The organism is Tolypothrix sp. VBCCA 56010 (genome assembly GCF_050875635.1).
Taxonomy (GTDB): Bacteria; Cyanobacteriota; Cyanobacteriia; order Cyanobacteriales; family Nostocaceae; genus Hassallia.
Map to the genome: position 1 here is coordinate 1 of NZ_JBPAOH010000013.1, position 56,243 is coordinate 56,243.

Genomic DNA, 56,243 nt, shown 5'->3' on the forward strand with positions numbered 1-56,243 from the left:
ATTGATTACTTCAATCGAACGATGGCTAAACCTTTCAAATGGACTTATAAGGGTAAGGTGCTGGCTATTTAATGGTCGGTCTATTTCCGCCACCCTGTACTAGGCTTGCCCAAGAATGAGAAAGTAGTCTTTAAACTGTTGAAGGACATCCTGGAAGTATTGGAATTTGTTCATCAACAAAATGTCATTCACCGAGATATTAAGCCACAGAATTTAATGCGGCGCAAAGATGGGAAAATTGTGCTGATTGACTTTGGAGCAGTTAAGGAAATCAGTGCATTCGGGCAATCAAGTGGGACAATAGCGATCGGCACACCAGGCTATATGCCAAGCGAACAACAAGCTTCTCGTCCCGATTTGAGTAGCGATATCTATGCAGTTGGAATTATTGGGTTTCAAGCATTAACTGGGTTAAACCCTCAACAGCTACCGCGAGATGCCAGCACTGGTGAGTTGTGCTGCGCTTTATTTAGCGAGTGCGCCAATATCAACCCAGATTTTGCAGAAATTTTAGACACAATGGTGCGCTTTGACTATCGTCAGCGTTACAACAATGCTGCTGATGCTTTGGAAGCGCTTGGGCAATTGCTCAACATTTATCAAGTACCCATCCCCGTTTCTAACCCAACCGAAAAGCCTAGTCAAACATCAACAAATGATGATTCAGATTTGCCCGTTCAACCTTCACTTTTAGCGCGGTTTCTCCAAACCTTGCGACAATTTTTTGGTGGAAGTGAAACAAACAATCCTCAGTTACTAGCCACTATCCCACCAAGCCAACCTACTTCTAAATCTTCGAGTTTTGAGCAACCGGAAGGAGCAGTTAATCTGGACTCTGCTTTTTATGTAGAACGTCCTCCTAATGAGGCTGAATGTTACGAAACGATTCACAAACCAGCAGCATTGATTCGCATTAAAGCTCCTCGGCAAATGGGTAAAACTTCACTTTTAACACGTATTCTCCACGAGGCAAAGAAACATGGTTGTCAGACTGCATATTTAAATTTTCGTTCGGCGGATGAAGAGTTTCTTACCAGCTTGGATAAGTTATTGTGCTGGTTCTGCACTAGTATTACTAATGAGTTGAATCTTCCAGATAAATTAACTGAATATTGGCAGGGTATTCTCGGTCCAAAGGACAAGTGTACAAACTACTTTCAAAGATACCTGTTATCAACAATTAATAGTCCAATTGTTTTAGGTCTGGATGACATCGACCAAGTTTTTCAACATCCTAAAGTTGCTGCTGACTTTCTGGCATTGCTACGAGTTTGGAATGATAAGTCAAGTAATAACGAAAGTTGGAAAAAACTGAGATTAGTAATTGTGCATTCTAAGGAAGTTGACATTCCCCTGAATATAAATCAGTCACCGTTTAATGTCGGCTTGCCAATCGAATTACCAGAATTAAATTCCTCACAAATACAGGATTTAGTGCAACGACACCAGCTAAATTGGACGCAAGAGCAGATACAGCAACTGATGGTAATGGTGGGAGGACATCCTTATTTAGTGCGAAGGGCGCTTTACGAAGTTGCCCGTGGCAAAATGAGTTTGATGCAATTATTACAAACAGCACCCACAGAACAAGGAATTTACAGCGACTACCTGCACCGCCACTTATCAAATTTACAAAGAAATTCAAATTTAATTGCAGCCTTTAAAGAAGTAATTGCAGCTTCTCATGCAGTGCGGATAGAAACTGATTTAGCGTTGAAATTACGCAGCATGGGGTTGATAAAATTTCAGGGGAATGATGCGATCGCCTCTTGTAAATTGTACCGTCAATATTTTGGCGATCGCTTGGGGTAGGTGGTAGGTGGCGATCGCTTGTTGTGAAGAAGTGGGGTTAATTTTGGGCGATTGCTGAATGTTCTGCCTAACTATTTAATTTTGACTCGGAAAGATTGCTAGAAAATTAGCAGCTTTGACGATCGTGATGTTCTGATAACTGCCTAACAACAATAAATCTTTATCACCCGTGACAATATAACTTGCTCCTCCGACAAGCGCACATTCCAACACCATATCATCGTCGGGGTCATTGCTGACAGCTTTCAGAGTATTGGTGATAGAAACCAACTGCGAGTAGCTGCGAACCTCCTCAACAAATGCTTGAGCCTGCACAGGCTCATAAGAAAATTTGTTTAAAAGTTTCTCTTGAAATTCGTCAAGAATTTCCTGACAAATCACAGCTTGTACTATACCATTTCTAGCCAGTTGTAGACAGCGAAACGGACTGCCGCGCTGTGAGAAAATTGCTGAAATTAGAATGTTTGTGTCATAAACAACACGCATAGTTAATCTTTTTCATGCAATACTTCGTCAATGAACTCTTCACGTTCATCCTCTGTCATTGCATCCCAGTCTTGATTCCGCTCTGAGGCAACTTTTCGCACCTTTTCTTCGCTGCCACGAGACAAATACACCCAGTTAGCCCAATTCTGGCTTAACAGGAATTTGAACACCTCTATTTGCTGCTCTTGTGGCAATTGCCTGACTAATTCCAGAACTTGTGTATCTGTTAATGTAAAAGTTGGCATGGTTCTGACCTTATTTAACCTCCAGTTCTATTTTGACTCATGATTGGATTCGCTATAGCAAAAGACAGAAGGAAAGTTTGGGTAGTAAGCTTCAAGACGTTAAGCTTGGATAGCGAACAATTCGCTCTCGTTTTTCTTTTAGATCGGAAGATACAAGTAAGTGACTAGTGCAATCTTATTTAATCATTACCAATCCCAACGTATCCACAAGCAAGTGCCGTTTACATCTCTTAATTTTTTTGTCCAGATCGTAGCCGACTCGGTTCTTGAAACTGCAATGAAACAAAAATTTTTGAGAAAATCAGGAAAGCAGCAATGATAATGAGTAGTTAAGTATATTCTTGCAGAAGTAAATCCACTGAAAGAGCGTAATGTCTCACTTATCTTACCAGTATCAAGTCGGGGGCAGTCTGCCAGTTGGTGCGCCTACTTATGTAGAACGACAAGCAGACAGTGAACTGTGTGAAGGGTTGAAGGCAGGGGAGTTCTGTTACGTACTCAATTCCCGGCAGATGGGCAAATCAAGCCTGCGGGTACGAACTATGCAACGGTTGCAGGCGGAGGGCATTGTTTGTGCTGACGTTGATATTACAGCTATTGGTACATCGGATATCAAGCCAGAGCAATGGTATGCAGGAATTATTAATAGTATTGTTAACAGTCTCAATCTCTATGAAACTTTTGATTTAAACGCTTGGTGGTCTAATCACAGTTTACTATCTCCAGTAAATCGATTCAGTGAGTTTATTGAAAAGTTTTTGCTCAAGTCAATTTCTGAAAATATTGTGATTTTTGTCGATGAAATTGATAGCGTTTTGAGTCTTGAATTTGAAATTGATGATTTTTTTGCTGTCATCCGTGAATTTTACAACAGTCGAGCTACTCAGTCAGATTATCAAAGATTGACTTTTGCCTTGTTTGGGGTAGCGACTCCCTCGGATTTAATTCAAGACAGGCAACGTACACCTTTTAATATTGGTAGAGCAATTGAACTAACTGGTTTTAAGTTACACGAAGCTCAACCGCTCGCTCAAGGCTTGGCAGTGAAAACCAGCAATCCTACAGCACTACTGCAAGCAGTATTAGATTGGACAGGTGGACAACCATTTCTCACTCAAAAAATTTGTAAGCTTATCTTTACTGCTGATTCTCCCATTCCAGAGGATGGAGTTGCTCAGTGGGTAGAGCAGTTGGTGCAAACAAAAGTTATTGCTAACTGGGAAGCTCAAGATGAACCAGAGCATTTGAAGACGATACGCGATCGCATTTTACGCGGTGGGGGACAGCTTACAGGTCGGATTTTAGGATTGTATCAGCATTTGCAACAGCAAGAAGTGGCAGATGATAATAGTCTTGAGTACACCCAATTGCGACTTTCAGGATTAGTAGTTAGGCGTGAAGGAAAGCTGAAAGTTTACAATCACATTTATGCAGTAGTTTTTAACCAAAGTTGGATTGCGAAGGCACTGGCAGATTTGCGTCCTTATGCAGAAGCACTCAACGCTTGGGTAGATTCAGATTATAAAGATGAATCGCGCTTGTTACGAGGGCAAGCGTTGCAGAATGCTTTGGCATGGGCGACTGGTAAAAGCTTGAGTAATGTAGATTATCAGTTCTTATCAGCTAGCCAAAAACTAGACAAAAGAGAAATTGAAATTGCTTTAGCACTCAAAGAAGAAGAAGGACGGATATTAGCTCAAGCAAATGAGACATTAACTAGGGCGCAACAACAAGCCAAACGACAGATTCGCATTGGGGGTACAATACTAGCGTTGTCCGTAGTTGGGGCAGTAGTCGCAGGGGTAGTGGCAGGCAATGCAGTTAAACAAGCATGGGAAGCACAGGAAGGTATTAGACTGGAACAGGCAGGAGTGAGTGCTTTGCGGCAATTTGAGTCCTATGAGCTAGAAGCATTACTGGCGGCGATGGATGCAGGACAAAGGTTGCAAGAAATAGTTAAAGACGGACGCCCACTGGAAAAATATCCAGCTACCAGTCCCATTCTAGCTTTACAGACAATTCTCGACAATATCCGAGAGCGGAATCAACTCGGCGGGAATTATTTTGTTTCAGCCGTCAGTCCCAGTTTTAGCCGGAATGGAGAGCGCTTCGTCACTACATCATTCGACGCTATCACCCATGTGTGGGACTTGTCCGGCAAGCAGCTAGCGGAATTTAAAGGGCTCCGGGGTTTGGTCAAAAGTGCTAATTTTAGCGCGGATGGACAGCGCATCGTCGCTATATCAGATCAGAAAATCGCCCGTGTGTGGGATTTTTCTGGCAAGCAGCTAGCGGAACTAAGGCATCCGTCGCAGCGTGAAATCAACAGTGCCAGTTTTAGCCCGGATGGACAGCGCATCGTCACCGCATCATCTGACGGAACCGCCCGTGTGTGGGATTTGTCCGGCAAGCAGCTAATGGTACTCAAAGTGGATCAGTACTCGGTCACAAGTGCGAGTTTTAGCCCGGATGGACAGCGCATTGTCACTGCATCAGGTGAGGCCCGTGTGTGGGATTTGTCCGGCAAGCAGCTAGTGGTACTCCAAGGGCGTCAGGGCGGGGTCAACAGTGCGAGTTTTAGCCCGGATGGACAGCGCATCGTCACTGCATCAAAAGACAAAACCGCCCGTGTGTGGGACTTGTCCGGCAAGCAGCTAGCGGTACTCCAAGGGCATCAGGATTGGGTCAACAGTGCAAGTTTTAGCCCGGATGGACTGCGCATCGTTACGGCATCAAAAGACAAAACCGCCCGTGTGTGGGACTTGTCCGGCAAGCAGCTAGCGGTACTCCAAGGGCATCAGCAATTAGTCAACAGTGCCAGTTTTAGCCCGGATGGACAACGCATTGTCACCATATCATATCAAGCAGGCGATAGCACCGCCCATGTGTGGGACTTATCTGGCAAGCAGCTAGCGGTACTCAAAGTGGATGAGGGTTTAGGTTTTGACAAAAGTGCCAGTTTTAGCCCAGATGGACAGCGCATCGTCACTACATCATCTGACAAAACCGCTCGTATATGGGACTTGTCTGGCAAGCAGCTAGCGGTACTCAAAGTGGAGGGTTTTATCTTCAGTGCCAGTTTTAGTCCGGATGGACAGCGCATTGTCACTGCATCAAATGACGATACCGCCCGTGTGTGGGATTTGTCCGGCAATTTGCTAGCGGTACTCCAAGGGCATCAGCAAAAAATCGTCAGTGCGAGTTTTAGCCCGGATGGACAGCGCATCGTCACCGGATCAAATGACGATACCGCCCGTGTGTGGGATTTGTCAGGCAATTTGCTAGCGGAACTAAGGCATCCGTCGCAGGGTGGAATCAACAGTGCGAGTTTTAGCCCGGATGGACAGCGCATTGTCACCGCATCATCTGACCCAACCGCCCGTGTGTGGGATTTGTCCGGCAATCTGCTAGCGCAACTCAAAATGAATCAGGGTTCAGTCCACAGTGCGAGTTTTAGCCCGGATGGACAGCGTATCTTCACTGTATCACTTGGCAATATCGTCCGTATGTGGGACTTGTCCGGCAATCTGCTAGCGGAACTTAAGAATCGGCGGTGTGCGGATTATGGTTTCGTTAGAAGTGCGAGTTTTAGCCCGGATGGACAGCGCATCGTCACTGCATTAGATAACAAAATCGCTTGTGTGTGGGATTTCAGCAAGCAGCTAGTGGTAGTACTCAAAGGGCATCAGTATGGACAAGTCAACAGTGCCAGTTTTAGCCCAGATGGACAACGCATCGTTACTGCATCTGATGACAACACCGCTCGTGTGTGGGATTTGTCCGGCAAGCAGCTAACGGTACTCCAAGGGCATCTGGATCAAGTCAAAAGTGCGAGTTTTAGTCCAGATGGACAGCGCATCGTCACTGCATCTGAGGACAAAACTGCTCGCATTTGGAGGGTTGAGGGGTTAGATGTGCTGCTAGCGCGGGGTTGCGACTGGCTGAAAGATTACCTCGCCACCCATCCCCAAGCACGAGAAAGACTAAAGGTATGTCAGCAAAAGTAGTAGAGGGTAGGTAGTTAACCTTTTGCAAGTTATGATTCCAACCAATGCCTGAACTACAAGCTAGAATGAGACGAAACTCCGAACTGCTACTAAATGTGAATAGTTGTACGATGGACATTCAATCATGTTTACGCGACCGACAAATTATTCACTCCGATCCAGAGATTATGAGTGGAACTCCAGTCTTTGTTGGCACGCGAGTTCCATTGCAAACCTTTTTTGACTACCTCGAAGGTGAAGCAGGCTTAACCGAATTCCTAGAAGATTTTCCACACTTGCAAGCTCAGGTATTGCTAGTTTTGGAAGTGATGGCAAAAGCAATGCTGGACCTGGAGCGAACTGTCCGTGTTAATCCTGCTTGATGAAAATCTGTTAAGCAAGAAACTAAAGAAACCACTTGTCAATGTTGGATATTCGGTGCAAAATGTCGAGGAGATGGGTTGGCGCGGTGTAAAAGACCGACAACTTTTAGCTTGGCAGAAGCACATCCCTTTGATGTATTTATTACTGCCGATAAGAATTTGCCATATCAACAGAATTTTCGTGGTCTTGCGTTAAAGATTGTGGTGTTGGATGCTCATAGTACGCGCCCTGATTACCTGCTGCCGTTAATCACTCGAATTAGCGGTTTGCTGAATTCTTTGGCTCCTGGCTCTGTCACCTTGATTAATCATGCAGGAGAAATAACACCTTTCAACCCTGGCATTCGATAGTAGTGTAGTGCATCCAATTGGGAAAAGCTATAAACTTTACACCATAATATCAACTTTAGATAAACACCTATATTTAAGTATGTAGTTGCGCTTTAGCGCTAAAGCGCAACTACATACCTAATTAAGCTGTAAACACCTCGGCTGGTAAGCGCTTGAAAGAAAGGCGCTCATTCTCGATATCCACAAAAATCGTGTCGCCATCGTTGAATTCGCCGCGCAAAATAGCTTTGGCAATCTGAGTTTCTAACTCGCGCTGAATCGCTCTTTTTAAAGGACGTGCCCCAAATACTGGGTCATATCCTACTTCTGCCAAAAAGTCAAGAGCAGCATCGGAGAGTTTCAGAGACATTTTACGATCGCTCAATCTTTGTCGCAGTCTATTTACTTGCAACTGTACAATAGAGCGCAATTCGCCTTTGTGCAGTGGGTGGAAGATAATCGTTTCGTCAATGCGGTTGAGAAACTCCGGACGGAAGCTATTCCGCATCGCCTCCATCACGCGATGACGCATTTCATCATAACGTGAATCATCCCCCGCCACATCAAGAATATACTGCGAACCGATGTTGCTAGTCATAATGATGATCGTGTTCTTAAAGTCAACTGTATGACCTTGGGCATCAGTTACACGCCCATCATCAAGAATTTGCAGGAAGATATTAAATACATCCGGGTGCGCTTTTTCGATTTCGTCGAATAGCAGCACCGCATAAGGACGACGGCGAACGGCTTCGGTGAGTTGTCCGCCTTCGTCGTATCCCACGTATCCGGGAGGCGCACCGATGAGGCGAGAAACTGCATGTTTCTCCATATATTCAGACATATCAATTCGCACCAACGCTTCTTCCGTGTCGAAGAGATATGCTGCTAGCGCTTTCGCTAATTCAGTTTTACCCACACCCGTAGGACCGAGGAAAATAAAGCTAGCGATCGGACGATTCGGATCGGCTAAACCAGCGCGAGAACGTTGAATTGCATCCGCTACAGCTGTTACCGCTTCATCTTGTCCAACCACGCGGTGGTGCAGTTCATCTTCTAAATGCAGCAGTTTTTCTTTCTCAGATTCTACCAACTTGCTGATGGGAATTCCCGTCCATTTAGAAATAACTTCCGCAATATCAGCTTCGGTTACTTCTTCCCGCAACAGTGATTTTCCGCTGAGTTGAGTTTGAGAAAGTTCAGATTCTGCCGCTTCTAATTTGCGATGCAAATCAGTTAATTTGCCGTATTTCAACTCAGCAGCGCGGTTGAGATCGTAATCGCGTTCTGCTTGTTGAACTTCTAAATTAACGCGGTCAATTTCTTCCTTGACAGACTGAATTTTAGTGATAATATCTTTTTCAGACTGCCATTGAGTATTTAATGCTCGTTGTTCTTCTTTGAAATCGGCAAGTTCTTTTTCTAGCCTTTCCAGACGTTCGCGAGAAGCTGCATTACTTTCTTTTTGCAGAGAAAGTCTTTCCATTTCTAATTGCAGAATCTTGCGGTCGATTTCGTCGAGTTCTTCGGGTTTGGAGGTAATCTCCATTTTTAATCGAGCTGCGGCTTCGTCTACCAAATCGATCGCCTTATCGGGAAGAAAGCGATCGCTAATATACCGACTTGACAATGTAGCAGCCGCAACCAAAGAACTATCGGAAATCTTTACCCCGTGGTGAACTTCATACCGCTCTTTCAAACCGCGCAGAATCGAAATAGTATCGGATACAGTCGGCTGATCGACATAAACCTGCTGGAAACGTCTTTCCAAAGCGGCATCTTTTTCGATATACTTGCGGTATTCGTCTAAAGTTGTCGCCCCAATACAGCGCAATTCACCCCGCGCTAACATCGGTTTTAACAGATTACTAGCATCCATCGCGCCTTGGGTTGCACCCGCACCGACAACGGTATGAATTTCATCAATAAATAGAATAATATTACCACCAGATTCGGTAACTTCTTTGAGAACAGCTTTTAAACGTTCTTCAAATTCACCCCGAAATTTTGCCCCAGCGATGAGGGCACCCATATCTAGTGCTATCAGCTTGCGGTCTTTGAGAGATTGAGGTACATCACCAGCGACGATGCGCTGTGCTAAACCTTCAACAATCGCTGTTTTACCAACACCCGGTTCCCCAATCAAAACGGGGTTATTTTTGGTACGACGTGAGAGAATTTGCACGGTGCGGCGAATTTCATCATCTCGTCCAATCACTGGATCAAGTTTACCTTGACGGGCAGCTTCTGTGAGGTCACGCCCATATTTTTCCAGTGCTTCATATTTGCCTTCTGGATTTTGGTCGGTCACTTTCTGGTTCCCACGAATTTGTTTAATGATATTCTTTAATTTGCCTTCGTCTAATCCAAATTCTTGGAATAGACTTTTGCCAAAGCGGTCATCCTTGGCGTAGGCAAGTAATAAATGTTCAATTGAGATGTATTCGTCTTGAAATTCTTTGCGATAGTTATCAGCGCGATCTAACAGTGTATCCAAGCTGCGTCCTAAGTACACGGAACTGCTGCTACCGGAAACTTTCGGCTGACGTTGAATGAATTGTTCGGTGCGATCGCGTAATTTTTGCAGATTTACACCGGCTTTGGTAAAAACACCGCTAGCGAGTCCTTCTTGTTCTAGCAGCGCTTTCATTAAGTGTTCGCTTTCGATCTGCTGTAGTTGATATTGTTTAGCAATATCTGGAGTGTGGGCGATCGCTTCCCAGGCTTTTTCGGTAAATTGGTTCGGGTTAGTGGGTTGCATAGGCTTTTGACTCAACTAACTAATGAAGGCGTTTAAACAACGCTTCTGTGAAAAACAATAAAATTTTTTCTGATAAACTGATTGTAAAAAGACGCGGACAACTACAAAGATCGGTCTTCACGTCATTCTCAAGTAGGATTACCGTCCGGCAGAAAACCTCACCTTCAACTTCGGTTGTTTATCAACACCTTCCTCCGTTACAAGGATTTTCAGTCAGAACTTGAGAATAAGAATCACCCTATGTAACAATAACTGTAGCTTTGTCAGACTACAAACTATGGACTGGCGAGAGTACATCCATTCAAACCCAAAAATCCTGCTTGGTAAGCCGACTGTGAAAAAAACAAGGATTTCAGTCGAGTTTTTGTTAGGGTTGTTTGCTGCGGGGTGGACAGAACAACAAGTGCTAGAGAACTATCCCACCCTCACCCCTGAAGCATTACGTGCGGTATTTGCTGTGGATTAATTTTTACCACCTTATGAACAGATCAAGAATAGGACTTACGCACAGGTAACGGAAAAACGAACCACAAAGACGCGAAGGACACGAAGGAATAAGAGTTGCAGAGGGTTTTTGCGTAAGTCCTAAAGAATATAAACTCTAGTTACAGAAAAAGATAACGGCGATATTAAACGTCGTCTACAAGTTTTATTAAAAGGTCAGAACTAATTTTTGTCACAGGAGAAATAAGCTGATGAATACCGAACAACTGTTACTTGATAAATGGCGAGATTTAACCGCCGATAAACAGCAATAAGTTTTAGATTTTGTCGATTTTATCTTGCACAAATTTACCTCAGAAAAACACGCTCTACCCCTAAATTCTCTGACGACGGCAGAACGGGTTAAACAATGGATATATTGGGCAGAAAGCCATGACAAAGATAGCCCAGGATTTCCAGATGAAGCCCTACGCCGTGACAGCATTTATGAGGATTGATGGCTAGATATCTTCTTGATACCAATATTCTTTTAAGGTCTAGTGACCCCAATTCACCTAGCTACTCTCTAGCCGTCAATACAGTAGCCCGTCTCATCTCCCAAGGACATGAATGTGTGATTACTGCTCAAGTTTTAATTTAATTCTGGGTAGTAGCCACCCGTCCAGTTAATGTCAATGGATTAGGGTGGAGTGTTGAAATAACTGAAAACAAAATCAATCAACTTATGAGCCAGTTATTATTACTCGAAGAAACTCCCCTAATTTTTCCCAATTGGTTACAGTTAGTTACAAGTTATAGAGTGATGGGAAAAAGAACCCATGATACCCGACTAATGGCTGTAATGAAAATACACGGAATTACTCAAGTATTAACTTTCAATTCCGACGATTTTATCAAAACTCCTGAGATTATTATCGTTCATCCTAATCAAGTCATTTAATCTCTACCCTAATCAACGCATCCGCACCAAAAAAGGAGAAGGTGAGGACTAAATTTTTACCATTATTATCAACCGTGAGGGAATCTGGGAGTTTATAAATGAAGCCGGATTTTGAAAAAATGCCTAGAGCCGAACTGAGAGCTTATGTACTGGCACATCGAGAAGATATTGAAGCATTGCGTATTTTAATGAGTCGTCGCAATCCCAACGCTAAACAGTATAAGTTTCCCGATACTGAAGAAGGTTGGCAACAAATGGAAGAAGTATTCCGACGCAAAATTGAAGGTGAAGAGTAAAAAGCTTTACGTAGTGGTGCGACACAGCTAAATTGTTGCAAAAAATTGTAGGTTGGGTTGACGTAAGGAAACCCAACACCTTTATCAATGTTGGGTTTCGCGTTGCTCAAACGCCACTTGCGCGATTGTCGGGAAACCCGACGGCAGGTGCTACAACTTTCTCGGCAGCTTATGTTCCTCCGCTTCCCCCCAAAACTGCCGAGTGGAAAATACGCAACGCACTGCAAAACCAACGCAGTGGCTCCCCAATCTACGCCTAATGCATCAAATTAGCTGTGTCAGTCCAGCAGTCAGTCCAGTAGGGTGTGTTAACGCACTAACGCACCATTATAATTAGACACGTTATCGTTAATGCGGTGCGTTAGTATATAAATGCTTTACGTAGTGGTGCGCTATAGCTTTGCCTAACGCACCCTACAGAAGATTTTTATCTTTAGAATTCAATTGAATCTGTTGAATCTGTTGAATCTGTTGAATCTGTTACAGCACTAGACTTTAAGATCGGTAATGAGCAAATGTTATATTACCGCTCACACAGCGTTACGATAATCGTAAGTCGAGTAGTCACAATAAAAGATGATTGACCCCCACGACTTCGAGGATGATGACTTTGAATTTGAAGAAGAAGATTTCATCTTCCCGAAGCGCGTCAGCGAAATGAACGAAGGCGAATTGCTACAGCGCTTTAAGCGGTTTTTCGACAGCAGCAGCCGCGCAATGTTGCAAGACTGCCAATTTCGCATTACATACCACGAAGATGGCAAGGGTACTTTAGAGATTCTCTGTCCAAACGAAGTCGTCCGGCAACGCTTATCTAAAAAAACCCGCAAAATTAACAATCAGATCAGCAGCTGTTGGCTTCATATTAAATCGTTTTCCCTCTGCGTTGAGGAAAATGGCGAAGTTGTTTGTGATACCTTTGTCCGTGGGGGACAAGGGGGATGAGGGGGATGAGGGAGATGAGGGGGACAAGGAGGATAAACAACTCTTGACTCTTGACCATTGACTATTGACCCTTGACTTTTGACTAATGACTATTGACAAATGCCTAAAAAACAAAAATTTCCTTATTTAGTCGGTTCTAAATGGACAGCGCAGCAAAAAGTAGATGGTTGGCGACACTTCCAAGTCGTCAATCGCAAAAATCAGGCTAAGTGGGTTTATGCTGAGATGGTTGCTGCTTGCGATCCCAATGTTCGCTTTTGGATCAATGCCAAATTATTACAAGATAATTCTCAGTGGCAAGCCGGCTGGCAAACATTAGAAGAAATAAGGGCAGTATCCGAGGATGCATCTTAACTCAGAAGATAAAAAAATGCCTCTTCTTAAAGAAATTTAATCAATATTCTGCAAATTAATAATTTTTTACAAAAAAGTAGAAATCAGGCAAAATGAGCGATCGCCCAATCTCGCTTTACGAGTCAATTACGCATTTATTGTGATTGACAAAAGCAACTTTATCTGCATAATCGCCAAAAAAACCTTGATTTCCAAAGCGAAAAACTGAGTTTCTCAAAACTAAACCAGCTTGCTGTAAGTGCTTCAGCCTATTTCATCAAACACTTCCTACTGATTTCCATTCAGAAACTAAGACCATAAGTTACTTCTATAAAGTCCATTGAAAAAGGTAACTTAAGCATTTTGTGTTTTGTAACTAATTTTATTTATTCAGTTACTAAAAATCTTAATTTTTACTTGTTTGAGGCTTTGTATAGTTTTATAGTGAATTAAAACTAAAATGCGATCGCTTGAGACAAAATCTGTCTAATATAACCTTATGACAGATTCACCGCCACTTTCTTTTACATTGAATTTAGACAATAATGACGAAGACCTCACACATCGCGCCTTGTGCGGCTAGGTGAAGGCAAATGTTTTAGCCAAGCAGTTTGACAAGAAACTATAAGAGGCAAACAAAAGTGAAATTAGCAGTTTACGGAAAAGGTGGTATCGGTAAATCCACAACCAGCTGTAACATCTCCGTCGCCCTAGCCAGACGCGGGAAGAAAGTTCTCCAAATTGGGTGCGACCCGAAACACGACAGTACTTTTACTTTGACCGGGTTTTTGATTCCGACAATTATCGACACCCTGCAAGAAAAAGACTACCACTACGAAGATGTCTGGCCCGAAGATGTAATTTACAAAGGCTACGGTGGTGTCGATTGTGTTGAAGCAGGTGGTCCGCCTGCTGGTGCCGGATGTGGCGGTTACGTAGTCGGCGAAACCGTGAAATTACTCAAAGAACTCAACGCCTTTGATGAGTACGATGTGATATTATTTGACGTTCTCGGTGACGTTGTATGTGGTGGTTTTGCAGCACCTCTCAACTATGCTGATTACTGCTTGATTGTTACCGACAACGGCTTTGATGCTTTATTTGCGGCAAATCGCATTGCAGCTTCAGTACGCGAAAAAGCACGCACTCACCCATTGCGTTTAGCTGGATTAATTGGTAATCGCACTTCCAAACGCGACTTGATCGAGAAATACATAGAAGCAGTACCCATGCCAGTACTGGAGGTATTACCTTTGATAGAAGACATCCGTGTTTCTCGTGTCAAAGGCAAGACCTTATTTGAAATGGCAGAAAACGATCCATCTCTCAACTACGTTTGCGATTACTACCTGAACATCGCCGACCAAATTCTATCGCGTCCAGAAGGTGTTGTACCTAACGATGCCCCAGACCGGGAATTGTTCTCTTTGTTGTCTGATTTTTACTTAAATCCGAGTAAACCCCAGGTTACTAATCCGGAAGAAGAATTAGACTTGATGATTGTATAAATCATCTATTTTCTCAGGATGGGGGACAATATGGCTTTCTTTTACAGCTTTACAGATTCTTTAAGACAAAAGTGGTTGCAATTTTTCCAGGTGAATCGTGACTGGATTACACTCCACATGGAGGTGGAATCGGTTTACACCCCCGATGGTGGAAAGCGACCACCGTCTTACCTCATCCTGGGAGTCGTTAACGCGCTGGAACCGAAGCTAGCGCAGTTAATGCTGCCCTTTGCGAAATTGAATCCAGACGCAGATACTTTGATAGAAGTGCTGGATTTGCATTTCGATCCTGACATGGCTTTGGGCAACCGCGTCATGCCCAAAGCAGAAGAAGACATGGAATCAGAAGGAATCATGCAGGGAAAGCCTCATGATGAAACCTTGACGATTCCGAATGAAAATGGCTTTGGGGAAGAGGCGATTATTCACGAGTTCGTGATGGTAGATTCTCATCAAGAAATGCTAATACCAGATGAGTTTAGCCAAATGTCCCTAGGGGAAATTGCTGAAGTACCAGTGTCGAATCAAACTGCAAATGGATTTGGCGATATTTCTTTCACGAACGGGCAAAACTCAAACCAAACACCCAGCATGGAATCTGTAGATGATTTTGGCGATATTTCTTTTGATGACTTGAAGGATACCGACAGCAAAATCTCCGCAGCAACACCATCAGCAAACTTGGGGCAAAACATGCTGGATGATTTGGATACACCAGACGAAAATACGTTTAGCGACGTGTTGTCTGATGTCTGGGGTGAAGAAAAATCAGCTTCAGGGGAAGATTCGCCATCTGGCGTTTTTGACGACTCGGAAATTGCCCGCCTTTTCCCCAACGCGTAATTACAAAGTTAGGAGAAGAAAGTAAAAGTGAGGAGTTAGGAGTTTGGAGTGAAAAGTTAAAAATTCTTCAACTCATAACTCATAACTCATAACTCCGTTCTCCTAACTCATAACTCCGTTCTCCTAACTTTAAATACCACGGGGAGAAAATAATAAAATGACTGCTACTCAAGAACCATCAGCTTTAAATTTTGAGTGTGAAACTGGTAATTATCATACGTTTTGCCCGATTAGCTGCGTGGCATGGCTATACCAAAAAATTGAAGATAGTTTCTTTTTGGTGATTGGGACAAAGACTTGTGGCTACTTTTTACAAAACGCGATGGGGGTGATGATTTTTGCTGAACCCCGCTATGCAATGGCTGAGTTGGAAGAAGGAGATATTTCCGCACAGCTGAATGATTATGAAGAGTTAAAGCGGTTGTGCTTGCAAATTAAACGCGATCGCAATCCGAGTGTAATTGTCTGGATTGGCACTTGCACCACGGAAATCATCAAAACTGACTTGGAAGGTTTGGCACCCAAGCTAGAATCGGAAATTGGTATCCCCATCGTCGTAGCGCGTGCTAACGGTCTAGATTACGCCTTTACTCAAGGAGAAGATACCGTATTAGCTGCGATGGCTAATCGTTGTCCGGATAAGTCTCCGGTAGCGGAAACAGAGAAAAATGAGCGGAATGCGATCGCTAAATTGCTCAACTTCGGTAAAAAGAAAGAAGATGTAGCCCAAGATGAATCTGAGTACGTAGATCATCCGCCTTTGGTTTTATTTGGTTCTCTTCCCGATCCGGTTGTAACTCAGTTAACTTTGGAACTGAAAAAACAAGGTATAAAAGTTTCCGGTTGGTTGCCTGCGAAACGCTTTACTGAACTGCCTGTACTCGAAGAAGGGTATTATGTCGCTGGTGTCAACCCTTTTCTCAGCCGTACAGCTACCACTTTGATGCGGCGTCGCAAATGTAAGTTAATTGGCGCACCTTTCCCGATTGGACCCGATGGTACTCGCGCTTGGATTGAGAAAATCTGCTCGGTGTTTGGTATTACTCCCAAAGGTTTGGATGAGCGGGAAGCGCAAATTTGGGAAGGTTTAGAAGATTATGTAAAATTGATTCGCGGTAAGTCTGTGTTTTTCATGGGTGATAACTTGCTGGAAGTCTCTTTAGCGCGGTTCCTGGTGCGCTGCGGGATGACGGTTCAGGAAATCGGTATCCCTTATATGGACAAGCGCTATCAAGCTGCTGAGTTGGCTTTCTTGGAGAAAACTTGTCAGGAAATGGGTTCACCTCTGCCTTCTATTGTTGAGAAGCCGGATAATTACAATCAGCTTCAGCGGATTTATGAGTTGAAGCCTGATTTAGTGATTACTGGGATGGCGCACGCTAATCCGTTGGAAGCACGCGGGATTAATACTAAGTGGTCTGTGGAGTTCACTTTTGCTCAAATTCACGGCTTTACGAATGCGCGGGATATTTTGGAGTTGGTGACTCGTCCGTTGCGTCGGAATAATAATTTGAAGGATTTGGGTTGGGATAAGTTAGTGAGAGAAGACGCTAAGGTTTAGGGTTTTTATTGAGCGAGATTATGTTAAGTTAGGCGGACTTTTGTTCGCCTTTTTTTATACGAACCGCGTTCGCCCTTGGCGTTGCCGAAGGCTAGACGCGAAGGGCGCGAAGATAAGAGAAGAGAGCGATCGCCTTCACTACTAAGACTCAACTGCATCTTTTTGTAGATAATTAGCAGGTAGTTTCCAAGAGCGTCCTTGACAGTAAACTTCATCACCAATAATGCGAACGCCTGCACTTTGTCGCATTAAGAGCATAGCTTCTTCACGTTCTTCATCAGTCATGTAGTCATCACCCTTGCGACCGCTTGGACAACGTTTCGGATCGCCACCTGCATCTAGATAACGCTGTTTAGCTATGTTAATAAGTTCTTGCAGTCTGGCTTCTTGTTTTTTTTGTAGTTCAGTTAGTTTTGTCATAATTCTGATATCCAGTCAGAAGGGACAATATCACCATTTGGCAAGATGTAGGCAACTGGTAAAACAGGACTTGGAGTTTGAATACGCCAATATCCTGTTTCTTCATCATAAAGTCTCCACTCAAGTAATTCTAAAGTTTCTAAAGCGTTGATAATTAGATATTGTGTTTCTGTCGGTTCCACTTTTTAGTCTGTATTTTTGCTCTAGCTATTTTAGTGGTTAATGCATGATATCTTCGTTTTTTTAGGAACCGTGGGCGCAGAAAAGGCTTCAAAGCGATCGCCCGAATCTTTTACGAACTTTACTAGGCACAGAGAAGCCAGCGCGTTGCGTATTTTCCACTTGTCACGTTTTCGCTCTTAAGCTTAAGAGCGAAAAGCTGCCGCGTGAAAGTTGTAGCGACTGGCGCGACGCAGAGAGAAGAGAGCGATCGCCCTCAGCACTTAAACTCGATTTCTGGTTTTGGCAAAAAAGAATCAGCAGGTAACTTGTAAGAGAAGACACCAAGGATGCCAAGAGAAGAGTGCCCTATACTATCACTAAAATAAAGTTACAATCAGGTCTGTATGGCTGAATACACAGGATAATTGAGTAGGTGATGTGATGCCAGAAGTCTGTCGTTTTTTAGGGATTATCATTACTATTTACTATAACGACCATCCACCCCCTCATTTTCATGTCCGCTATAATCAGCAAAAGGCAATTATTGATATAGAAACCTTGTCAATTTTAGAAGGTAAACTCACTCCTAGAGTTCTTGGTTTAGTAATTGAATGGGCAGCTATGCACAAATCAGAACTTCTAGAAAATTGGCAACTGGCAAGACAAAATAATCCCTTAGAAAAAATTGAACCATTAGAGTAAATTATGCTAAAAGACATTATAGAAGTTATTCCTCAAGATAACTATCAACTCTATCTAAAGTTTGAAGATGGAGAAAAAGGTATTGTTAATGTTAACCAATTAATCGAATTTACGGGAATTTTTGAACCTTTAAAAGATTTAGACTATTTTAGAACAGTTAAACTTAACCCGGAATGGGGCACAATTCACTGGGAGAATGGCGCAGATTTAGACCCAGATGTTCTTTATTCTGTGGTAACAGGTAAATCTATTCCTAAATATCGAGAAATAGATGAGTATGAAAAAAGTCGCAGTTGAAACAAGCGATCGGCTTCAGTACTAAGACTCAACTGCATCTTTTTGTAGAGAAATAGCCAACTGTCAACTCGATAGTTGTAGTTTTAAAGGTTTGGATGGGATGATATACATCAATTCGGCGCTGTCGGGTTTTGCGTCAGATGGGGATAATTTGAGCCATTCATGAAAGCTGATTTTTAATTGGGCGATCGCTTCTACTTCTGCTTGATATGATTCAAAACGGCGATTGGTTTCAATCATAGATTCGACTACTTCCAGCACTTGCGGAAGACGCTTTTCAGCTTCTCGCATCAAATCTCCCTCATTAGGTCCAAACCAGCCGCCTTTAACCTCAACACGATCTAAAATAGCTGGCGGGAGTGAAGCCACCCATTTGTTAGGATCTCGCACCATGTTGACGAAATTCTGACGTTGCATCTCAAACACTGCATTTTCATCCAAAGTTGGATCGATCCATTGGTAAATTCGAGTTAGCCTACGCAAATCTATCTGACCTTTGTACCAAGGCTGTAAATATACTGCTGGGTTAGAGGTGAGTAGAATATCTACATATTTTTGGATACGTGAACGTATAACTTTTGCCCCTTCTTGAAAGCTAGGTTATGTAACGAGCCGCACGCCACTGTAACCTATTCCTACATCCAAATATGGATACAATCGAAAGTAAAAGGCTCGTCTGATAGCAAATGGCTGAAATTGTCACCCTTCAACTTCCTGAGACGCTGGCACAAAGAGCAAAGGAAATCGCTGCTTTCACACATCAGCGACTTGAAGATGTATTACTAGAATTTCTTGACCGTGCCATTACCGAATTACCTATAGAGTCATTACCTAATGAGCAGGTTTTGGCTTTGTGCGATATGCAAATGGAAACTGAGCAACAAGAAGTTTTCAGCAACCTTTTAGCGCGTAATCGAGAAGGACAACTTAATGATGCAGAAGTTAAACAATTAGATGAACTGATGCAAGTCTACCGACGTGGCATGGTAAGTAAGGCAAGAGCGTTAAAAGTGGCTGTTGAACGTGGCTTGAAATCGGCTCTAACTTAACAGCAATGACTCGTCCTTACATTTCAGTAGAGATAGACCGTCGTGTCCGCACTGCTGCTCAAAACCGTTGTGGTTATTGCTTAAGTCCCCAGCGTTTGGTAATGGCACGTTTGGAAATTGAGCATATTATCCCCATTTCTAAAGGTGGCAGCAATGATGAATCGAACTTGTGGCTAGCTTGTCCGCTTTGCAATGGCTACAAAAGTGATAAAATGACAGGGCTACTTATAAGCTTCTATAATCATTTTCTCATTCATTACTGCCACCAAAACTGACAAATCTGGAGTAACTCTTTCACCTAAATCTAATTCACTCACAGCAGCATCAAAAGTTTTTCCTTGAAGTATCAAATAACCCACTTTTATCAATTCATCCCAAGTTATATCGCTTTCCACATAAGCTTTAACTAGGGTAATCAACAAGTCTTGATATTTATTACCCTCGGCTTTAGTCATCATCGTGTGGGGAATTTCTAGACTTTTATCAAAGCGGTGATACCATGATGGCTGCTGTTTTAATAAAGCTTTAAATAAAATCTTTATTTCATGGTGGTTGATAGCGCGATCGCTTTCACTATAAATTACAAACATCGGCACTGTTGGCTCTTTTTCCACGCGCGACAAAATCTCTTTCCCCATATCCAAAAATATCCTAAATGCTGGAATCAAAAAGCCATCATAACCAAAGTTACCAGAATTATCTTTATTTAACCATTCGTAATAAATAGGCAACACTTCTACTAAAAAATCTACCACTGCATTATTACTACCAAGCGATGGCGCAAATAATAAATTTCGCTCAATTTCTTGAGGACGTTCTAATGCTAACCAAGCTGCTAAATTTGCCCCAGTAGATAATCCGCCAACTATTACTTTATCTCCTAACTTTTGAGCAACTTCCAACCAAGAAAAAGCAAATTGTTGATAAATTTCGATTTCACTTGGCAAAGGAGGTGGATTATCCTTGTCCCATTTTCCTGCGACTCCATGACCGGGCTGCAATGGAACTAAAACATTATAACCTGCTTCAAATAATGCTTTTCCTAACGGTTCAAATTGATAAGGACCCGCTGTAAATCCGTGGAAGAAAATAAAAATTTTTGCAGTTGGTTCGGGGTGAAAAAAGAATTTTGGGCGGCAAGCTTCGTTTTTTATTGGTAAAGTATTCTCAAGCTTTTTAGCTTGCTGGATGATGGCTGCTGTTATGGTCGAATAGTCAGACATATTCATTTATACAGAATTCGTTCTATTTTAAGTAACAACCACAACTTACTTAAATCTGTTATTGGACGGATAATCGTAATCAGATTATCTCAAATGCTCCTAGCAACCCTAAAAAGCAGCGTTTTACCTTTCCCCCTTCCCCTTTCCCCCTATGATGTTATGGCGTTACCCCTAGCAAGTTAAACTAGGTCTGGTGACAGCCGCTCCACCGTTCGTTGTGAGGCTTTTATGGGAGCTAATCTGCAACAGATTGCCAAATACCTAGACAAACTTGGTTGGGATTACCGTCTTGATGACGAAGAAGACCGTATTATCACAGGTGTGGAAGCAGAAAATTTAGAGGATTTTCTGATTGTTGTCCAGTTGGATGAAGAGGGAAAATTTTTCCGGGTATTTGCCCCTCAAGTTCTTCAGGGAGTGAAAGACCATCCTTATAAAGGAGCTATCCTCCAGACGATGCTTGCGATTTCCTGGGAAACGAAAATGCTTCAATGGGAGTATGACCCATCTGATGGCGAAATCCGGGCGATTATTGAGTTTCCTTTAGAAGACTCGATTCTTACCGAAAAACAATTTAACCGTTGTCTTTCGGGTTTAATTCAAATTGTCGATAGCGTTGCCATCCCGCGTCTGCAAGAGGTGATGATAACAGGACAAGATCCTGGAAATGTGGAGCTCGGCGAAAGACTATTGCTGAGTATTCAAGAAGAAGCTCCAGGATTACTAGAACTTCTGGAGAAGGCAATGGAAGCACGGAAAAAACGCGGAAGTTTTCCTAACGAGTGAGGCGAATTATCACTCTTTATAGCTATACTCCAAAGTGATACCCTCACTATATACTGAATTTTTCTAGGGCTGGATTTTATGACATCCTATGCAACCTCCTCTGCCAAAGCGGAAATGAGTGAACTTCGGCGGTTGAAAAACTTACTACCGCCAGAATTGCAGAGCTGGGTAACGGTTGAAGGCACAACTGAGGTTAATCCACCCCTGGTCCGCTGCGAAGAAATTGGCAAAGACCAGGTAGAAATCCAAATTGACCTGGTGAAATGGGATGCACTCGCAATGGATCAGCGTAACCTACTTTTTTGGCACGAAGTCGCCCGCGTGCAAAATGATACCATCCCCAAAGATGGATGGGAAATGGCGGCTCTAGCGATTGGTTTAGGAGGTGCTGTCGGTGAATTGTGGGTGCAGGATGGATTGCTGCTGGTGTTAGCCTTGGCTTTGTGTGGCGTTTCTGGCTGGCGATTATATCAAAAGAATAATGGCGAAAAGCAAATAAGAGAACTGATCGACGCAGATGAAAAAGCGATCGCACTCGCAACTCGCTTCGGTTACAGTCTCCCCAACGCTTACAAAAGTCTCGGCAGCGCTTTAAAAACCTTAATTGACAACACTGCCAGCAAGCGCGAACGCTCTAAATACGAAGGACGCCTCTCTGCACTCAAACGCAGCGCTAATAAGGCAAAAGCCAAATCTAAGACTATTGATGATGCGGGAATGTAGGGAGATAGGGGGACAAGGGGGAGGGGGAGAGGGGGGGACAAGGGGACAGGGAGACAAGGGGACAAGGAGGACAAGGAGGACAAGGAGGAATTTTCCCTCTCTTCCCCGATTACCCATTCCCCAGTCCCTAGTCCCTAGTCCCCAGTCCCTAGTCCCTAGTACCTAGTTCGCCGTTTCAGCCAGAAACTACTCAAACCTAGCAGCATTATCCCAACAGTTGCCGTTGGTTCTGGTACTTTCTTAGATGGTGGAATAAAGTTGCCCAATTCATCGGCAGTCACTTTAAATGAATAAAGGTAGCCAGGAATCAACTTTTGTCCCGTAGGACAGCCTTTGTCGATGGGTAGGCGACTAACGCTAGTACCATTGTTGTTAGTGCAAATATCATACTGTGTTAACTGATCGCCAATTTGCGTCACGCTGTAATCATTATCAGTGCCAACTAGCAGCGTATAGGAACCATCTTTAAGTTGCGGACCGATCGCTAGTCCTTCCATTTTTTCTGCTATCTTTGTCCAATCTCCCGGATTATCTGGACTCAAAGCTTTCGCAATATCCAAAAATAGCGATTTGTTTACGGGATTGATTTCCGCTAGCAAAGTATTAGTATTTGCCAGACTGATACCGCTAACATCGGTTGCATCCGTCAAGTTAATCTTGTATACACGCTTGCTAGCAATCGGCTGTGGTGTTGTGGATGGGTTTTCAGTTAGACCTAGTAGTGCGTCTACCCCAAACCCGCGATTATCTCGTTCTAGCACCAAAAATTCTTTGTCATTCAAAGCTGCGATCGCACTGATCCCAATATTGCGACCTTGGGAATTTGCCCCAAAATCATCATCAGTTCCGGGAATGCGATCGTTAATATCTGCCAAACTTTCTAATTGATAAATGTACTGAGCAGTACTTTTACCTGTTTTCGTATCAAATTCTACTAATCTTATATTGCGACTGCGCCGACCATCTGGCGAACCTTCATTTACCAAGGGGTCTTGCAGCAATGTATATAGTTTGCTGCCATCCGGGCTAAGAGTCAATCCTTCAAATCCTCGGTTATCTTGACGACCGCTGGTAATGGTTGGACGACCATCAACATAGTTAATTGTCCCATCACTTTGTTTGGGAATTATATTTTCTGGAGTTGCAAATGCCCGGATAAATGAGCCTGTAGGACTGAATTCGTAAACAGACGGACCATATTCATCAGAAACGTAGAAGTTGCCGTTAGAAGCGACAGCAAACCCCTCTGAGTCAAAGCTAAGACCAAGAGATGCTTTATTGCCGTTAGGTAATAAATCAGGCTTCAAGCCGTTGAAGTTTTGACCATCCTTGGTGAAAAGAATAGTATCCAATATTTTAAAGTTAGCGATCGCCCCCGTTTTTGAGTCAACATCCAAAGAAAATTTCTCTACTCGCGGATTGTAGTCAATCACACCGCCACCCGGACCGCGATCGCTCAAACCATAATAAACGTTTTGGTAGCGATCGTAGTAGAGATCCGAGAAAAATCCCAAACGGTTGGTGTTAGCACCATTACCAAGAGAAGAATATAAATCCGTACTTTCACTCCCGATTGTCAGAGTGTTGGTCAGAGAAAGACCGTAGGCTGATGTTGCATACCCCGTAATACTAGCTGCACAGACCATCACCGAACAGCTTAATACGGAAAGCCAATGTTTTGCTTTCATCATGGCTAAGACCCAAATAATCACCTTTCTCAGCATCTGACTTTGGTATTAAGAACAGATTAACCGTAAAAGTATGTACTGATTTTTACGCCAAAAATTCATCAAATTTATTTTTTGCTTGATGATAGCTTTACAAAACTGTTTGGGGTTAGTGGGGCATGGGGCATGGGGCATGGAAAGAAAGGAAACTTCTTTTTATTCCCATTGCCCATTGCCCATTGCCCATTGCCCATTGCCCATTGCCCATTGCCCAATGCCCAATGCCCAATGCCCATTGCCCAACCACCAACAACGCTCCCATCAAACCTACAGAATCTAAGTAGGGCAAAATCATCGCTATGATTGTTTGTCATGTGATGTCCCCCAGTCTCCAGGTATACAGGTAAACCAGTGGTGGAGCGGATTTGAGGTAAAAATTATCTGAAAAATAAGGCATGAAGAAGTGGTTTGCCCCTAGTCAAGCTAATGTTATCGTGTAGACAAGGTAGATTTTGCAGCTCAACCCATTCTATTAATATGGGTAGTGAGACAGGATTCGAGTGAATTTCACTCATCACGTAATCCAGGCGATCGCTCTATCCGACAAATCGAGGGTGCATTCCAAGTGTGAGCGCTATCACAAAAGTGACAGTGCCAATCACAAAGAGCAAACCGAATAAAAATTTGACGTGTTCCCACATTTAGTCCTTCTTCTTGAATGGCACAAAAGACCTCGACCAGGCGTGCGGTTGGTGTAACAGTATTAGCAGTCATTCGATGATAGCAACGCCTACTCGTCGCGCCGACACAACAACAAGGATGTTTTTTAGCTTTTTGTTATATTGTGAATCGTCGCAGACGATATTCAATTTCACACTAAGCTACTAGCAATTAACTTTGATTCCTATTGGTTAAGCACGATAGTTCGGTTATTCGCTAAGACAAAACACTGTTTGGCAGATTACATTTATAAGGCAACGAAAGTGCAGAGCTTCATGACTAGCCAACCCAAAGAGGTGGATTTTCCGGTTACTTCCCTAAACGACACGGCTATAGTACAGATACCCGCACGGTTGAGTGTGCTTGAGGCTGTAACCTTTAAGCAAACCTGCCAAAAGTTAACCGAGGTAAATTCCCATCCCAAGCAAATAATTATTGACTTCCACCAAACTACTTTTATGGACAGTAGTGGTTTAGGTGCCCTCGTCAGTAATTTGAAAACCGCTCAGGAAAAAGGAATCGCTCTTACACTGCAAAATGTTACCCCTCAGGTAATGGCAGTGCTTAACCTCACAGGACTGGATCAGGTTTTTTCGATTGAGTCTCTTGGAGACACACCCCCAAGAGAACCCCAAAAGTTGGGTGAGCAGTTACCGACTACTCATCCAAGCGTGCGCTCTTGGATGAAACGGATTATAGATGTTATCGGGTCATTAGTAGGTTTGGTAATTACGGCAGTTTTATTTATTCCCATAGCCACTGCCATTCAAATCAACGATCCCGGTCCGATTTTCTTTAAGCAAACCCGCTGTGGTTGGATGGGTAAACGTTTTCAGATTTGGAAATTCCGCTCGATGTGTGTCGATGCAGAAGCGAAGAAAGCCCAAGTCAAAAATCAAGTCGAAGGTGCTTTCTTTAAGAATGACAACGACCCAAGAATTACACGCGTAGGGCGCTTTTTGCGGCGAACCAGTTTGGATGAACTCCCCCAATTTTGGAACGTCCTCAAAGGAGAAATGAGTTTAGTTGGCACTAGACCACCCACACCTGATGAGGTGGAACGCTATGAAGTACCGGAGTGGCAACGTTTAGATGTTAAACCCGGTATGACAGGAGAATGGCAAGTAAATGGGCGCTCTGCTGTACGTAGTTTTGAGGATGTAATTCGCTTAGATTTGCAGTATCAAAAAAACTGGAGCTTACTGTACGATTTAAAACTGATTTTCAAAACGGTAGCCATCCTGTTTAATAGAAATAGTGGTGCTGTTTAGCCAATTACCCAAATTAGTGCAACAGCAATGAGCGCAATCGACAAAGTGTAAGTAGCGGTAATTCATGAATTACCGCTACTGTATAATACGCTTTGGCTATTATTTTTGCGCTCATTCCTATACAAGAAAGAAGGACAGTTTTACCAAAGCACGCAAGTGTCCTATTGTTGTCTTTTAACCTAGAGCAATATGACTTTTGACTTTTGACTAATTCAGAATCCCGGTTTCGTAAAAGTTACCGGGATTCTCGTTTATTTGAGAAACCGGGATTCTCGTTTTTACCCGCCTTACGAAATAAAGATTTTAAAAGTTATTTGAGTAGATTTACATAAATTTTTGTAACCAGACGAGTGCGATCGCCTTGATACTCCCAATAGTCTTTTTGAAAAAACCCCTAGCGATTAAGCAACAGAACCCGCACTCGCGATGGTTTGTATGTTGCCAATGTATTTTCTCTTTAAAAATGCCTCCAGCAAAGCTGCTGGCACACAACGCCGCAATATTTTTTAAGTTCTACTATCTCAATTTTCTAATCAGAAATTGATTAAAAACCGTGGCAATACCGCTATTGTTAGCAAAATCTGCCGTGTCTCGTGTCCTATTAAACTAATAATTATACGGTTTTTACGTAAATTAATAATAAAAACATATACTCCAAAAATTAATCAAATAGTAAAAAAAATATCATGTACTAACTCAGCACATGCTATCAAATTTTACTCAATCTTCAACGAATAATCACTGACATCAAGAGATTTTAAAGCCAAAATTAAAACATAGGCGCTACGCTTGTGCGAAACGATTTTGCTAGCAAGTGTTGTCATTAATTGAACAAAAAACTGGGGTCATTCTGAATAATTTTTTATGCGAATTTTAATTTACTCCTACAACTACTATCCAGAACCAATTGGTATTGCCCCTCTAATGACTGAATTAGCAGAGGGACTAGTCAAACGCGGGCATGAAGTACGCGTAGTTACTGCTATGCCTAACTACCCTGAACGTCAAATATACGAAGGCTATCGGGGCAAGTTATATCTTAATGAATATAAAAATGGCGTTCAAATCCAACGCAGTTATGTTTGGATTCGTCCTCAACCCAACTTGCTAGATCGAGTGTTGCTAGATGCTAGCTTCGTTGTCTCCAGTTTTTTGCCCGCGCTTTTTGGCTGGCGTCCAGATGTAATTCTCTCCACGTCACCATCTTTACCGGTTTGCATCCCAACTACCCTTTTAGGATGGCTGCATGATTGCCCGGTAGTCTTAAATCTTCAAGATATATTACCGGAAGCCGCTGTTCACGTCGGTTTACTCAAAAATAAATTTCTCATCCAGGTTTTTGCCACTTTAGAAAAATTTGCTTACCGCACTGCAACAAAAATTAGCGTCATCGCCGATGGTTTTGTAGACAATTTGCGTTCTAAAGGTGTAGCTGCTAACAAAATTGTGCAGATTCCTAACTGGGTTGATGTGAATTTTATCCGCCCTTTACCTAAAGAAAATAACGCTTTTCGTACCGCACACAACCTAAATGGCAAATTTGTCGTGCTGTATTCGGGAAATATTGCCCTCACCCAAGGCTTAGAAACTGTTGTGAAAGCTGCTGCGACTTTGCGCGATGTTCCCGATATTGCTTTTGTGATTGTGGGTGAGGCAAAAGGTTTGCAGCGATTGCAACAAGAGTGTCAAGATATCGGTGCAGATAACGTTTTACTACTACCTTTTCAACCCCGCGAAAAGCTGCCAGAAATGTTAGCAGCTGCTGATGTCGGTTTGGTGGTGCAAAAGAAAAATGTTATATCCTTCAATATGCCTTCAAAAATTCAAGTGCTACTTGCCAGCGGTCGGGCGTTAGTTGCATCTGTACCCGATAATGGTACAGCAGCAAGAGCGATTAAACAAAGTGGCGGGGGTCTTGTGGTGACTCCAGAAGACTCGCAAGCTTTAGCAGCGGCAGTTTTAGACTTGTACCAAAATCCAGAAAAAGTTAAAACTCTCGGTTATAACAGTCGCCAATTTGCGATTGAGCAATATTCGTTTGACCAAGCCTTAAATAATTATGAGTCGTTGTGTTACTCAGTCAAGACACAGACTCCAGTCATTAAGTCTACAGTAGTGTCAAAACAGGAAGTGTAATCTATAATACCATTAGATTCAAATCGCGGCCTAAGCGCGATCGCGTGCTTACCAACGCATAGGCTGAAATTCTTTGACCAGATTAGCAGGAGATAGTTTTATACTAGCTCCTGCTTCTTTTTGTTTAAATGTGTAAAATATAGGTATATATGGCAAAAAGTTAGGCGATCGCGAGCGTTCACCCAATTCAAAGTTATAAGTAAGTGGACATAATTATACATAAAATGTATCCTTTCGTAGTGAGCGGTTTACCGCTCATGGCTAGGCTTTCAAGGGCTGAAGCCCTTACTACAAAAAGCTATTTACACTCCTGATAATTAACTCGGTTAAAATAAAATATAAATTTCTCATTCACCTCGAAAGCGGTTTTTTGTCAAAAGCTTCAATTCGTTATAGCCATTATGCGCGAACAAGTCCTCGCCTGGTTAGCAGAAAATGTGCCTCCTTCTAGAGTCAACCATATTCTCAGAGTAGAGCAGATGGCAACCGAGCTAGCTGTTCATTATCAACTTGAAGATGTAACAAAAGCTGCAAAAGCCGGGTTGATGCACGATTTGGCAAAATACTTTCCGCCAGAAAAACTCTTGTCAATCGCACGTAAAGAGGGGTTAGAAGTTGATTATGTGATGGAAGCCGCCCCCCATCTGTTACATGCAGACGTAAGTGCTATTATCGCTAGAGATACATTTGGCGTAGAAGATGAAGAAGTATTACAAGCGATCGCCAATCACACTTTAGGTAGACCAGGTATGAGTCTTTTAAGTTGTATCGTGTTTGTAGCAGATACTCTGGAACCAGGACGCGGCGATACCCCAGAATTAGAAAATCTACGAGCTATTAGCCGAGAAAATATAGACAGAGCTGTTTGGAAAACTAGCGATTATTCTTTAAAATTCTTAATCGAAAGTTCTTGCTTGATTCATCAGCGCACAATCGCCACCCGGAATTGGTTCTTGCAAAAATCACGCAAGCAACCACAATCCGTCCCTTTGTCAGCTGACAAAAGATGGTAACTTCATCACACCAATTATCAATGCAACTTCAACGACAATCGATTTTTTGTTAGTATTCAAAAAAACCAGTTCGCACATTTACAATTCTATTAAATTTTCTTAATTAAGAATTGTAAAAAGTAGTTGCAAAAAAACAGAAAGCACCTGAGGTTTAATGTCTGATTATTACCAAGGAATTCCATCACAATCTATATTTTTAAGCGAGAAAGCACTTCTTCGCTCATCAACTGACAGCGACCAGATGAGTAGAAAGTTAGCGGAAACTATCGTCGAAGCAGCATCAGATCGCAAAGCAGGTGATATTGTATTGCTAAGGGTAACAGAAGTATCTTACTTGGCGGATTACTTTGTGATGATGACTGGTTATTCAAGAGTACAAGTAAGAGCGATCGCCGACGCAATAGAAGAAAAAGTCTTTACAGAGTTACAACGAAATCCCTTGCGGACAGCAGGAAAAGCCGAGGGAAATTGGGTTTTGCAAGACTACGGCGACATAATCGTTCATGTGATGATGCCCAAAGAACGCGAGTTTTATAATTTAGAAGCGTTTTGGGGTCATGCGGAACGCATAGAGTATCCAAAACCGGATGAGGGTGGGGGTAAACCAACATGATTAATTCGTCAGTTTCAAATTGCCCAGTTCCTAGCGAACAGCAACCGCTCAATGAATATGAAGAATTAAAAATTTCCTGGCTATTTCGTGATTGCACCTTAAGTTGGCGCAAGTATATCACAAAAATGGTTTGGATTTGGGGTTTATCTTGGGTAGTGGCAGCACCAGTGGCAGCGGCAAGTTTTACGCCGAACAAGTATATTGCCCAGTTTATATTGTGTGGAGCCGCAGGAGCGAGTGTAGGGGTAATTCTGGGACTGATAAGACTGTATTTGGGCTGGTCTTATATACGCGATCGCCTGTATAGTCCAGTAATATTTTATGAAGAATCAGGTTGGTACGACGGACAAACTTGGGCAAAACCCCAATCGATCCTAATGCGCGATCGCTTAATCGTCAGCTATGAAATCAAACCAATTATCCGTCGCTTACAAATAACGAGTGTTTGCTTGGCGGGATTGCTAGTTCTTGGTACGATAATTTGGCATTTACTTTAAATAGTTAGGAGTGATTAGTTAATCAAGGAATAACTCATAACTCATAACTCGCAACTAAAACAATGATATATTCTCACCCATGACCAGGGGAAAACGAACTCAAGCGGCAGCACTTGAAGTAAGGTTGCTGCGGGAAGGGATTATTGAATCGAGGCACATAGTCCAAGCTGTTGTCTGCGATGAACGGGGACGGGTGCTGTCTGTTGCGGGAAACGCCGAAACAGCAACTTTTGTGCGTTCAGCCCTGAAACCATTTCAGGCACTCGCAGTCACCAGCACAGGTACACTAGAGCGTTATGATTTGAGCGATCGCGACTTAGCAATTATCGTATCTTCTCACAAAGGTACAATCGAGCAAGTACGACAAGCATTTAATATACTTTGGCGTGCCGATCTCGATCCCAGCGCACTTCAATGTCCGATTCCCGAAGGAAAAAAAAGTCGTTTGGAATACAACTGCTCTGGGAAACATGCGGGGATGTTAGCCGTGTGTCAGCAGCGCCATTTTCCTTTAAATAACTACTTGGAACGCAAACACCCCATCCAGCAATTGATTGTCAGCAAAGTAGCAGAATTGCTACGAATGCCGGCAGAAGAATTTATCAGCGCTCGTGATGATTGTGGCGTACCTACTTATTTCATGCAACTTGCTCAAATAGCGTCTTTATATGCTCTGCTAGCCTCTGGCAACAATTTGGATATGGAGCGCATTGTCCGTGCCATGACTCATCATCCCAATTTGGTCGCGGGAGACGGAGAATTTGATACCGAACTAATGCGCTTGGCTCCAGGAGAACTGGTAAGTAAAACCGGTGCCGAAGGAGTGCAGTGCATTTCTCGACTTGGTGAAGGCATGGGATTGGCAATTAAAGTCATAGATGGAGCAAAGCGAGCAAAATACGCCGTTGCCATTCACGTGCTTCAGCAGATGGGCTGGATTAGCCCCAGCGTCGCTCAAAGTTTGTCAGAAAAGTTTATGAGCTTCGGGAAATACAAGCGTTTAGAAGTTGTTGGAGAATTATCACTTTTGTAGTTGCCAAATTTAAAAGCTTGGGTTATAGTTAATAAAGACGACGCGGGATAGAGCAGCCTGGTAGCTCGTCGGGCTCAACGAGTAAGATTGACTAAACGCTTAAAAGTTAGTCTTACTATGGGCGGTACGTAAAGAAACTTACGTATGATTACCTGTCAAACTCGGGGAAGCCACTAGCGCGGTAATCCCGAACCAAGCTCCAGAAATGGAGAAGGTGTAGAGACTGGAAGGCAGGTACCCTAACAGGAAAGCTGAGGGTAAAGGGACAGTCCAGACCACAAACTGGTTAATCCAGGCAGTGAAAACTGTAGATGGTAAGCATAACCCGAAGGTCAGTGGTTCAAATCCACTTCCCGCCACCAACTTAAAAAACAAAACCCTGTAACACTCAAAAGTTGCAGGGTTTTGTTTTATGCTGATTAGCAGCTATTGCACAAATTGCAGATGGACACAAAGCTAAGGGGAGACATAGCAGAACAAGCTGCGATTCTTCATGCCTTAAAGCGTGGTTGGGGAGTTTTAAAACCTGTTGGTGATAGACTTCCTTACGATTTGGCGTTTGATGTCGAAGGAACTCTGATTAAAATCCAAGTTAAGTATGCCTGGTTTGATCAGCCTTCAGGTAATTATGTCGTAGATAATCGCCGCACCAAAACAAATCGACGACTAATGGTAAGAGTTGCCTACAAAAAATCCGACTTTGATTTTGCCTTGGTATATATAGAAAAACTTGATCTGTTCTATATCTTCCCGGTAGATGTGTTCATAAGCTATGGTAGCGAAATACACTTTTTTGAGACTGACAAGCGGCAGCGTAAACCACGCGATCGCTAAGTATCGTGATGCTTGGGAGTTAATTTTACTGCCGTTTGCAAGTAAAGAAAATTGTCTGGAGTTGCCTGTGGAATTTGTCCAAGGGAATTTTTGATCTATTCTGGAGGAGAAAGGATCGAAAAAGCGCGGAGAATCATAGTTGTGAAGTTGCAGCGACCGATTTTAGTGGGCTGCCACTCTTGATGCGGACTAAGCGTGGTTGGTCTGGCAAGCATCATGATGCGGAATTGAGCATCGGTGGCATCTTGGCGAACTTGTGCAGATCCGGATTCATGTAATCCCACGGCTGGGCACTGGCTGTATAAACATCCATTACAGGTCTAAACCAGCTTGGGTCATCGAGACTCCCTGCCATAATGTTCATAAGCTCAGGGTTCGGGGGTTTGCTAAATAATCGGGAACCGCAGTTTGGGCAAAAGCCCCGACCAACAATGCTGCCACTATCGCCAATTACATCATAGTATTTCACATCTCCGGTGATGGTAACTGTATTCTGCGGCACCAGAAGCCCGGAAGCATAAGCACTTCCTGTCACTCGTTGACAATCGCGACAGTGACAATTGCCCATTGCAAGCGGTTTTGCTGAACATTCATAGCGGACAGATCCGCACAGACAACCGCCGGTAAATTTTATTCCCATAAGAATATCTTTCCTTGGAAGCTCTAAGTTTTGTTACTTATAGGACGCAGTTGCAATCTGCTATAATTTTTAACTTGTAGGGTGGATAAAAGTATCCAGCCTAGCAAATGACACTTGCAGCGCATCCTGATTTCTAAAGTAGCGATCGCACTCTTAGTTAGTCTTACAAATTTTGACTTTTTTTACACGTTTCTGCTATTTTTCTCGAACGACCTTAGGCGTAACTCCCAGCAGGCGCTTAAAATGATTGGTTAAATGCCCCTGATTGGCAAAGCCGACTTTATAAGTGATATCCGCAATTGACAAGTCACTTTTGAGGAGGAGTTCAAGAGCTTGCTCGACGCGGCACTTGATGACAAACTGATGGGGTGAGTATCCCGTTGATTGTTTGAATAATCGAGAGAAGTGGGAGAGACTCATCTGAGCCAAGTCAGCCAATTCAATCAAGCCAATATCACAATCAAGGTTGGCATAAATGTAATCAATGACTTGTTGTAATTTGTACTTAGGCAAGCCACTTGTTGTGATTTGCTCTTTTGGAAAGCGAAAAGCGTAATGGTGGAAAAGATGGGTGACGAGAAACGTGGCAGCAGATTCTGCATATAAGCGGCTACAATGCCGATTCTGTTCTAATTCAGCTTTCAGCGCTAGCCCAATTTGATAAATCAGCGGGTCAAACGTCGGAAATTGCGGTTGCAGTTCCAGACAATCTAAGTCAATCGATTCAGAGAGAGTGCGGGCAAGAAATCCGGAATTCAAACCTAAAGTAATGCCTTTGCTTTTGTGGTTGTCTGATTGCCAATAAGCTGTGCCGCGTGGAATGATGAGACTATGACCCGTGACAAGCGAACTTTTTTGCGATCGTCCATTAATTCGCGCTTCAATAACATAATCAGACGGCATTTCTGTATAAATATGAATCGCATTTTCTGGAAAGATAATCTCGTCTGGCAATGCACTTGCGCTGTTGCTATGAGTATACTGAAAGCGGATACCGCTCCAAAGCGAATCGTCATTGGAAAGTAGAGATTGACGATTAAAGCTTTTTAAAATTGCCTTTTCTATAGCGCAGCATTCATGCTCTGTCTTTGACATGACTCTCACCTTTTGGAGCAGCTATAAATCCCTGAGATACACGACACTCAATTATCATTTTTGGCAACAATACTTAATTAATTTAAGTTTTAACTGAACCGTATTGGTTCAGGAATGAGCGCAAAACATAACTCAAGTAGCGATAATTCATGAATTATCGCGCTCGGTATAACGCTTTCAAGTTTTTGTTGCGTAAGTCCTATGGGTCATAAGCTATGATACCAAAATACACTTTTTGAAACAGACAAGCGGCAGGTAAACCACGCGATCGCCAAGTATCGCAACACTTGGGAATTAATTTTACTGCCGTTTGTAAGTAAAGAAAATTGTCTGGACTTGCCTGGGGAATTTGTCCAAGGGAATTTTTGATCTATTCTGGAGGAGAAGGGATCGAAAAAGCGCGGAGAATCATAGTTGTGAAGTTACAGCGACCGATTTTAGTGGGAGGATTGGGACTGTCCTTTTCTCTGTGGATTTTACAAAATATGCATCATTCGATGGTGCAGGTGGGAGAGTTTGGTTTATTAAGTCTGGTAGCAGTCGGTGGTGGTTTGTGGTTATTTAAGCCAAATCGCGGCAAAAATGCTGCCGATCTCTTTGATGGAATGCCTGTAAATCGGGCTAGAGTAGAAGAAGCGATCGCACTGACTGAAGTCGTAATTAACCAACTTGCAAGCGAAGCTGAAAATCATCCAGCTTTAAAGACATTGCGAGAACAAGTTAATCAATTATTCTTTGAATTAGATAGACAAGAAATTAAACTAGCTGTTACTGGTGGAAAGTCGGTAGGTAAAACCACCTTAATTCAAGTTCTACGGCAAAATTTCGCATCTGTAGAATTCAACGAAACAGCACCTTTGTTTGTAGAAGCAAGTGAAAAGTCAGATATTTTAGCAGAAGTTAATCAATCTGATTTTGTTCTGTTTTTGACAAACGGTGATTTAACAGATTCAGAATTTCAAAGTTTACAGCAGTTAAAGGCAGCAAATCAACCTGCAATGCTGGTTTTCAACAAACAAGACCAGTATTTACCAGACGAACGCGCAAGCGTGTTACTGTCGTTGAAACAGCGGATGCAGACGAATGTAGTTGCAACAGCGGTGTCTCCTTTGCCCATCAAGGTGCGGAAGCATCAAGAAGACGGTTCCGTGCAAGAATGGATGGAACAGCCCGTGCCAGACATTCAGCAGTTAACACAGCAGTTAAATGATATTGTCGCACAGCAAAAACAACAGCTGGTGTGGGCAACTACGATGAGAAAAGCGAAGTTGCTGAAAGCTGATGCTAAGAAGTTGTTGAATCAAGTGAGACGCGATCGCGCAACTCCCATAATAGAACAATATCAGTGGATCGCTGCGGCTGCGGCATTCGCCAATCCAGTACCAGCGCTGGATATCTTGGCAACAGCGGCAATTAATGCCCAAATGGTAATCGATTTGGGTGGTATTTATCAGCAGAAATTTTCTTTAGAACAAGCGCAAACCGTAGCCGGTGCAATGGGAAGTTTGATGCTGAAACTCGGTTTGGTAGAACTTTCTACGAAAGCTGTTAGCACTGTCCTCAAGAGTAACGCTGTCACCTTTGTTGCTGGTGGTGTCGTGCAAGGTGTGAGTGCAGCTTATCTTACCAGAGTAGCAGGTCTAAGCTTAGTAGAGTATTTCGAGCAGCAGGAAATTGCCTTAAATTCTGAAGGTGGTTTGAATTTGGATAAATTGCGGCAAACTTTGCAAAACGTCTTTGTGCAAAATCAGCAAATTAGTTTTTTGCAGGGGTTTGTTAAGCAAGGTGTGAAGCGTTTGTTACCAGAAGCACAGGCTGAAGCTATTGATGGTTAAAAGGTAGGAAGAATAATCTCACGCAAAGGCGCAAAGGATTTCTTCGCGTCTTTGCGTCTTGGCGTGAGACCTAATCAAGTAAATTATTTAAAACGTATTAAATTAAATAGCTGATGAATATTCGTTTTTAAATATTTTCCAAGAATTGCAGCAAGTTATAGTAGAACAATTATTAGTAGACAAAGAGAATATCACTTTAGACACACCAATTTTTCTTCCTGTGGAATTCATATCTCCATTTGACGCGAGGATTTCTTCTGGTTTTATTCGTGTCACTACTGATCCAAAAGTAAATACTCTAGGTATATAGGACTAATATTTGATTTTTGAAAAAACTCAGTAAGTAGGTGGTTCAAATTAAATGTAAGATAGTTGCGCCTGAAAATCTTGCCCAGCTTAGAGACATCTTTAGTTTAATTGCACCACCCGCCTACTTACAACTCAAAGAGCCTTCTTTTCTGTTGCCTATTGCCTGCCTACACAGGTAAGTTCAAAAATCAAGGTGGATTGCTATATGCTTTCTATCAAGTCCCTTGAGAAAGAAGGTAAGTTACTTCTTTAGCTGCCAATAAAGCTTGTTCTTGAATCGCTTGCAATTGCAAGACGGTTGATTACTTTTGCTCCCCAACCTTGTTGCTGCTGTCTGTGAAGAATATCTCGCCCAATTTGCCAGTAAAGTAATACTAACTCTTTGTTGACAGCAACAGCTGCCCGTACTTGAGCGTGAGAAATCCGTGTTTTCAGTTCGCTTAGAAAGTCATCATAACCGAGGATATCAGAGGTGCTAGCTTGTGATAGGTCGAATTTATCTTCTTTTGGCATAAAACTTGCAATTAGCAGCGGAATATGGCGCTAATATACTTTAGTTTAGAGTAAGCAGCGTTAATGTGATGACTTGCGATCGCCCTTTAATCTTTTCCTTTTTTGCCGGCTCTGGTTTCCTTGATTTAGGTTTTGAAACTAACGGTTTTAATATTGTTTATGTGAATGAAATTTTTTACCCTTTTATGTCAGCATACCGCTATTCACGGCAGGCTCTCAATCTGCCATTACCGAAATACGGATATCATTATGGGGAAGAAGCCGACGTAACCAAACTTATTGAAGGTTTACCAGCACAACGCTTGCGAGAGTTAGTAAAAGACTGCCGCAAGTCTAATAATATAATTGGCTTTATTGGTAGTCCTCCCTGTCCTGATTTTTCTGTTGGTGGTAAAAACAAAGGACGTTTAGGAGATAATGGGAAACTTTCAGCTTCCTATGTTGAATTAATTTGCCAACAGCAACCTGATTTCTTTTTGTTTGAAAACGTCAAAGGATTGTGGAAAACTACAAAACATCGATTATTTTTTGAAGTGCTGAAACAACAATTACAGCAAGCTGGTTATGTATTAACAGAGCGTTTGATTAATGCTATTGAATATGGTGTACCTCAAGATAGAGAAAGAATTATTCTTATAGGTTTCCGAAAAAAACTTATTCAAGATATGGGAATAATACTTCACAGTGAAAATATTCTTCCTGAAAGTACTTTTCCTTGGCAAAAACACATTTTATATCCTCAAGATAAAGTTTTCTCTTACCCTTGGGGGATGCGTGAATTATTTAAAGAAGATTCTATACTCTCATGTCCTAATGGAATTCCTGAAGAACTAACTGTTGAATACTGGTTTAGAAAAAATGATGTATTAAATCATGCCAATTCACAACACTATTTTCAACCAAGGGCTGGTATAAAAAAATTTGCTGTTGTTGATGAAGGAGATGATTCCAAAAAGTCTTACAAACGTCTTCACCGATGGCGTTATTCTCCCACAGCTTGTTATGGCAATAATGAAGTACATTTACATCCTTACAAAGTTAGAAGAATTTCTGTAGCGGAAGCTTTAGCGATACAATCTTTACCTGCAAATTTTGTACTTCCAGAGAATATGACTTTAACGAATATGTTTAAAACTATTGGTAATGGTGTACCATATCTAGCTGCAAAAAAGTTAGCGCAAACTATCCTTGACTTTTTAGCAACAGGGGATGCTCGATTCGGGGGCGATCGCTACGGCACGCGAGGTGAGCGATCGCTGCGGCTTTTCATTTTCTTACCCTGACGAGTGCCCAATGTCAACTTAGATACTAAGAGTAATAAGAGCGAAACTACCCTTAATACTGAATCAGCTGTCACATACTCAGGAAAAATGTCATGAATTATGGTTTAATTTAATAAAAATGTCTTTATTAATCTAAATAAAGTTTAATAATCAATTACTGGTAAAAGTAACAATGGCAGCAGATTATCCAGACATTGATATTGCGCCATATATCGATCATGCGCTGCTGATGCCCACGGCTACAAGCGAGCACGTTAAGCAATGGTGTCAAGAAGCAGACAGATTTGGCTTTGCGGCGGTTTGCGTCTACCCCGTGCATGTCAAGCAAGCGGCGGAACTCCTCCACGGCAAAAATCCTAAAGTCTGTACGGTGATTGGCTTTCCTACTGGCGCGACGACTTCGGCTGCGAAGCTGTTTGAAGCTCAAGAAGCACTCGAAAATGGTGCTGCTGAGTTGGATGTGGTAATTAATTTGGGCTGGTTGAAAGCTGGCAAAACTGAGGAAATTCACCAGGAAATTGCCGAAATTTGCGAAGCCGCCGGACAAAAAGTAAAGGTAATATTAGAAACTAATCTGCTGACGGATACGGAGAAAAAAATGGCAGCAGAAATAGCTATGGATGCAGGAGCGGCATTTCTCAAAACCAGTACAGGTTGGAACGGTGGTGCGACAGTGGCAGATGTACGACTTTTGAAAGAAGTAGCACGAGAAAGAGTGGGAATTAAAGCTTCAGGAGGAATTCGCACCGCCGAGCAAGCTTTAGACTTAATCGTAGCGGGTGCAACTAGATTAGGCACCTCTCGCGGTATCGATTTGATCCGCCAGCGCGATACCCTGGAATCATAGAGACTAGTTATTTGTTTTTTGTTAGTCGGGGAATTGTTAGTAGTTAGTCGATTTTCTTCACTACTAACTACTAACCACTAACTACTAACTACTAACTACTAACCGCCTTTGACCAATGACTAATGAGTAGAACTTATAAAGCAACTGGGATTAATCTGAAAACCCAGGCGTTTGGCGAAGCCGATAGGCTAGTGACAATTTTGACACGAGAGTTTGGTTTGATTCGAGCAATTGCTCCAGGGGCACGCAAGCACAAATCAAGCCTTGGTGGTAGGAGTGGGATGTTTGTGGTCAATGAACTATTGATTGCCCAAGGGCGATCGCTCGATAAAATTACACAAGCGCAAACTATAAAAACTTATCCAGGTCTTGGTAAAGACTTAGGAAAACTAGCTGCTAGTCAGTATTTAGCAGAAATTGTATTATGTCAAGCTCTAAGCGAACAACCCCAAGAGGAATTGTATGAGTTACTCAATGAACATCTGGGTAGGTTGGAAGCGATACCCACCACAGAGGTAAAAAGTATTTTCGCTCATCTGGCACATGCTGTATTTCACCTTTTAGCGAATTCAGGACTCACCCCCCAAGTGCAAGTTTGTTGCTTGACTCAGCGTCCCTTAATACCAGACTTTTCAGACCCCAAGGCTCAGGTAGGATTTAGTGTCTCTGCTGGTGGAACAGTTAGTTTACAAGCTTTGGAGCGCTTGCGAAAAGAAGGGGAGAAAGGGAGAGGGGGACAAGGGGAGGACACTTCCGTGCGGGGGTGGAGGAGTGAGGAACGTGTCCGTGGACAAGGGGGACTCCTTGGAGACAAGGAGACAAGGAGACAAGGAGACAAGGAGAATAATTCTTTTTCCCCCCCCTCTTTCCATCTCCCCATCTCCCCATCCCCCCCTCTCCCCATCCCCCCATCTTCGTCAGCCTACGAAACTATTGTCCATCGCCAAGAAATACCAGTGCTTTCTAGCCGACTAAATGCGACAGAACTGGCTATGCTCCAGCAGTTGTCGCAACCAGAGATAATGCCTATTGATGCTGCCAATGATGGCTGGTCATCTGTTGAGCAAATTTTGCGCTTATATGCTCAATATCATTTAGGTCGTCCTATTCGCTCCGCTGCGTTGATCGATTCTTATTTTGCTGCCAACTATGATGCAACCGTCTGATTTAGAACCAAAAATCTTGCCGCACTCCCCCAGTCACGGCAAAAAACATAATAGGACACCATTATCGCCTTCTTCACCACATCTTAGTGCTGTTCCGAATACAAGCGATCGCTTGTATAGCCAAGAAATGTCTCCAGACGTTTCTCACAATGAGAAAAATTGGTCAAAGTCGGAAATACCAAAAAGCGATATAACAAAAGGTGGCGAAAAAAACACAAGTGAAAATGGCAAAATTGATGCTTCTGAGCATAAGTTATTAACCTCTACAAATGGCAAAGAACCGCCAGATAAAGGTGAAGCAGTATCAAGTGATGGTCAACAGGGTTTTTTGCCTGTATTCAAAAATCCTAATTTCTTAGCTCTTTGGGGTGGTCAAGTCTTCTGCCAATTGGCAGATAAAGTATATCTAGTGCTGATGATTGCTTTGATAAATACTCAGTTTCAGGCAAGCGATCAAAGTATTAGCGGTTGGGTATCAGCGCTGATGATGACTTTTACAATTCCTGCGGTGCTGTTTGGTTCTGTTGCGGGTGTATTTGTAGACCGCTGGTCAAAAAAGGCAGTGTTAGTAGCAACAAATGTTTGGCGCGGTATTTTGGTTTTGGCAATTCCGATGCTGCTGTGGTTAACTCATGATTGGAAACCAATCGGAGTCTTGCCAGTCGGTTTTTGCATGATTTTAGTTGTAACTTTTTTGGTTTCGACGCTGACGCAGTTTTTTGCACCAGCAGAACAGGCAGCGATTCCTTTGGTAGTGAAAGAGCAAGATTTACTCTCGGCTAACTCGCTGTATACAACAACGATGATGGCATCGGTGATTGTCGGGTTTGCTGTTGGGGAACCGCTGTTAGCTTTAGCTGACCATGTTTGGCAGTTAATTGTTGGTGGTAGCGGAGGATTGGGTAAAGAACTTTTGGTGGGTGGTAGTTATGCTTTAGCTGGCATAATTTTGTTACTTTTGTCAACTAACGAAAAATCTCACTCAGATCGAGCAGAATACCCCCACGTTTTTGCTGACCTGCGTGATGGTTTTAAGTATCTAGGAGAAAATCATCGCCTTCGCAATGCTTTAATCCAACTTATTATCTTATTTTCTGTCTTTGCCGCCTTAACTGTTCTCGCGGTTCGCATGGCAGAACTAATTCCCAACTTAAAAGCCTCCCAATTCGGCTTTTTACTCGCATCTGGTGGTGTTGGTATTGCTCTTGGGGCAACCATTCTTGGTCAATTTTGTCAACGTTTTTCTTATACCCAATTAAGTGTATTTGGATGTATAGGTATGACAGCATCCTTGATTGGTTTGTCGATATTCACAACACAGTTATGGATTATCCTTTTGTTAGTGATGCTGTTGGGTGTATGTGGGGCGTTAGTCGGTATCCCGATGCAAACAGCGATCCAAAGCGAAACCCCACCCGAAATGCGTGGTAAAGTTTTTGGTCTGCAAAACAATGTGATTAATATTGCTCTCACCTTACCTTTGGCATTGGCAGGTGTCGCAGAAACATTCGTTGGATTACAAGCTGTATTTTTGGGATTGGCGGCGATCGTCTTTTCAGGTAGTATATTAAGCTGGTATAACTTCTCTGAGTAGTTATCAAAAAAAAGGAGTTATTATTCACTCTTCTGGCATTATCAATTATTTACTGAAAGCTTTTGTTTTCGTGCTAAACTGAAGTCAATAATGATTTATCAGGTACTTGCTAGGGATAAACCTGACATTAACTAGAGGCGATACATCGCATCTATGTAAGTTGTTATGAACTGATTAGGAATTAGCAACTTAAAAGTAAAGTAAAAAATCCATAAAATGCACTTTCGTAGAGCAACGTAAAATTTTGCGCTGGGAATTGAGTAATAGCGGGATTTTATAAGAACTGAAAACCTAGCAAGTACAACAGCACAATCATACGAAAAAGAAAGGACATTTAGCTGATAGATCAAACCCGCTTTCCTGATAGCTAATAAAGAATGCGTATAGCCTGGATTGGAAAAAAATCACCCTTTTGCGGCAATGTCACCTACAGTCGGGAAATCACAAATGCCTTGCTAGACAGGGGACATCAAGTTAGTTTCCTTCACTTCGCCCAAGAAGAATCTCAACCCGACAGCTGGCCCAATTGCCCAGAGGTTCCGCTACCCTTCATTTACAAGTCTCAGGTTTACACAATTCCAACTTTTAAAGCGACCAAGGTTTTAACTCAGTCGTTAAAGCGCATCAAGCCGGATATAGTTCATGCTTCGCTGACTTTATCTCCGCTTGACTTTGTTCTGCCAGAAATCTGTGAAGAACTGAATTTGCCCTTAGTTGCCACTTTCCACACACCGTTTGCTGGCAAAGGGGCAAAACTGATATCAGGAACACAACTTTTGGCGTATCAACTTTATGCGCCTTTTTTGGGTAACTACGATCGCGTGATTGTATTTTCTCAAATACAGCGAGAATTACTAGCACGCATGGGTGTGCCAGAAGAAAATATTGCCGTAATTCCCAACGGTGTGGATACTGCCAGGTATTCTCCGGGAACTTCTAAAATCAAAGCAGAATTTCAAGCAGAACGTTTATTTGTTTATCAAGGTCGCATTGCCCCAGAAAAAAACGTCGAAGCCCTCCTCCGCGCTTGGAAACAAGCCCAAATGCGCTTTGATAGTAAATTGCTAATTGTCGGTGATGGTCCATTGAAATCTTCTTTAGAAACGTTTTATGGTTCCGAATATGGCATAAGTTGGTTAGGGTTTATTGCCAACGAAAATAGGCGCATCGAAATTTTACGCGGTGCAGATGTATTTATTTTGCCCTCATTGGTAGAGGGACTTTCGCTGTCTTTGTTAGAAGCAATGGCAGTGGGAAGCGCGTGTTTAGCCACAGATGTCGGCGCAGATGGCGAAGTATTGTCCAAGGGTGCGGGTGTAATTCTCAGTACCAAAACAGTGCGATCGCAATTAAAAACTTTTTTGCCCCTCTTCCAAGACCATCCGGAATTAACAACACTGTTAGGGCAAAAAGCCAGAAAGCGAGTATTAGAGCGATATACCCTCAGCAATAATATTACTCAACTCGAAGAACTTTATAGTAATGTTTTAATACAGCCCCGCGTGCAACTTAGTCGCGGAGCTTAGGCAAGACAAGGGGACAAGGAGGACAAGGGGACAAGGAGGACAAGGGAGACAAGGGGAATTCAAAATTTAATACTCTCTCTCAATCCTTACATGATTGCCTTTTAGTTTGGTGTTACACCCCCGACTGGACGGTGAACGCGGTAAAGACTGTTGATGCCAGTCAGATAAAGAGTTTTGTAATCGCGATCGCCCCAAGCAACGTTAGTAACTACTTCCGGGGTGTAAATGCGGTCTTTTAACTCGCCATTTGCAGAGTAAACCCAAACTCCTTTGGGTCCAGTGGAATAAATACTTGACAATGTGCTGCACGCCTGCTTTTTGAGCCGCATCAACAAAATTTGATTCCATCTCCACTTGACGCAGATCGTTTGCCGTAACGAGGAATGCCTTTTCTATACCTTGTAATACCAATTTGAAAAAAGAATGCGACAGATGGGTAGGGGCACGGCACTGCCGTGCCCCTACGAAGAATTTATGTGTCGCAAACATTATTTAAATTGGTATAATGCTGCTTCAAGGGTATCTTGATGCAAAAAATCACCTTGGGCAATTTCCACACCTAGCTGCTTTAACCCAACTGCTTTACTAGGGTTGCGGACAAAGGCACGTATCGGCAAGTTTTTCGCTGCCAGCTGTTTGACGACTTCGCCGCCAATGGTTCCAGTTGCCCCTGTAATTAAAATTGTCATAGTTTTTCAATTATGCGATCGCTTTATCTCCTAGTTACCTTCTACTTGCGCCGAACCAAAGCAAAACCAAAATCGCGCCCCTGTCCGTAAGCGTGAGCAAGTTTGATCCAAAGCAGTCCTAATGGTTCTAAAAGTCTGGCAGAGTCAAGCGAACCTGCATCAATTGCTTCAAATCCTATTTCTTCAGTCAGTTTGAGTACAGTAGACTTGCCGTCTTCATCGTCGCCACAAACAAACATTACCGTTTTCCGATTTTCTACGGTTGGGTTTGCCATATTTTCCCAACCAGTTTGATTGAAAGCTTTATATACTTTTGCACCTTTCGCCCACTCAGCGACTTGTTCGGCACCAGAAGTTGTCAAACCGATGGTTAAAGTGGAAAAGTCTTCTGAAAGTGGGTTTGTGCAATCAATCACAATCTTATTTGTCAGGTTGCCGCATTCCTCAATTACCTGCTGAGTTACCTGCCAAGGTGTTGCTAAAACTACTACATCAGCATCTAGGACAGCTTCAGTAACACTACTAGCACTGGCGTTGCTACCAATATCTTTGATTAAAGCTTGGGTTTTATCTGCTGTCGGATTTTTTACTCCGAAACATACCTGATGATTGTTATTTGCCCAGGTTTTACCAAGAGTACCGCCTACATTTCCTGCACCCAAAATTGCAATTTTCATACAGAACGAAAGCTTAAAACTAAAGACACAAAGGATCGAGAATGAAAATTTTATACTTTATCCTCTTTGGAGGAGACGCTCATAGCGTTCACACTTAATACTTTAAAGACTATCGGAATATTTTGACTCTATATGTAGGCGATCGCTAAATACATGCGCGAAGAAGCCCAAGGACTGAACATGATGCCAAAGCAAGGTATCAGCGAAGTTCTCCCAGATGGTTCTAAGCAACTGAAAATCACAGGTGTGGTACAAACACCTTGGTTTGGTGTCACCGTGGGAATGAATATTGCTTGGCGGTTCTTAATCAATCCCCAAGGTAAGATTTTCTTTGTGGCGATCGATATGCTAGCATCTCCCCAAGAACTCATGAACCTACGTCCTGTTTAGAAATAAATTTAGGGTGGGCAATAATGCCCACCCTAGCTTTTGAACGGCAGAAGAAGCGGTCAATTCTATTCGGGGGAATTCAAAAAAAGTAACTTTTTTAGCGCTCAATTAGTCTGGCTGAATCACGTCTTGCGTTCCAGACACAAATTATATTACCGTCTCCTCTTCCATAACGGTCTCCTCTTCCATAACGGTCTCCTCTTCCATAACGGTCTCCTCTTCCATAACGATCTCCTCCTTCATAACCCCGATTCCGAATGCTGTAGACATAACGATAACTGACAAGCCGCCCATTTTGGTAAACAGGTTCGCCACCTCGCCTAGCAACTACCGAATAACCATTTTCGTTGATAAGTCTATCGCAAGTAATCTCGCCATTTGCAGCCTGAGCGGGGAATGTGGGTATCATACCTAAACACAGGGCAGCGGCAGTCAATAAAAGTTTTGTGCGTTTCATGGTTTTATATCCTTATTGAAAAGCTGAAATTGCAATTAAATATATCTGATAACTCACTTTGCCTTGAGGCTTGCTGAATTCAAGCCATGCTAATAATAGAAGTCAGAGTTGCATCAGCACATCAATCGAAGGTCATGATCTAAACATGACTTTAATCATGTTTTTTTATTTAAAAGCACGTCTTGGCTTTTATTTTTTATTTTTAATTTAGAATTAGAGGGCAGCATCGGTAGGATGCCGTACTCTCGCTTATATCGCACCTTATCTGTTAATAAGTACCGACCAAAGGTTAGTTAACGAGCGATCGCGCTTTTATGACTTTTGCATTTGAAATCATATCTGCTCACCAGATACATCGCCATCCAGGTGAATCTTATTACCGTCACTGGACTTTTTTGATTGGTAAGCTGCTTTCACCGAAGCATAAAAGTTAGTGACCGTATTGCTATACCTTCCCATGATGATAAGCTTTTGGCAGCAACTGTTCTTGGATTTGAACTAATTACTACTATTCCATCAAAAGTTGAAAAGCTTTTAATGACACTTGATCTTGGTGAGCGTGATGATCTACCAAGTTTACTTCAGCGCAGACGCAAACTGTGGCTGAACCAATGTTCAACAAAAGAAGTAAAAGCCTATCAACTAACCCAACCTTTTGTAATTGTCACATGGGCACCAGCTTATAGAGAAGCTGACATTCAGGTAGGCATTGCAACAGAATGTTCGCAACAAATGTACCAAAGTCTAATTATTGAGATGTTGCAGCGTAAGCCAGAATGCCTTTTGCATTGTACAGATTGTGCAAAGCCCTTATCTGAAATTTCTGAAGCTATTCCCTATCTTCAGCAACTGCTGACCCATCCAAATATAAAATTAGTCAGTCGTGCTATCAAAGTGTTAAGTCGAAAAGGTCTTTATCCAAAATTTTATTAATAAATATTTAATGTATCTCTGTCGCACATCTGTGCTTATCGTACATCGCTTGCAGTACGGTAATATTATAGGTATTTAACAGAGTCGATGCCTATGAACGACGAGACACAGGCAACCGCCACAACTTTATTTGAAGAAGGCGTTCGACTGTTTGAAGCACGCGAGTTTGCCGCAGCGATCGCTCCTTTAAGTGCAGCACTCAAGCTTGACCCAAACTATACTGATGCTTGGTGCTGTCGCGCATTGGTTTTTGGACACTTAAAGCGTTACGCGGAGTCCATTGAGGATTTTAATCGCGCTCTTGCCCTGAATCCCAAAGACCATACTGCTTTATATAACCGCAGCTTGGCTTTGGCTGAATGGGACAAACATAAAGAAGCATTAGAAAGTTACGATCAACTGCTTTTATTGTACCCGTATGATTACGCAGCTTGGGATTCTAAAGGGAACTCTTTAACGTTATTAGGACGACATACAGAAGCGCTGAATGCTTATGAGCGATCGCTTGAATTTAACCCCAGCTATTATAAATCTTTTACTAACCGGGGTAATGCTTTAGTCAGTTTGAAACGCTTTAAAGCAGCGATTCGCAGTTACGATCAAGCAATTAGCATTCAGCCTGACGATCCGACTGTGTGGTTCAATCGTGGCTGTGCTTTTATGAGTTGGGAAAAGCCAGAAGAAGCGATTTCTAGCTTTGATAAAGCACTGGAAATAGACCCAAAATATGCGCCTGCTTTAAATAATAAAGGAAATATGTTGTGTCAGCTTCAGCAAGATGAAGAAGCATTAATTTGCTACAATCGAGCGACTGAAATTGACCCCCAGGATACTCATGCATGGAATAATCGGGGTATTACGTTGCGACGGCTAGGAAAAACCAAAGAAGCGATCGCATCTTACGACAAAGCAATTGAAGCCGATCCAAACAACTATGAAGCGTGGGATAATCGCGGTTATGCCCTCGCCAAACTTGGTAAACTTAGCGAAGCTCACGCTAGCATTGACCGTTCCCTACAAATTAAACCCGACCACGTAAACGGCATATATAACAAAGGTTACTGTTATGCATGTCAAAAAAAGACTACTTTGGCTGTAAATCACATCGCCCAAGCCATTAAGATGAATCCTACCAGGTATTTACCTACTGCAAAAACCGATACAGATTTAGATAGTTTACGAAAAAATAAGCGTTTTCAGGCGATTTTGCAAGGTAAATTTTAATTATAAATTTGGCGTTGCTGAATAAGAGTATGAATTGAAAATTTTTACCCTATTGTAGAGAAGTTCCCCCGGAACGTCTCTACGATAAAAATGCTATAATTACCATCCCAAACTAGTAGGCTGTTCGTAAACGCGCTTCAAAGTATTCACATCTCTAGCAGAAATGGGCGGAGGGTTGCGAACTTGGGAAAAGTATAAAGCATCACTTTGTATCGGACTATGACCCCAAATTCCCAGCGCGTGACCGAATTCGTGGCGGGCGGCTGCGGTAAGATAATTACCAGTTTGGCTAGGACTCAGCAATATCGTGAAGCGGTGAGATAAAACTTTGTTATTTGTGTAGAACTCGTAAGTGGTTAGTGCCGATCGCGCACGCGGAATGTTACTATTAGGCGACTTTTGCAGAGGTGGGGCTTTTCGCACAATTGTAATATTAGCAACCTCCGGCTTTTTTACTACCTCCAAGGGTAAATAAACACTCCACTCTTGCACTGCTTGCACAACAGTATTAACCCATGCTTGAGCCTGTTCGCTGCTAATTATTTTCGGTGTTTCTACGTAAACATTAACAGGAAACTGTGACCAAACTAAATAACCGACTTCAGTTAATTTAACTTCAGAAAAGTAGTCGCCGCTGTTGGTGCTGTCTTTCCACTGTACCAGCGTCGGCGGTAGGGGATGGGGTTTTTGGGAAGTGGGGGAGAGGGGAGGAGAGGAGGAAGGGGGGAGGGGGGGAATTTTTCTGAAGTCTGATGCATCTTTCGGTGTTTGTGTCAAGATGCCATTTTGTGCTTGGCTAGCGTTTGACTGGAAGTTAGTAAAAATGACTAACAGCCCTGTGCCAATAGCTAAGGCAAGGACTGTAATTAAACGTAAAATATTCTTCGTAGTGAGCGGTTTACCGCTCATATCTTCGCCTCATATCTTCGCTTTTAAGGGCTGAAGCCCTTACTACGAACTTCCGTTTATTTATGCCCATCGACTTATACTTTTTCTTTGTTTTGGGCATAAAGCGTTAAGTTATTCTCCCCATCCTTACTTAGGCAGCCAACCAGCGCTTAAAACTACGGTTAAGCCGAGGAAAATTACCGTAAGTGTCCAGGTAACTCGGTTGAGTGTGGTTTCTGCACTTTTGGTGCTGCTAAACAATTGAGCTTGTCCGCCAATGGCAGCAACGCCATCGCCTTTTGGACTATGCAGCAATACTAAAATAATTAAACCAACGGCAGAAAATGCCCAGATGCCTTGCACGATATTAGTAACGGTCATGGTAGGAATTTAATGAGTTAGGTAGAGACGTTCCGGCGGAACGTCTGTACGAAAGGCACGGTAGAGACGTTCCGCCGGAACGTCTGTAGGAAAGTTAAAAAATTATTAATTCTTAACTCATCACTCATGAAAGACTAACTTTTTTACAGTCCAACTGGTGCGGGAGTGCGTTTAAATTGCACTTCATACTCAGCGTTTTGAAGTAGCGATCGCCCTGTCATTTCTGGTGGAATCGGCAGCTGTAAAATCTCCAGAATTGTTGGGGCAATATCGGCTAGCTTGCCATCGTTTCGCAGGCTGACATTTGTACCGTGTCCGGGGATTTTTGCACCTTCTCCTTCTAGGAGAATTAAGGGGACTGGATTGGTGGTGTGAGCTGTCCAGGGATTGCCCGCATCATCTAGCATATGCTCGGCGTTGCCGTGGTCGGCGGTAATAATTGCTGTACCTCCGGCTTTGCCGATGCTCTCTAGAAGGCGTCCCAAACATCGGTCAACGGTTTCCAATGCTTTAATCGTAGCGTCTATTTGACCAGTATGCCCTACCATGTCTGGGTTGGCATAATTAATTATAATTAGCGAGTAGATTTTCTTTTCGATGGCGGCGATCGCTACCTCTGTTAATGGTGCTGCTGACATCGCCGGTGCTTTGTCGTAGGTCGCTACCATTGGACTGCTGACCAGTTCTCGGTCTTCTCCGGGAAAAGGTTCTTCCAAACCGCCGTTGAAGAAGTAGGTGACGTGGGCGTATTTTTCTGTTTCGGAGGTGCGAAACTGCTTTAAATCATGATTGGCAATTACTTCCCCCAGAATATTATTGAGATTCTGAGGTTCAAAGGCTACAGCAACTGGTAATTCTGGATCGTATTGAGTAAAGGTTGCAAACGACAGCGGGGTGATTTGCTGTCTTTCAAAGCCGGTAAAATGAGGATTGACAAAAGCTTGGGTCAGTTGTCTGGCGCGATCGGGGCGGAAGTTGAAAAATATCACTCCATCGCCTTCAGCTACTGCACCAGGGGCAATGCGTGTTGGTAAAACGAATTCGTCGGTAACACCTTCGGCGTAAGATGCTTGCAAGACTTCTACGGCATTGCGACCGTCACCAACGCCATCTTGTGTCATGACATCATAGGCGCGTTTGACTCGATCCCAACGGCGATCGCGATCCATTGCGTAATAGCGACCGCTGAGGGTGGCTATGCGTCCAACGCCTATGCGGTCAATGTAATTTTGCAGTAACCCGATTGCTTGTACACCTTCTTTTGGTGTGGTGTCACGACCGTCGGTGATGGCGTGGATGCAAATTTCCGAAAGTCCTTGACCTTTGGCTAAGTCAAGTAATCCTAACAAATGCAAAAGGTGCGAGTGTACCCCACCCTCGGAACAAAGCCCGACTAAATGCAGCTTGCCATTTCGACTGCGGACATCCTGGCAAATTTTGACCAGTGCGGGGTTGCGTTGGATCGAACCATCTTCGACAGCATCGGAAATGCGGACTAATTCTTGTGGTACAACTCGCCCAGCGCCGATGTTCAAATGACCAACTTCTGAGTTGCCCATTTGACCCTCTGGCAATCCCACGGCTTTTCCGGATGTGCGGATGAGGGTATGCGGATAAGCTGCCCATAAACTTTGCATTACGGGAGTTTTAGCAGCGGCGATCGCGTTTCCTCGTGTTTCCTCGCAGTAGCCCCATCCGTCTAAAATGACAAGCACCACGGGAGCAATAGGTGCCTTGGTCATAATAAAATTGCCCTTTACTTTTTGTAATACCCGAATGATACCACTGCTACTCACCGCTGCAAGTGAATTTCTGCTTATTAACTTTATTTATGACAGAATTACTATTTTTTTACATATTTTTAAATTTGAATAACTTTTACTGAATTTTTGTGGTAAACGTGGTTAGTTGTTGGGCATTGGGCATTGGGCATTGGGCATTGGGCATTGGCAGTTACGAATTGAGAATGAGAGATTCTTTCCATACTCCATGCCCCATGACGGCAGATGCTCCACTTGGGGAGACCCCAAGACCGCACTGCCTCCCCCATGCCCCACTATCCCTCATTTCCTTTTGCCGCCGGCTTTTGCAGCTTTGGCGGCTTTTTTGGCGGCTTTTTCAGCGGCGATCGCTGCTAATCTTGCTTGTTCTTTTTCTTCGGCGATTTTATCCAAATAGTAATGATAATCCCCTAGATAGACGCGGAATTCGCCATCGCGGATTTCGACGATTTTATTTGCTACCTGAGAAATAAAATAACGGTCGTGAGAAACAACAATTACAGTGCCATCATAATTTTGGATTGCTTCTTCCAGCATTTCTTTTGCTGGGATATCTAGATGGTTTGTCGGCTCATCTAAAATGAGTAAATTTGCGGGACACAAAAGCATTTTTGCTAATGCCAAACGCGCTTTTTCTCCCCCACTTAATGCTGCGACTAATTTCAACACTGTGTCCCCAGAAAACAAAAAGCGTCCCAACAGCGTGCGGACTTCTTCATTTTTCCAGTCGGGAACTTCATCATGGATGGTTTCCATGACAGTTTTCTTTAAATCTAAAGCTTCGGCTTGGTTTTGCTCGAAGTAACCGGGAATAACGTTGTGATCGCCTAAGCGAACAGTACCTTCTGTCGGTTTTTCGCTACCCGTAATCAAACGCAGGACAGTAGATTTACCTGCACCGTTGGGACCAAGAAAAGCGATGCGATCGCCTCTTTCAATTAAAAGATTTGCGCCTAAAAAGAGAATTTTATCATCATAGATATGAGTTAAATCTTTAATTTCTACTACCTCGCGTCCGCTGCGGGGTGCGGGGGGAAAGCGGAAGTGCAAAGTTCTGACACCAGCTACAGGTGCTTCAATGCGTTCAATTTTTTCAAGTTGTTTTTCGCGGCTTTTTGCTTGGGTACTGCGGGTAGCACTAGCGCGGAATCTGTCAACAAAAGTTTGCTGTTTTTCTAGTTCTTTCTGCTGACGTTCGTAAGCACTAAGTTGCGCTTGTTGATTTTCGGCTTTTTGTTGCAGGTAGGCGGAGTAGTTGCCGAGGTAAGTGGTGGAGACACCGCGTTCTGTTTCTACAATTTGGGTGCAGAGGCGATCTAAAAATTCCCGGTCATGAGATACTATTACCATCGGGGTAGTCAGCCCTTTGAGGTAATTTTCTAACCATTCGATGGTTTCTAAGTCCAGATGGTTGGTAGGTTCGTCCAGCAGCAATAAGTCGGGTTTTTGCAGCAGGATTTTACCCAAACTCATCCGCATTTGCCAACCGCCGCTAAAAGCACTTACCAGGCGATCGCTATCACCGCCATCAAAACCCATTTCTGGCAGAATTTTGTCAATTTTTGCCTCTAATCCATAGCCATCAAGTGCTTCAAACTGCCTTTGGAGACGATCCATTTTCTCGATCAGTTTGTTTAACTGGTCTGGAGTTGCCGTTTCCATTTCCCGATGCACCTGTGACAAAGCTTCATTAACTTTGTTTGCTTCGACAAAGGCACGCCAAAATTCTTCTTTAACAGTACGGCTGGGGTCTACTTCAAATTCTTGGTTGAGGTAAGCTATGTGTAAGCTAGCCGGACGAATAATTTCGCCTGCGGTGGGTTCGATTTCGCCGGCGATGATTTTCAGTTGGGTAGATTTTCCGGCACCGTTGACACCCACCAAGCCGATGCGATCGCCAACTTTGACTTCCCAGTTGACATCTTTGAGAATTTCGCCTGTGGGATAAATTTTACTGATATGTTCAAGTCGCAGCATTCAGTGTCTCTAGGGTAGGGAATGGGTAACAGAGGCGCAGAAGCTCACGCCGTGTCCAAATATTAACAAAATTTAACTACATATTTCGTATTAATTCTTGGCATAAAGAGAAGATTTTCAAAGGCTATTACGCTGCTTGCGTTACCTCTTCAATACTCAAGCCTAAGCCTTCTGCTATCTGCTCTAAACTAAATCCTAATGCCAGAAGGCGGCGTACAGCGCTTGAATAAACTTCGCGTTTCCCTTCTTCTCTACCTTGTTCCTTACCTTCAAACAAAGGCTTCCTGATAAAATCTGGTTTGCTTGAACTCACTTATACTAAACATTGTCTGTATTTCCTCCTGAAGCTTGTTGTCAAATTAGGATTTCAACTATTGCCTTACTCGTTTGAAGACTGTTGTTGTGCCAGTTGTCTTACCTCCTCAAGACTTAGACTTAAGCCTTGTGCTATCTGTTCTAAACTAAGCCCCAATGCCAAAAATTGGCGTACAGCGTTTAAAGTAGCTTCGCGTTTGCCTTCTTCTCTGCCTTGTTCTATACCTTCTTGCTTGCCTTCTGTGAAGGCTTCCTGATAAAATCTGGTTTGCTTTAACTCACTTAAACTAAACATTGCTTGTATTTCCTCCCTAGTCATCCTTGGAAACTTGTAGACGATGATTGTCTCTATCAATTGTAATAATTGCCCCTGCATAATTTCATCGTCTACATCTTGGGTTACTCTGTCTATTAACTCCCTTGCTTGTCCAATTGCTGTATCTTCAGCTTCAATAACTAATTTGACGCTTGCAATGCCAATTGGTAGCGATGTAACTTCGCCTAATTCATCTAGATAAATGCGACTGACTCGCTGACTGCTGAAGAACTCGCGGTAATGTTTTATATCTCCTGTGTCTGTGCTTTGAGTTGGGTATACAACCACAGCACACCAATCGTTTTCTGGCTTGTTTTGACGAAGATATAAACATATTTCGGCAAACAGTCGAGAGTAAATTTCTGAGTCTGGCTGAAATTGAACTTCAACAAAGTAAATTGGGTTTTCCTCTGTTTGTGTAGGAAGAAAAACTCCATCAATTCTGAATGCTGTTTGTTTAACTTCAACTGACGAAAATTGATACAAGTTTGCTTCTAGTGGTTCTCCGATGAGTTCAAAGAAGATGCTGGGGAATTCTTGAAATAACCGATAAAAGATGCTGTCGGTTTTCACAACTTAGTAGATAAAACACTTATGACAAGATTATCATGTATCGCTTTCTTGAATGCGATCGCCTTCTTTATACAGCAGTTCGATCGATCAAGCGCGTGTTCAGAGAATATCCCCGACTTATTAAATAAGTCGGGGATATTCAGCTCGATTTTTAATATTTGAAAACAATTTGTTCATCACCCACCAAGGGTTATAAAACCCTGGCTAATAGCGAAACTCCTATAAATAAAACTAAATTATCAGAATACTTATCTTTCTTTCAGTCCATTAAAATGGACAAACGTCGTGAAAAACAATTATGCGTTGCTCGAAACCCTTGGTAGAGACGTTTCATGAAATGTCTCTACTTGATTTTTGCAGATGTATAATGGACTTGAGCTATTAACCGGGCGTTGCAAGTGACGGGCGATCGCCTGGTCACGAGGATGCCAATTAAACAATAAAATCCCCTCCAGAGGAAAAATAGGAGGGGTTTATGCTAAACTATAATTGCTATTTAACCCAACTTGCAGGTCAATCATTTACCCCTGAGCAGGCTTTTTTCCAACTCCTTTAAAAATGGGCAAATCGGGAGATGTAAAGCTTAGTTCTTGTGTTCTTATGCAAACACCCCACTTCCTAATTGACTGAAGTGTTAATATAGGTCTGTTGATGTTTTCGTCACTTTCACAGCGAGTATCCCCCACCTTTTGGGTGTACCGTTATGGTGGGGGACTTACGCCGAAACTATTAAATTCATGACCAAATGTCTTTCTACTTAACTCTCTATTAGGTATCCAGCCCTGGAAATCTGAGAAACCGTTAGAGGATTTGTAGAACTGCCGCTCGGTCAACAAATTTAATAAAAAGTTACAACCCTTTCGGGCTAACATTTTCAGACCGTAGGGTGGATTAAGGTTGGACTAGTCCAACCTTAATCGGTATAAGATGCTCCGCCGGGACCATAATATCCCTGTTGCCCATCCGAACCAAAGTATTTTACGGTTCCCCCATCGACAATTACAGTAGTTGAGTCATCACTAAAGAACACACCTCCTCCAGAGATTTGGCTTAATTGTTCATCCGTAAGTTCGCTAAAAAGTTCATCAACAATCTTAGCTGGTTGCACATCAGTGATTTTGATGTTAGACATGAATACTCCTTGGTTTGTGTTTGTGTTAATAAGCACCCTGTAAACTGTATAGAGTATAACACGGAACTGCATTGAACATAGCATATGTAACAGGTAAAAATTTAGACTACTTTTTTGTGATTTCCGGAGATTTTTTGTTTTTTGACTTGATTAGTCTTGTCATCTATCGCAAGTTGGACTTTTCCATTATCTTAAGTAATAACCGGGCGTTGCGGGTTAGGCGACAGAGGAGTGCGAAGCACCCAAAGAGCTATGCGATCGCCCATCTACAAACTGTGCTTTGCTTGACTTCAAGTAACTAAAGAATATAAATACTGAACTAGATTACTGCATTAAATTTTACTCATTTTTCAAAATTTTTTTCAGAGTAAATACAAAAAGAAATGCTTCAACTTAAGTAAAAACCCTAACCAGGTACAAGCATGAATCGATTTCGGTAAGACACAAGTTATGCACCTTACCACTGTTTAAATATAATGCTTTAGATGTTGCTTAATATAGTGATGATACGGCTCATCCTTGCACTGGGAATACATGAGTCCGCATTACTTTCAACGAAATTCGACTTTGTTCAATAGAGGTCGTCTTCGATTGTATAATCAGTATATGCCGAGAGTCACTACGCGATCGCTCAAGCGCCTTACTACCCAACCGCACTTTGTGCGGTTGCCCTGCTCAGAGAGAGCAGGGTAGTATACGGGCGATCGCATCCACTTGCAACGCCGGGTTATTAGCCAAAGAATTTATTTTTTGGCGATAGGATTTTATTTGACTTCAAATCGGTTCCCAACAACCAACAATAGTTTCACCCCGCTTTTCTTTCTCAGCTAATTCTAAATTCAATTCCAGCAGCTTCTCTAAAATGTCGTCGTTAGGATTAAAATCGTAAGTTTGCATCACCAATTTATCAAGCTGTTCATGCAATTTATAAAGTTGGCTCGTTGGCTCATTAAAAAATTTGTTATATAGCGTTGTAATTCCCCACTGTTTCGTTTCCATCTGTTGAGTGCGATATTCATGAAGTTCTTCTCCATGAATCAACGAAAATAAACCGCCGTTAAAATAATCTACCCCTTTATAACGTCCCGCTGGCGTAATTCCTGGCTGATTCATTTCCCGAAATAAACCACCTAAAACATCGTAAGAACTCGCTCCTTTCATGCAATCCTGAACGCAGGAAATAAACATATCACGCGGTAATAATTGTCTATCCTCAGCAAACATCGCCAGCACGCATTGCAAAATAAACCGCTGCGCTGTCAACTTCTCAATTTTGCGCTTTTCCAATTCCAGCAGCAATTCTCCCATGCGGCGTGCGGCGCGTTCTGTCACCACTACCTGATTATTTCTAAATACAGGAGTTTTTTCCCCTAATTCCATAAACGCAAAGGCTCCTGCCCTTTCTGGCAGTTGCTCTAGGGGAATTACATCTACAGGTGTATCTAGTTGGATATCAAAGTCAAAAATCCAGAATTCGTCAAAATTGCACAACAGAACATAACGCGGGCGATTTGGTACTAACCGCGTCCAATAATCAAACGCTTGAGAATAATGCTTACTTAAATCTTCCCCGCGCTTCTTCATCTCAATTAATACGCGGGGTTTCCACACCAAATCAGCAAAGCCGGTTTTACCTTTCTTGCTGCCTTTTTTTATCGCTTCTTCGTAACTCGCTCCCGCTTC

Annotated in this window: 60 protein-coding genes and 3 pseudogenes (1 of these 63 running past the window's edge); 38 read left to right on the forward strand and 25 right to left on the reverse strand. The window is 42.7% G+C overall.

Annotation, left to right across the window (positions count from 1 at the left end):
• Positions 1 to 105 precede the first annotated feature (105 nt).
• Complete coding sequence (locus tag AABK37_RS06495; RefSeq protein WP_432550782.1) at positions 106 to 1,812, forward strand: AAA-like domain-containing protein; 1,707 nt, start codon at positions 106 to 108, stop codon at positions 1,810 to 1,812.
• 75 nt (positions 1,813 to 1,887) lie between these two features.
• Here AABK37_RS06495 and AABK37_RS06500 read toward each other — a convergent pair whose 3' ends face one another.
• Both AABK37_RS06500 and AABK37_RS06505 read right to left on the reverse strand, forming a co-directional pair.
• Positions 1,888 to 2,298 (reverse strand): putative toxin-antitoxin system toxin component, PIN family, encoded by a 411-nt coding sequence (locus tag AABK37_RS06500; protein ID WP_432550783.1) that lies wholly within the window; start codon positions 2,296 to 2,298, stop codon positions 1,888 to 1,890.
• A gap of 2 nt (positions 2,299 to 2,300) precedes the next feature.
• Positions 2,301 to 2,543 (reverse strand): hypothetical protein, encoded by a 243-nt coding sequence (locus AABK37_RS06505; protein WP_432550784.1) that lies wholly within the window; start codon positions 2,541 to 2,543, stop codon positions 2,301 to 2,303.
• A gap of 371 nt (positions 2,544 to 2,914) precedes the next feature.
• On the opposite strand from AABK37_RS06505, the gene AABK37_RS06510 reads away from it, so the two are divergent.
• The 3 genes from AABK37_RS06510 to AABK37_RS06520 all read left to right on the forward strand — a co-directional run bounded on the left by AABK37_RS06510 (position 2,915) and on the right by AABK37_RS06520 (position 7,263).
• On the forward strand, positions 2,915 to 6,550 hold the full coding sequence (locus tag AABK37_RS06510; RefSeq protein ID WP_432550785.1) for an AAA-like domain-containing protein: 3,636 nt from the start codon (positions 2,915 to 2,917) through the stop codon (positions 6,548 to 6,550).
• Between the two features lie 110 nt (positions 6,551 to 6,660).
• Positions 6,661 to 6,912 carry a DUF433 domain-containing protein gene (locus tag AABK37_RS06515; RefSeq protein ID WP_432550786.1) on the forward strand — a complete coding sequence of 84 codons (252 nt, stop codon included), beginning with the start codon at positions 6,661 to 6,663 and terminating at the stop codon, positions 6,910 to 6,912.
• Between the two features lie 78 nt (positions 6,913 to 6,990).
• Complete coding sequence (locus AABK37_RS06520) at positions 6,991 to 7,263, forward strand: hypothetical protein (protein WP_432550787.1); 273 nt, start codon at positions 6,991 to 6,993, stop codon at positions 7,261 to 7,263.
• 121 nt (positions 7,264 to 7,384) lie between these two features.
• Here AABK37_RS06520 and clpB read toward each other — a convergent pair whose 3' ends face one another.
• Positions 7,385 to 10,003, reverse strand: coding sequence for an ATP-dependent chaperone ClpB (clpB, locus tag AABK37_RS06525; protein WP_432550788.1), 2,619 nt, complete (start codon positions 10,001 to 10,003; stop codon positions 7,385 to 7,387).
• A gap of 277 nt (positions 10,004 to 10,280) precedes the next feature.
• Here clpB and AABK37_RS06530 point away from each other — a divergent pair, with 277 nt between their 5' ends.
• From AABK37_RS06530 to AABK37_RS06575, 10 genes are all read left to right on the forward strand, one after another.
• Positions 10,281 to 10,469 carry a DUF433 domain-containing protein gene (locus AABK37_RS06530; RefSeq protein ID WP_432550789.1) on the forward strand — a complete coding sequence of 63 codons (189 nt, stop codon included), beginning with the start codon at positions 10,281 to 10,283 and terminating at the stop codon, positions 10,467 to 10,469.
• Between the two features lie 316 nt (positions 10,470 to 10,785).
• The gene (locus tag AABK37_RS06535; protein ID WP_432550790.1) at positions 10,786 to 10,944 is read left to right on the forward strand and encodes a hypothetical protein; all 159 of its coding nucleotides are present in this window, start codon (positions 10,786 to 10,788) and stop codon (positions 10,942 to 10,944) included.
• 227 nt (positions 10,945 to 11,171) lie between these two features.
• The gene (locus AABK37_RS06540; RefSeq protein ID WP_432550791.1) at positions 11,172 to 11,387 is read left to right on the forward strand and encodes a type II toxin-antitoxin system VapC family toxin; all 216 of its coding nucleotides are present in this window, start codon (positions 11,172 to 11,174) and stop codon (positions 11,385 to 11,387) included.
• Positions 11,388 to 11,485: 98 nt separating this feature from the next.
• On the forward strand, positions 11,486 to 11,683 hold the full coding sequence (locus AABK37_RS06545; RefSeq protein ID WP_432550792.1) for a DUF6887 family protein: 198 nt from the start codon (positions 11,486 to 11,488) through the stop codon (positions 11,681 to 11,683).
• 32 nt (positions 11,684 to 11,715) lie between these two features.
• Positions 11,716 to 11,943 carry a hypothetical protein gene (locus AABK37_RS06550; protein WP_432550793.1) on the forward strand — a complete coding sequence of 76 codons (228 nt, stop codon included), beginning with the start codon at positions 11,716 to 11,718 and terminating at the stop codon, positions 11,941 to 11,943.
• Positions 11,944 to 12,259: 316 nt separating this feature from the next.
• Positions 12,260 to 12,628, forward strand: coding sequence for a hypothetical protein (locus AABK37_RS06555; protein WP_432550794.1), 369 nt, complete (start codon positions 12,260 to 12,262; stop codon positions 12,626 to 12,628).
• Between the two features lie 99 nt (positions 12,629 to 12,727).
• Entirely contained in the window at positions 12,728 to 12,982 is a 255-nt protein-coding gene (locus AABK37_RS06560) for a TIGR02450 family Trp-rich protein (RefSeq protein ID WP_432550795.1), read from the forward strand.
• A gap of 620 nt (positions 12,983 to 13,602) precedes the next feature.
• The gene (gene bchL / locus AABK37_RS06565) at positions 13,603 to 14,469 is read left to right on the forward strand and encodes a ferredoxin:protochlorophyllide reductase (ATP-dependent) iron-sulfur ATP-binding protein (protein WP_432550796.1); all 867 of its coding nucleotides are present in this window, start codon (positions 13,603 to 13,605) and stop codon (positions 14,467 to 14,469) included.
• A gap of 30 nt (positions 14,470 to 14,499) precedes the next feature.
• Positions 14,500 to 15,312 carry a DUF5331 domain-containing protein gene (locus tag AABK37_RS06570; protein ID WP_432550797.1) on the forward strand — a complete coding sequence of 271 codons (813 nt, stop codon included), beginning with the start codon at positions 14,500 to 14,502 and terminating at the stop codon, positions 15,310 to 15,312.
• Positions 15,313 to 15,469: 157 nt separating this feature from the next.
• A complete protein-coding gene (locus AABK37_RS06575) occupies positions 15,470 to 16,873 on the forward strand; it encodes a ferredoxin:protochlorophyllide reductase (ATP-dependent) subunit N (RefSeq protein WP_432550798.1) in 1,404 nt (467 codons plus the stop codon).
• 141 nt (positions 16,874 to 17,014) lie between these two features.
• Here the strand turns inward: AABK37_RS06575 and AABK37_RS06580 are convergent, their stop codons facing one another.
• The gene (locus tag AABK37_RS06580) at positions 17,015 to 17,293 is read right to left on the reverse strand and encodes a hypothetical protein (protein ID WP_432550799.1); all 279 of its coding nucleotides are present in this window, start codon (positions 17,291 to 17,293) and stop codon (positions 17,015 to 17,017) included.
• Positions 17,290 to 17,475 (reverse strand): hypothetical protein, encoded by a 186-nt coding sequence (locus tag AABK37_RS06585; RefSeq protein WP_432550800.1) that lies wholly within the window; start codon positions 17,473 to 17,475, stop codon positions 17,290 to 17,292. The genes AABK37_RS06580 and AABK37_RS06585 overlap by 4 nt, the downstream gene beginning before the upstream one ends.
• A gap of 421 nt (positions 17,476 to 17,896) precedes the next feature.
• On the opposite strand from AABK37_RS06585, the gene AABK37_RS06590 reads away from it, so the two are divergent.
• Positions 17,897 to 18,157, forward strand: a complete 261-nt coding sequence (locus tag AABK37_RS06590; protein ID WP_432550801.1) for a DUF4160 domain-containing protein — start codon at positions 17,897 to 17,899, stop codon at positions 18,155 to 18,157.
• 3 nt (positions 18,158 to 18,160) lie between these two features.
• Positions 18,161 to 18,454 (forward strand): DUF2442 domain-containing protein, encoded by a 294-nt coding sequence (locus AABK37_RS06595; RefSeq protein WP_432550802.1) that lies wholly within the window; start codon positions 18,161 to 18,163, stop codon positions 18,452 to 18,454.
• Between the two features lie 63 nt (positions 18,455 to 18,517).
• On the opposite strand, the gene AABK37_RS06600 is transcribed toward AABK37_RS06595, so the two are convergent.
• The gene (locus AABK37_RS06600; RefSeq protein ID WP_432550803.1) at positions 18,518 to 18,937 is read right to left on the reverse strand and encodes a hypothetical protein; all 420 of its coding nucleotides are present in this window, start codon (positions 18,935 to 18,937) and stop codon (positions 18,518 to 18,520) included.
• 203 nt (positions 18,938 to 19,140) lie between these two features.
• Between AABK37_RS06600 and AABK37_RS06605 the strand changes: the two genes are divergently transcribed.
• Positions 19,141 to 19,503, forward strand: a complete 363-nt coding sequence (locus AABK37_RS06605; RefSeq protein ID WP_432550804.1) for a hypothetical protein — start codon at positions 19,141 to 19,143, stop codon at positions 19,501 to 19,503.
• A 5-nt stretch (positions 19,504 to 19,508) separates the two neighbouring features.
• The gene (locus AABK37_RS06610; protein ID WP_432550805.1) at positions 19,509 to 19,778 is read left to right on the forward strand and encodes an HNH endonuclease; all 270 of its coding nucleotides are present in this window, start codon (positions 19,509 to 19,511) and stop codon (positions 19,776 to 19,778) included.
• Here AABK37_RS06610 and AABK37_RS06615 read toward each other — a convergent pair.
• Entirely contained in the window at positions 19,725 to 20,726 is a 1,002-nt protein-coding gene (locus tag AABK37_RS06615) for an alpha/beta hydrolase (RefSeq protein WP_432550806.1), read from the reverse strand. The two genes, AABK37_RS06610 and AABK37_RS06615, sit on opposite strands and share 54 nt — an antisense overlap.
• Positions 20,727 to 20,954: 228 nt before the next feature.
• Between AABK37_RS06615 and AABK37_RS06620 the strand changes: the two genes are divergently transcribed.
• The 3 genes from AABK37_RS06620 to AABK37_RS06630 all read left to right on the forward strand — a co-directional run bounded on the left by AABK37_RS06620 (position 20,955) and on the right by AABK37_RS06630 (position 22,401).
• Positions 20,955 to 21,512: a hypothetical protein gene (locus AABK37_RS06620; protein ID WP_432550807.1), complete on the forward strand. Its 558-nt coding sequence runs from the start codon at positions 20,955 to 20,957 to the stop codon at positions 21,510 to 21,512.
• A 78-nt stretch (positions 21,513 to 21,590) separates the two neighbouring features.
• Positions 21,591 to 22,235 (forward strand): DUF3318 domain-containing protein, encoded by a 645-nt coding sequence (locus tag AABK37_RS06625; protein ID WP_432550808.1) that lies wholly within the window; start codon positions 21,591 to 21,593, stop codon positions 22,233 to 22,235.
• On the forward strand, positions 22,219 to 22,401 hold the full coding sequence (locus AABK37_RS06630) for a hypothetical protein (RefSeq protein ID WP_432550809.1): 183 nt from the start codon (positions 22,219 to 22,221) through the stop codon (positions 22,399 to 22,401). The genes AABK37_RS06625 and AABK37_RS06630 overlap by 17 nt, the downstream gene beginning before the upstream one ends.
• Here the strand turns inward: AABK37_RS06630 and AABK37_RS06635 are convergent.
• Entirely contained in the window at positions 22,391 to 23,926 is a 1,536-nt protein-coding gene (locus tag AABK37_RS06635; protein WP_432550810.1) for an esterase-like activity of phytase family protein, read from the reverse strand. The two genes, AABK37_RS06630 and AABK37_RS06635, sit on opposite strands and share 11 nt — an antisense overlap.
• A 155-nt stretch (positions 23,927 to 24,081) precedes the next feature.
• Between AABK37_RS06635 and AABK37_RS06640 the strand changes: the two genes are divergently transcribed.
• On the forward strand, positions 24,082 to 24,246 hold the full coding sequence (locus AABK37_RS06640; protein WP_432550878.1) for a hypothetical protein: 165 nt from the start codon (positions 24,082 to 24,084) through the stop codon (positions 24,244 to 24,246).
• Here AABK37_RS06640 and AABK37_RS06645 read toward each other — a convergent pair.
• Positions 24,225 to 24,676 (reverse strand): annotated as a pseudogene (locus tag AABK37_RS06645) (radical SAM protein); the annotation flags it as partial. The gene AABK37_RS06640 and the pseudogene AABK37_RS06645 overlap by 22 nt on opposite strands.
• Positions 24,677 to 24,897: 221 nt before the next feature.
• On the opposite strand from AABK37_RS06645, the gene AABK37_RS06650 reads away from it, so the two are divergent.
• From AABK37_RS06650 to AABK37_RS06680, 7 genes are all read left to right on the forward strand, one after another.
• Entirely contained in the window at positions 24,898 to 25,893 is a 996-nt protein-coding gene (locus AABK37_RS06650; RefSeq protein WP_432550811.1) for an anti-sigma factor antagonist, read from the forward strand.
• Positions 25,894 to 26,757: 864 nt separating this feature from the next.
• Positions 26,758 to 28,029, forward strand: coding sequence for a glycosyltransferase family 4 protein (locus AABK37_RS06655; protein WP_432550812.1), 1,272 nt, complete (start codon positions 26,758 to 26,760; stop codon positions 28,027 to 28,029).
• 401 nt (positions 28,030 to 28,430) lie between these two features.
• Entirely contained in the window at positions 28,431 to 29,042 is a 612-nt protein-coding gene (gene yqeK, locus AABK37_RS06660) for a bis(5'-nucleosyl)-tetraphosphatase (symmetrical) YqeK (protein WP_432550813.1), read from the forward strand.
• A gap of 154 nt (positions 29,043 to 29,196) precedes the next feature.
• Positions 29,197 to 29,655: a ribosome silencing factor gene (rsfS, locus tag AABK37_RS06665; RefSeq protein WP_432550814.1), complete on the forward strand. Its 459-nt coding sequence runs from the start codon at positions 29,197 to 29,199 to the stop codon at positions 29,653 to 29,655.
• Positions 29,652 to 30,152, forward strand: a complete 501-nt coding sequence (locus AABK37_RS06670) for a CGLD27 family protein (RefSeq protein ID WP_432550815.1) — start codon at positions 29,652 to 29,654, stop codon at positions 30,150 to 30,152. Before rsfS ends, AABK37_RS06670 begins: the two co-directional genes overlap by 4 nt.
• A 79-nt stretch (positions 30,153 to 30,231) precedes the next feature.
• Positions 30,232 to 31,185, forward strand: a complete 954-nt coding sequence (locus AABK37_RS06675; protein WP_432550816.1) for an asparaginase — start codon at positions 30,232 to 30,234, stop codon at positions 31,183 to 31,185.
• 444 nt (positions 31,186 to 31,629) lie between these two features.
• A complete protein-coding gene (locus AABK37_RS06680) occupies positions 31,630 to 32,019 on the forward strand; it encodes a group I intron-associated PD-(D/E)XK endonuclease (protein WP_432550817.1) in 390 nt (129 codons plus the stop codon).
• A 214-nt stretch (positions 32,020 to 32,233) separates the two neighbouring features.
• On the opposite strand, the gene AABK37_RS06685 is transcribed toward AABK37_RS06680, so the two are convergent.
• Both AABK37_RS06685 and AABK37_RS06690 read right to left on the reverse strand, forming a co-directional pair.
• Positions 32,234 to 32,659, reverse strand: coding sequence for a GFA family protein (locus AABK37_RS06685; protein WP_432550818.1), 426 nt, complete (start codon positions 32,657 to 32,659; stop codon positions 32,234 to 32,236).
• Between the two features lie 195 nt (positions 32,660 to 32,854).
• Positions 32,855 to 33,754 (reverse strand): helix-turn-helix domain-containing protein, encoded by a 900-nt coding sequence (locus AABK37_RS06690; protein ID WP_432550819.1) that lies wholly within the window; start codon positions 33,752 to 33,754, stop codon positions 32,855 to 32,857.
• Between the two features lie 410 nt (positions 33,755 to 34,164).
• Here AABK37_RS06690 and AABK37_RS06695 point away from each other — a divergent pair, with 410 nt between their 5' ends.
• On the forward strand, positions 34,165 to 35,589 hold the full coding sequence (locus tag AABK37_RS06695; RefSeq protein WP_432550875.1) for a YcjF family protein: 1,425 nt from the start codon (positions 34,165 to 34,167) through the stop codon (positions 35,587 to 35,589).
• Positions 35,590 to 36,147: 558 nt separating this feature from the next.
• Here the strand turns inward: AABK37_RS06695 and AABK37_RS06700 are convergent.
• A complete protein-coding gene (locus tag AABK37_RS06700; RefSeq protein ID WP_432550820.1) occupies positions 36,148 to 36,411 on the reverse strand; it encodes a DUF1016 N-terminal domain-containing protein in 264 nt (87 codons plus the stop codon).
• 68 nt (positions 36,412 to 36,479) lie between these two features.
• Between AABK37_RS06700 and AABK37_RS06705 the strand changes: the two genes are divergently transcribed.
• The 5 genes from AABK37_RS06705 to AABK37_RS06725 all read left to right on the forward strand — a co-directional run bounded on the left by AABK37_RS06705 (position 36,480) and on the right by AABK37_RS06725 (position 42,827).
• The gene (locus AABK37_RS06705; RefSeq protein ID WP_432550821.1) at positions 36,480 to 37,694 is read left to right on the forward strand and encodes a DNA cytosine methyltransferase; all 1,215 of its coding nucleotides are present in this window, start codon (positions 36,480 to 36,482) and stop codon (positions 37,692 to 37,694) included.
• Positions 37,695 to 37,866: 172 nt separating this feature from the next.
• Positions 37,867 to 38,541 carry a deoxyribose-phosphate aldolase gene (deoC, locus tag AABK37_RS06710; protein WP_432550822.1) on the forward strand — a complete coding sequence of 225 codons (675 nt, stop codon included), beginning with the start codon at positions 37,867 to 37,869 and terminating at the stop codon, positions 38,539 to 38,541.
• A 122-nt stretch (positions 38,542 to 38,663) separates the two neighbouring features.
• Positions 38,664 to 39,707 (forward strand): DNA repair protein RecO, encoded by a 1,044-nt coding sequence (gene recO / locus AABK37_RS06715; protein ID WP_432550823.1) that lies wholly within the window; start codon positions 38,664 to 38,666, stop codon positions 39,705 to 39,707.
• Positions 39,691 to 41,301, forward strand: a complete 1,611-nt coding sequence (locus AABK37_RS06720; protein ID WP_432550824.1) for an MFS transporter — start codon at positions 39,691 to 39,693, stop codon at positions 41,299 to 41,301. Before recO ends, AABK37_RS06720 begins: the two co-directional genes overlap by 17 nt.
• Positions 41,302 to 41,678: 377 nt before the next feature.
• The gene (locus tag AABK37_RS06725) at positions 41,679 to 42,827 is read left to right on the forward strand and encodes a glycosyltransferase family 4 protein (protein ID WP_432550825.1); all 1,149 of its coding nucleotides are present in this window, start codon (positions 41,679 to 41,681) and stop codon (positions 42,825 to 42,827) included.
• Positions 42,828 to 42,928: 101 nt separating this feature from the next.
• On the opposite strand, the gene AABK37_RS06730 is transcribed toward AABK37_RS06725, so the two are convergent.
• The 3 genes from AABK37_RS06730 to AABK37_RS06740 all read right to left on the reverse strand — a co-directional run bounded on the left by AABK37_RS06730 (position 42,929) and on the right by AABK37_RS06740 (position 44,193).
• Positions 42,929 to 43,156, reverse strand: a complete 228-nt coding sequence (locus AABK37_RS06730) for an SMP-30/gluconolactonase/LRE family protein (protein ID WP_432550826.1) — start codon at positions 43,154 to 43,156, stop codon at positions 42,929 to 42,931.
• A 159-nt stretch (positions 43,157 to 43,315) separates the two neighbouring features.
• A complete protein-coding gene (locus tag AABK37_RS06735) occupies positions 43,316 to 43,516 on the reverse strand; it encodes an SDR family oxidoreductase (RefSeq protein WP_432550827.1) in 201 nt (66 codons plus the stop codon).
• A gap of 41 nt (positions 43,517 to 43,557) precedes the next feature.
• Positions 43,558 to 44,193, reverse strand: coding sequence for an NADPH-dependent F420 reductase (locus tag AABK37_RS06740; protein ID WP_432550828.1), 636 nt, complete (start codon positions 44,191 to 44,193; stop codon positions 43,558 to 43,560).
• Between the two features lie 138 nt (positions 44,194 to 44,331).
• Between AABK37_RS06740 and AABK37_RS06745 the strand changes: the two are divergent.
• Positions 44,332 to 44,583, forward strand: a pseudogene (locus AABK37_RS06745) (Red carotenoid-binding protein); the annotation flags it as partial.
• A gap of 97 nt (positions 44,584 to 44,680) precedes the next feature.
• Here AABK37_RS06745 and AABK37_RS06750 read toward each other — a convergent pair.
• Positions 44,681 to 45,040 (reverse strand): hypothetical protein, encoded by a 360-nt coding sequence (locus AABK37_RS06750; RefSeq protein ID WP_143598110.1) that lies wholly within the window; start codon positions 45,038 to 45,040, stop codon positions 44,681 to 44,683.
• Positions 45,041 to 45,511: 471 nt separating this feature from the next.
• Between AABK37_RS06750 and AABK37_RS06755 the strand changes: the two genes are divergently transcribed.
• Both AABK37_RS06755 and AABK37_RS06760 read left to right on the forward strand, forming a co-directional pair.
• Positions 45,512 to 45,973 carry a hypothetical protein gene (locus AABK37_RS06755; RefSeq protein WP_432550829.1) on the forward strand — a complete coding sequence of 154 codons (462 nt, stop codon included), beginning with the start codon at positions 45,512 to 45,514 and terminating at the stop codon, positions 45,971 to 45,973.
• A 93-nt stretch (positions 45,974 to 46,066) separates the two neighbouring features.
• Positions 46,067 to 47,197: a tetratricopeptide repeat protein gene (locus AABK37_RS06760; RefSeq protein WP_432550830.1), complete on the forward strand. Its 1,131-nt coding sequence runs from the start codon at positions 46,067 to 46,069 to the stop codon at positions 47,195 to 47,197.
• A 99-nt stretch (positions 47,198 to 47,296) separates the two neighbouring features.
• On the opposite strand, the gene AABK37_RS06765 is transcribed toward AABK37_RS06760, so the two are convergent.
• The 9 genes and pseudogenes from AABK37_RS06765 to AABK37_RS06805 form a co-directional block, all read right to left on the reverse strand.
• Entirely contained in the window at positions 47,297 to 48,106 is an 810-nt protein-coding gene (locus tag AABK37_RS06765; RefSeq protein ID WP_432550831.1) for a peptidase, read from the reverse strand.
• Positions 48,107 to 48,232: 126 nt separating this feature from the next.
• Positions 48,233 to 48,466, reverse strand: a complete 234-nt coding sequence (secG, locus tag AABK37_RS06770; RefSeq protein WP_432550832.1) for a preprotein translocase subunit SecG — start codon at positions 48,464 to 48,466, stop codon at positions 48,233 to 48,235.
• Between the two features lie 143 nt (positions 48,467 to 48,609).
• Entirely contained in the window at positions 48,610 to 50,208 is a 1,599-nt protein-coding gene (gene gpmI / locus AABK37_RS06775) for a 2,3-bisphosphoglycerate-independent phosphoglycerate mutase (protein ID WP_432550833.1), read from the reverse strand.
• Between the two features lie 162 nt (positions 50,209 to 50,370).
• Positions 50,371 to 50,523: a hypothetical protein gene (locus AABK37_RS06780; protein ID WP_432550834.1), complete on the reverse strand. Its 153-nt coding sequence runs from the start codon at positions 50,521 to 50,523 to the stop codon at positions 50,371 to 50,373.
• Positions 50,524 to 50,529: 6 nt separating this feature from the next.
• Positions 50,530 to 52,224: an ABC-F family ATP-binding cassette domain-containing protein gene (locus AABK37_RS06785; protein ID WP_432550835.1), complete on the reverse strand. Its 1,695-nt coding sequence runs from the start codon at positions 52,222 to 52,224 to the stop codon at positions 50,530 to 50,532.
• A gap of 127 nt (positions 52,225 to 52,351) precedes the next feature.
• Positions 52,352 to 52,537: a hypothetical protein gene (locus tag AABK37_RS06790; protein WP_432550836.1), complete on the reverse strand. Its 186-nt coding sequence runs from the start codon at positions 52,535 to 52,537 to the stop codon at positions 52,352 to 52,354.
• Between the two features lie 66 nt (positions 52,538 to 52,603).
• Positions 52,604 to 53,428 carry an Rpn family recombination-promoting nuclease/putative transposase gene (locus AABK37_RS06795; protein WP_432550837.1) on the reverse strand — a complete coding sequence of 275 codons (825 nt, stop codon included), beginning with the start codon at positions 53,426 to 53,428 and terminating at the stop codon, positions 52,604 to 52,606.
• 913 nt (positions 53,429 to 54,341) lie between these two features.
• The gene (locus AABK37_RS06800; protein ID WP_432550838.1) at positions 54,342 to 54,560 is read right to left on the reverse strand and encodes a bacteriocin; all 219 of its coding nucleotides are present in this window, start codon (positions 54,558 to 54,560) and stop codon (positions 54,342 to 54,344) included.
• 1,020 nt (positions 54,561 to 55,580) lie between these two features.
• A pseudogene (locus AABK37_RS06805) lies at positions 55,581 to 56,243 on the reverse strand (type IIL restriction-modification enzyme MmeI) (its annotated part continues 132 nt past the right edge of the window); the annotation flags it as partial.

Bases quoted from the DNA above. Each gene is read 5' to 3' on its own strand.
- AABK37_RS06590 (WP_432550801.1), top strand. From the start codon at position 17,897: ATGCCAGAAGTCTGTCGTTTTTTAGGGATTATCATTACTATTTACTAT.
- AABK37_RS06750 (WP_143598110.1), bottom strand. From the start codon at position 45,040: ATGAAACGCACAAAACTTTTATTGACTGCCGCTGCCCTGTGTTTAGGT.
- AABK37_RS06595 (WP_432550802.1), top strand. From the start codon at position 18,161: ATGCTAAAAGACATTATAGAAGTTATTCCTCAAGATAACTATCAACTC.
- AABK37_RS06685 (WP_432550818.1), bottom strand. From the start codon at position 32,659: ATGGGAATAAAATTTACCGGCGGTTGTCTGTGCGGATCTGTCCGCTAT.
- AABK37_RS06640 (WP_432550878.1), top strand. From the start codon at position 24,082: ATGGGGCATGGGGCATGGAAAGAAAGGAAACTTCTTTTTATTCCCATT.
- AABK37_RS06530 (WP_432550789.1), top strand. From the start codon at position 10,281: ATGGACTGGCGAGAGTACATCCATTCAAACCCAAAAATCCTGCTTGGT.
- AABK37_RS06630 (WP_432550809.1), top strand. From the start codon at position 22,219: ATGATGCGGGAATGTAGGGAGATAGGGGGACAAGGGGGAGGGGGAGAG.
- deoC (WP_432550822.1), top strand. From the start codon at position 37,867: ATGGCAGCAGATTATCCAGACATTGATATTGCGCCATATATCGATCAT.
- AABK37_RS06510 (WP_432550785.1), top strand. From the start codon at position 2,915: ATGTCTCACTTATCTTACCAGTATCAAGTCGGGGGCAGTCTGCCAGTT.
- AABK37_RS06670 (WP_432550815.1), top strand. From the start codon at position 29,652: ATGATTAATTCGTCAGTTTCAAATTGCCCAGTTCCTAGCGAACAGCAA.
- AABK37_RS06570 (WP_432550797.1), top strand. From the start codon at position 14,500: ATGGCTTTCTTTTACAGCTTTACAGATTCTTTAAGACAAAAGTGGTTG.
- AABK37_RS06545 (WP_432550792.1), top strand. From the start codon at position 11,486: ATGAAGCCGGATTTTGAAAAAATGCCTAGAGCCGAACTGAGAGCTTAT.
- AABK37_RS06720 (WP_432550824.1), top strand. From the start codon at position 39,691: ATGATGCAACCGTCTGATTTAGAACCAAAAATCTTGCCGCACTCCCCC.
- gpmI (WP_432550833.1), bottom strand. From the start codon at position 50,208: ATGACCAAGGCACCTATTGCTCCCGTGGTGCTTGTCATTTTAGACGGA.
- AABK37_RS06635 (WP_432550810.1), bottom strand. From the start codon at position 23,926: ATGATGAAAGCAAAACATTGGCTTTCCGTATTAAGCTGTTCGGTGATG.
- AABK37_RS06625 (WP_432550808.1), top strand. From the start codon at position 21,591: ATGACATCCTATGCAACCTCCTCTGCCAAAGCGGAAATGAGTGAACTT.
- AABK37_RS06500 (WP_432550783.1), bottom strand. From the start codon at position 2,298: ATGCGTGTTGTTTATGACACAAACATTCTAATTTCAGCAATTTTCTCA.
- AABK37_RS06610 (WP_432550805.1), top strand. From the start codon at position 19,509: ATGACTCGTCCTTACATTTCAGTAGAGATAGACCGTCGTGTCCGCACT.
- AABK37_RS06515 (WP_432550786.1), top strand. From the start codon at position 6,661: ATGGACATTCAATCATGTTTACGCGACCGACAAATTATTCACTCCGAT.
- AABK37_RS06505 (WP_432550784.1), bottom strand. From the start codon at position 2,543: ATGCCAACTTTTACATTAACAGATACACAAGTTCTGGAATTAGTCAGG.
- AABK37_RS06690 (WP_432550819.1), bottom strand. From the start codon at position 33,754: ATGTCAAAGACAGAGCATGAATGCTGCGCTATAGAAAAGGCAATTTTA.
- AABK37_RS06555 (WP_432550794.1), top strand. From the start codon at position 12,260: ATGATTGACCCCCACGACTTCGAGGATGATGACTTTGAATTTGAAGAA.
- AABK37_RS06560 (WP_432550795.1), top strand. From the start codon at position 12,728: ATGCCTAAAAAACAAAAATTTCCTTATTTAGTCGGTTCTAAATGGACA.
- AABK37_RS06605 (WP_432550804.1), top strand. From the start codon at position 19,141: ATGGCTGAAATTGTCACCCTTCAACTTCCTGAGACGCTGGCACAAAGA.
- AABK37_RS06580 (WP_432550799.1), bottom strand. From the start codon at position 17,293: ATGACAAAACTAACTGAACTACAAAAAAAACAAGAAGCCAGACTGCAA.
- secG (WP_432550832.1), bottom strand. From the start codon at position 48,466: ATGACCGTTACTAATATCGTGCAAGGCATCTGGGCATTTTCTGCCGTT.
- yqeK (WP_432550813.1), top strand. From the start codon at position 28,431: ATGCGCGAACAAGTCCTCGCCTGGTTAGCAGAAAATGTGCCTCCTTCT.
- AABK37_RS06730 (WP_432550826.1), bottom strand. From the start codon at position 43,156: ATGCGGCTCAAAAAGCAGGCGTGCAGCACATTGTCAAGTATTTATTCC.
- recO (WP_432550823.1), top strand. From the start codon at position 38,664: ATGAGTAGAACTTATAAAGCAACTGGGATTAATCTGAAAACCCAGGCG.
- AABK37_RS06705 (WP_432550821.1), top strand. From the start codon at position 36,480: ATGACTTGCGATCGCCCTTTAATCTTTTCCTTTTTTGCCGGCTCTGGT.
- AABK37_RS06655 (WP_432550812.1), top strand. From the start codon at position 26,758: ATGCGAATTTTAATTTACTCCTACAACTACTATCCAGAACCAATTGGT.
- clpB (WP_432550788.1), bottom strand. From the start codon at position 10,003: ATGCAACCCACTAACCCGAACCAATTTACCGAAAAAGCCTGGGAAGCG.
- AABK37_RS06725 (WP_432550825.1), top strand. From the start codon at position 41,679: ATGCGTATAGCCTGGATTGGAAAAAAATCACCCTTTTGCGGCAATGTC.
- AABK37_RS06735 (WP_432550827.1), bottom strand. From the start codon at position 43,516: ATGACAATTTTAATTACAGGGGCAACTGGAACCATTGGCGGCGAAGTC.
- AABK37_RS06620 (WP_432550807.1), top strand. From the start codon at position 20,955: ATGGGAGCTAATCTGCAACAGATTGCCAAATACCTAGACAAACTTGGT.
- AABK37_RS06540 (WP_432550791.1), top strand. From the start codon at position 11,172: ATGAGCCAGTTATTATTACTCGAAGAAACTCCCCTAATTTTTCCCAAT.
- AABK37_RS06650 (WP_432550811.1), top strand. From the start codon at position 24,898: ATGACTAGCCAACCCAAAGAGGTGGATTTTCCGGTTACTTCCCTAAAC.
- AABK37_RS06615 (WP_432550806.1), bottom strand. From the start codon at position 20,726: ATGTCTGACTATTCGACCATAACAGCAGCCATCATCCAGCAAGCTAAA.
- AABK37_RS06740 (WP_432550828.1), bottom strand. From the start codon at position 44,193: ATGAAAATTGCAATTTTGGGTGCAGGAAATGTAGGCGGTACTCTTGGT.
- AABK37_RS06785 (WP_432550835.1), bottom strand. From the start codon at position 52,224: ATGCTGCGACTTGAACATATCAGTAAAATTTATCCCACAGGCGAAATT.
- AABK37_RS06760 (WP_432550830.1), top strand. From the start codon at position 46,067: ATGAACGACGAGACACAGGCAACCGCCACAACTTTATTTGAAGAAGGC.
- AABK37_RS06700 (WP_432550820.1), bottom strand. From the start codon at position 36,411: ATGCCAAAAGAAGATAAATTCGACCTATCACAAGCTAGCACCTCTGAT.
- AABK37_RS06680 (WP_432550817.1), top strand. From the start codon at position 31,630: ATGGACACAAAGCTAAGGGGAGACATAGCAGAACAAGCTGCGATTCTT.
- AABK37_RS06575 (WP_432550798.1), top strand. From the start codon at position 15,470: ATGACTGCTACTCAAGAACCATCAGCTTTAAATTTTGAGTGTGAAACT.
- AABK37_RS06765 (WP_432550831.1), bottom strand. From the start codon at position 48,106: ATGAGCGGTAAACCGCTCACTACGAAGAATATTTTACGTTTAATTACA.
- rsfS (WP_432550814.1), top strand. From the start codon at position 29,197: ATGTCTGATTATTACCAAGGAATTCCATCACAATCTATATTTTTAAGC.
- AABK37_RS06800 (WP_432550838.1), bottom strand. From the start codon at position 54,560: ATGTCTAACATCAAAATCACTGATGTGCAACCAGCTAAGATTGTTGAT.
- AABK37_RS06675 (WP_432550816.1), top strand. From the start codon at position 30,232: ATGACCAGGGGAAAACGAACTCAAGCGGCAGCACTTGAAGTAAGGTTG.